A 57,671-nucleotide genomic window follows, 5' to 3' on the forward strand; every position below is an offset into this window, starting at 1 on the left:
TTATTGGTCGATTCGACGTCAAAACCAAACAAAAGAATGGTTCCAATCGATGATTACTGATCATTTAATTGATACTTTTTATGGTGATCCGACACGTAAGGCACAGGTACAGCTTCTTGAACGTCAAATTCTTGATGGCCAAATGACGGTTACACAAGGTGTAGATAGTTTGTTCCGAGACGACAATATACTGAAATAATACGTTCTTTTAAGAGCAAGTAGGTGCACAAAATCGTAACTTACTGCTATGATAAGAGGGGTATCGATTTGACAATAAATTTGTTGGATAATAGCGGATCAAAGGTAGCCTAAGAAGCGTTGTTATGGATACCTTTGTAGCCATTTTGGCTCAAACTTGAAAGGAGCGTTTTACGTATGAACATGGATTATGATTTATTTATGCAGGAAATTTTAAAAACTGCGCGTGGAGAAATGGAGGCTGCTGGTTACGAACAACTTCGTACACCGGAAGCTGTAGAAGAAGCTTTTGCACGCCCAGGAACAACTTTAGTAATGGTGAACTCAGTATGTGGTTGCGCAGGAGGTATTGCACGTCCAGCTGCGGCTAACTGCGTACATTATGATAAACGTCCTGATCATCTTGTAACTGTATTTGCAGGTCAAGATAAAGAAGCAACAGCAGCGGCTCGTTATCACTTCGGTGAAGACCACATTCCATCTTCTCCATCATTTGTGCTATTAAAAGATGGACAAGTAGTAGCAGAAGTTGGTCGTTATGAAATCGAAGGCCATGATCCAATGTCAGTTGTGACAAATTTACAAGCAAACTTCGAAGAGTATTGTGAAGAATTGTAAGTAAGGTAGAGCTAAAGCGCTTTAGCGTTTTAGCCTTATTTCTCTAAAGTTTTTGCAATATTGGGTACATTTATAAGTCGGAGGATTGAGGGGTAAACTACTTTTGTAATGGATGTTAATCCTTATAAACCTGTAGAGAATGGGAGGCAGTTGACCCTGAAAAAATTTTCAATTGGCTATCGCACATTAAAAACTGCAATTGGTACAGCAATTGCGATAGCTATTGCACAGTATTTCAACTTAGAATTTTATACTTCAGCTGGCGTTTTGACAATTTTATGTGTACAACCAACAAAAAAGAAATCCCTAGAATCCGCTTATACACGCCTAGTTTCAGCTCTTATCGGTATGATTTATGGCTTTATATGTTTTGAGTTACTTGGTTATCATCCACTTGCTTTAGCGATAATGCTAGTGCTCTATATCCCGACTATCGTATCGCTTAAGGTGGTAGACGGTTTTGTATCGAGTGCGGTTATTATCTTGCATGTTTACACAGTCGAAAGTTTTTCAATGGGGCTAGTTTATAATGAGCTTGCATTAATGGCTATTGGTTTTACCACGGGCCTAGTGGTTAATATGTATATGGAAGATATCGGGAAAGAGTTAGATTATTATCGCGTGCGAGTAGAAGAATTATACATGATGATTTTCAAAGAAATTGCTACCTACCTTAGAGAAGGCGATACACTTTGGGACGGCCGAGAAATTATAGAGGCAATAGAAGTATTAAATACTGCAAAGTCTCTGGCTTTTAAAGATGTCGAAAATCATTTTTTAAGACGCCAGAATAATTATTATGTTTATTTTGATATGCGTGAGAAACAGCTCGAAATAATTGAACGTGTACTCCCAAAAGTAACTGCACTTCCTGTTATAGTACAAGAGGCTGATCTAGTAGCAGACTTCATGGAGGATTTAGCAGAGAATGTACATCCTGGAAATACGGCATATCACTTTAGGGAAAAGTTAGAGCTTGTGAAGACGGAATTTGCGCAGTTACCACTGCCAAAAGACCATCAAGAATTTTTAGCACAAGCTGCACTCTACCAGTTTATCGAGGAAATGGACCGATATTTAGAGATTAAGCAGTCTTTTGGAGGCCTGAATGTAAATAAAGCGCGCCCACAGTAGTGTGGACGCGCCTCATTTTCTTACGCTAGCATCGATAAACCAAATGCAAGAGTTGACACTACCATAATAATAATCATGGCATAGATAACGACTTTTTGAAATTTTTTATTGCTCATATGCTCGTTCGCTCCTTCTTTTCTTATAAATAGTTTAGCAAATCTGAAATATTTCTCAAGTAGTAGAGTTTTGTCGAAAAAGTCTGTAAAATAGAGATGTACCATAACAGAAGGAGATGTCACCATGGAGAAAGTAGACCATATCGGGATTGCGGTGCGCGATCTTGATGAACGCATTACATATTATACAGAAACTTTAGGTTTAAAGTTACTAAAAGTAGAAGAAGTTGAATCTCAACAGGTTCGTGTTGCGTTCATCGATGCTGGTAACGTGAAAATTGAGTTACTAGAACCTATGAGTGAAAAAAGTGCGATACACGGATTCATCGAAAAACGTGGCGAGGGCATTCACCACGTAGCTTTCGGTGTAACAGGAATTCGTGAGCGTATGGCTGAGCTTCGTGAAAAAGGCGTTCGTCTTTTATCAGAAGAACCAGGGCCGGGTGCAGGTGGTGCTGAGGTTGCTTTCATGCATCCAAAATCATCTTTCGGTGTGTTGTATGAATTATGCGATAAAAGTGGAAAAGGAGATAAGTGATCAGTATGGATATGTTCGACAAAATTAATGACTTGTATGACCGTAAGACGGTAATTGAACTTGGTGGTGGCTATGAGCGCATCGAGAAGCAACATGAAAAAGGGAAATTAACAGCTCGTGAGCGTATTGAATTATTACTAGATGAAGGTACTTTTTTCGAAATCAACCCATTCATTACACACCGTACAGTTGACTTTGGTATGGAGAAATTAGAAGGTCCTGGTGATGGTGTTGTAACTGGTTTCGGTAAAATTAACGGCCGTCCAGTATACTTATTCTCTCAAGATTTCACTGTATTCGGCGGTGCTCTTGGTGAAATGCATGCGAAGAAAATGGCTACAGTAATGGATCTTGCAGCGAAAAATGGTACGCCATTTATCGGCATTAATGATTCAGGTGGCGCTCGTATTCAAGAAGGCGTGCTTTCTCTTGATGGTTATGGTCACATTTTCTATCGTAACGCGATTTATTCGGGTGTAATCCCACAAATCTCAGTTATCATGGGACCTTGTGCGGGTGGGGCAGTGTACTCACCAGCAATTACTGACTTCATCCTGATGGTAGATAAAACATCTCAAATGTTCATTACTGGCCCTAAAGTAATTGAAACTGTTACAGGTGAAAAGATTTCTGCTGAAGACCTTGGTGGATCTAAAGTAAATAATGCAATTAGTGGTAATGCTCACTTCCGAGCACCTTCTGAAGAGGCTGCAGTTGAGCAAATTAAACAATTACTTAGCTACTTACCACAAAACAACAAAGAAAAAGCACCTCGTCAAGCGAAACCAGAGGGTGACGATTACCGTCCAGAAATCGTGGATGTTGTGCCAATCGAAACAACACGTCCATACGATGTACGTAAAGTTGTAGAACAAGTAGTTGACGAAGGTTCGTTCATGGAAGTTCACTCTGAATTTGCGAAAAACGTAGTAGTTGGTTTTGCTCGTATTGCTGGTGAATCAGTAGGTCTTGTATGTAACCAACCAAAAGTTTTAGCTGGTGGTCTTGATATTGATTCTTCAGACAAAGCAGCTCGTTTCATCCGTACTTGTGATGCGTACAATGTACCAATCATCACATTTGAAGACGTTTCTGGTTTCTTCCCAGGCGTTAAACAAGAGCATGGTGGTATCATCCGTCACGGCGCGAAAATCCTTTATGCATACTCAGAAGCAACTGTACCGAAAATTACAGTTATCCTTCGTAAAGCATACGGTGGTGCATATGTAGCCCTTAACTCTAAATCAATCGGTGCTGACCTTGTATTTGCTTGGCCAAATGCTGAAATCGCAGTTATGGGTGCAGCTGGTGCAGCAAACATCATCTTCGCACGTGAAATCGCGAAATCAGAAGATCCTGAGACAACGCGTGCAGCAAAAATCGAAGAATATAAAGAGAAATTCGCAAATCCATACGTTGCAGCATCTCGCGGTATGGTAGACGATGTTATTGATCCACGCGATACTCGTATCAAGCTAATCCAAGCGCTAGATATGCTTTCAACTAAACAGGAAACACGTCCAGAGAAAAAACACGGAAACATTCCGCTATAAGATTTGGATGGACAAACCCAGTAGCCTCTTTGGTTACTGGGTTTTTTAGAGTCGGAGTTTAGTAATGTCAGTTTTATGGTTCCTCACCAAAATGTGGGGTTGACATGGATTTGTTAATTATAGTGGAGCCAGCGTGACTCCTTTGTGACCAACATCATGTAGCTGACGCTTCAAAAAAAATCTGTTGCCCGAAGCGGCTTACTGGACGCCTCCAGGAAAGCACGCTGGCGGAACGGAAATCAACCCCTAGTCTTGGTGATGAGCTACTTTTATAGAAAAATGTATAAGAATGACTGAAAATTGAAACATTCTGTCCGCTCATACGTATATATTGATAAGGGAGATGAAGCGGATGGAATGGAGACAATTACAAAAAAATCAGGAAGAAATTCACACACAAATTCGAAATTATGAGAGATTAAGTGAGCAAAAAACTCTGATTGAAGGACAAATCGAGCATGCGAGGCAAGATATTACATATAACACCACGGTTCTCAATAAAATTCGCTTGAAACTCGATAAGCTAGAAGGCTTTTCATTTATGAATATGGTTCGTACTTGGACGGGACAACAGGATGAGCTTCGTGCTGAAAAAATAGACAAAGCGGCAGTCCTCGAATTAAAAATAAATGAAGCAAAAAAGATAAATCAAGATTTACGAAATGACCTTGAACAAGTAACAAAAAAATTAACGCAAATTAATCTTCCACAGTTACAAGAAGAGTTATCGCAGCTAAAAGTTAAAAAGAAAGTGTATCTCCAATTACATAATCCCGTCGAAGCACAGAAGCTTGAGCACTTAGTGGATGAGGAAATTTTGACAAAGCAATTGATGAAAGAAATTAATGAGGCACATGATGCAGGCGAAGTTGCATTATCGGCTCTTGGGCAAGCAGCTGCATCACTGCATTCCGCAGGTAGTTATTCGACGTGGGATACGTTTTTTGGTGGTGGGTTATTGGCGACACATTTAAAACACGACTCACTTGATAAATCAGAGAGTTATCTTCACAATGCACAAATAGCTTTGCAACGTTTCCAAAATGAGTTATTGGATGTGCAAAATATGTACACTCAATCATTACATGTGGAAACGGATGGTTTTGTAAAGTTTGCGGACTACTTCTTTGATGATATTTTCTCAGCATGGTCGGTACATTCTAAAATATCAACTGCTAGAGAACAGGTTTCACGTGTGCAAGATGATGTCCATAATACCCTTAGACGTTTGCAGGAAAAGCAAATTAAGGCCAAAGAATATATAGAAGAGCTTAAGCAGGAGCAAACTGTGATTTTAGAATGCTAATAGAGTCTGTGGGAAGCGTTTACACGTTTTTCCCACAGGCTTTTTTAAGTAATTTTCATAACAATTATGTTCATCTATAAAAGAATAGGCGCTTTCCACGGGCTTGGTTTCAGTCTTCTCCTTCGCTACGCTAGATGCGGGGCCTTTAGCTCTTGCTTTTCCCGTAGAAGAGTTTACTTTGCGACGAAAGCGAATGCTAGAGTGCAAAATCCTTTAAGTAATATTTTATTAGAGATTTTATTGAAAGGCTGTTTTCGTATAGATTGTTGCTATTAAAACATAAAGACCAAGTTGAACCTACACATTTTGTAGATTAACCTGGTCTTTATGTTTGAGCTTTCGTAAGTTCTTATTCAATTAAAGCACCCGTGTCAGTTAAAGAAGAACTATAATTTGTTAATGTACGTTTAACTAACATAATTTTGCACACTAAACTCCTGTATAGTGTTAACGAATTTTTCATTTTCCTCAATAAATGGGAAGTGATTGCTATATTCAAAGATGACAAGGCGTGAATTTGGTAAAAGTTTATGAAGCTCCTCGGAAAATTCAACAGGACATTGCACATCATATTTTCCACATAAAATTAAAGTAGGAATAGATTTGTTCTTAATTTTTTCGCTAACATCATACTTACGAAATTCAGAGCTATAGGCTCTCATTCTTGATTTGTTAATCCCTATGTTTTCGATTTCTTTATAATGCTCTTCTATTTTTTCTTTATTGTGGAGGCATAATTGAAAAAAATTTTTATTTGCTTCCTCTTTTGTCTTTTTACTCATTAATGGAAATAACATTTTAAAGAAAATCTTAGCTGCTTCTTTTCTGTATTTTCGATTTTCCACATTGAATAAGTTGTTTTTAGAATGATTAATCTTATTAGAAGCTGCCGTTCCACATAAAATAATTTCAGATAATTTTCCTTGGTACATATTTAAGTAAGTTAATCCTAAAAAACCACCTGTTGAATGACCAGCAAATGCCCAAGTATTATATCCTAATTTTTCTCGAATACTTTCTAAATCTTTTACTGTTTCTTCCATTGTTAATTCCTTTTTGGAGTTTGCTTTGCAAGTGTGCCCAGCGTTCTTCAAGTTCACTAATATTACTTTGTAATGTTCACCTATTATTTTTGAGTAGGGCTCATCACCTGATGAAAATTCTTGATATAAATGTGAAATGCAAATAGGTTTTGTTCCTTTTCCTCCAATAAACACTTCAAATTCTCCTCTATTCGTTTTTATTATTTCTTTTATCAATGAAAAGTTCCCCCTTTAAACTTTTTCATATACCATCTTCAATTGTAACATTTTGTAAATGGATGTTGTTCCCTTTTAAACAATAGGATTTAAATTATCTATTTACCTATTATTAAGTTGCTTTATTATCAGATAAAACCTCTTTTCTTATTGAACTGTTCTGCACCGTTAGTTGAATAACAACAATCTTTGAGAAAACAGCCTATTGAAAAAACACTTTTTCAGTGGGCAGCCAAACTCTGACATAATTGATTTCAACCGCTCGTCCGTTATGATAAAATATAGGGGATACTATAGCGTGTAAAACACGTGAACTAAGGGAGTCCTACAACATGACAAGTCGTTTAGTAGAAGAGTTTTTTGAACTTGTACAAATTGATTCAGAAACAAAGTATGAACAAAAGATTGCTCCGGTATTAATGGATAAATTAACAGCACTTGGATTTACAGTAGAGCAAGACGATGCACATACACGTAATGGCCACGGGGCAGGGAATATAATTGCTACGTTAAAAGGTACTTTAGATGTAGAGCCAATCTATTTCACTTCTCACATGGATACAGTTGTTCCAGGTAAGGGCATTAAACCTTCAATCCGTGAAGACGGCTATATCGTTTCAGATGGAACTACGATTTTAGGTGCTGATGATAAGGCTGGTCTTGCGGCATTATTTGAAATGGCGAAACGCTTAAAAGAACAGAATATTGCCCATGGTGATATTGAATTCATCATTACAGCAGGTGAAGAGAGTGGACTAGTCGGTGCGATGGAATTAGATGCTTCTAAAATTAAAGCAAAATACGGCTTTGCAGTGGATAGTGATGGTAAAGTCGGAGGAATCGTGACAGCAGCTCCTTATCAAGCAAAGATTTTTACTAAAATTATTGGTAAAACGGCACATGCTGGTGTTGCGCCAGAAAAAGGTATATCGGCTATTACTGTTGCATCGAAATGTATTGCACAGATGAAGCTTGGTAGATTAGATGAAGAAACAACTGCGAATATTGGTCGTTTTGAAGGCGGTCAAGCAACAAATATAGTTTGTGATGAAGTGACGATTATAGCAGAGGCACGTTCGATTGACAAAGCAAAATTAAATGCACAAACAAAGCATATGCAGGATACATTTGAGCAGGTAGCAGCTTCATTGGGTGCGCGTGCTGAGGTGGAAGTAACGATAATGTACCCAGGTTTCCGTGTGACAGAGCAAGATAAGGTCGTGCAAGTAGCGATGGCAGCTGTGCATAATATTGATCGTACACCACAGCTAGGTATTTCAGGAGGCGGCTCTGATGCGAATGTCATTGCAGGCTTTGGAATTCCTACGGTTAATCTTTCTGTTGGGTACGAAGATATTCACACTACAAATGAGAAGATTCCAGTCGAAGAACTCGAAAAATTAGCAGATTTACTTGTAGAAATTGTAAAAGAGTCTGCCAAGCATTAATAACAGCTTTAAATGAGCAAAATTGGCTCTTTGCCAAAACATAATTACTAATATTTCCACAATGCTAGATAGAGCTTGTAGCAACTGCGCGAGACTCCAGCAGGAATACATGAGACGTAAGACGCAACAAACCGCGCTTAGCGAGGGTTACGGCTTACGATGTGCCTGCGGAAAGCTCTATACTATTAATAGATTGGAAATAACTATTTTTAGATTTGCTCATTGTTAGTAACAAATTAAAGGGGTGACCGCATGGAAAGTGTAAAAACAGTTGTGTTTGCTTGTGGAACAGAAGAGTATGCTGTTCCAGTAGAACAAGCGATATCGATTGAAAAGCTAGAGCATGTCACACCGATTCCCCATTTACCTAATTACTTATTAGGCTTTACGAGAATTCGCGGGGAACTTATACCGGTGCTTGATTTTGAGCGTATATTGTATAATCGCTCGACAACGTCATCGACAGCTCGAATTATTGTCTTAAATACAGATATCGTAAATTATGGTTTGCTTGTAACGGATGCGAAAGAAATTCTCGATTTTGATGAGTCTGTTTTAAAACAAGTAGGTCTTGTAAATTATTCGAAGACACGCTATTTTACAGCTGTGGCAAATCTAGAAAATCGTATGATCACGTATGTTGATCCGAAAGTTTTAGTAAATTCACTTGATGGTATTCGTGAAATTATTAACTACTTACACAAAATGCTTGAAAATGAAAAAAACGTAGAGGCTTAAGAGCTCTACGTTTTTTTATAATTATACTAAGTTACTTTTTTAGACAAATTATGAAAGTCTTCCACTATAGTCTTCAAATTTAAACTCACGAATGACCTTGATGCCTTCTTCGTCGTTGTAAGAAACGATCGCAGGAAGATTCACACCATTAAACATATGGTTTTTTACCATCGAGTAGTGTGCCATATCAGTGAAAATAAGTTTATCACCTGTTTTTAATGGTTGTTCAAAAGAATAGTCCCCGATAATGTCCCCAGCAAGGCATGTAAGTCCGCCTAAACGATAAGTGTGTGCTAGTTCATTTGGTTGTCCGGCACCGATAATAACAGGGCGGTAGGGCATTTCAAGTACATCTGGCATATGACATGTTGCAGATGTATCTAAAATAGCAAGGTCCATTCCGTTCTGTTGTATATCTAATACTGTAGCAACTAGATAGCCAGTGTTTAAAGCCACGGCTTCACCCGGCTCTAAATATACTTGTAAATCGTATTTGTCCTGGATGTAGTTAATAATGCCAACAAGCTTTTCCACATCATAATCTTCACGTGTAATATGGTGTCCGCCACCGAAGTTTAACCATTTCATTTGGTAAAGGACTTCACCAAATTTTTCCTCCACTACAGCAATTGTACGCTCAAGTGTGTCAGAGTTTTGCTCACACATCGTATGGAAGTGGAGACCATCGATGCCGTCTAACTCGTCATGCTTAAAGTTTGCAAGCGTTGTGCCAAGGCGAGAGTTTGTGAAGCAAGGGTCGTAAAGGGCTGTTTCAATTTCTGAGTACTCAGGATTCACGCGAATACCACACTCAATTGTTTTACCAGCTGCCTTCACTTTATCTTTGTACTGTGCCCATTGGTTAAACGAGTTAAAGACGATGTGATCGACATAGCCTAGTAGTTCGTCCATTTCATGTTCAACATAAGCAGGGGCATAGACATGGACTTCTTTACCCATTTTTTCATAACCAAGACGTGCTTCGAATAAAGAGCTAGACGTAATACCAGCTAAATATTCACCGACTAAAGGGAATGTCGAATGCATCGAAAATCCTTTTAGTGCAAGTAAAATACGACAGCCTGTACGGTCTTGAATGGATTTTAAAAGTTCTAGGTTTCTCGTTAATAGCCTTTCATCCACTACATAGGCAGGGGATGGGACTTTCGTGAAGTCAATAGGTTTCATCGGCTTAGTTCCTTAGCTTTTTCATCAAGGTCTAATAATTCTGGATTATGACTTTCTTGCCATGGAAGGCCCCATTTATTTAATGCATCCATGAATGGATCCGGATCGAATTCTTCCACATTGTAAACCCCAGGCTTTTGCCAAGTGCCGTTCATCACAAGCATTGCACCGATCATGGCCGGTACGCCAGTTGTGTATGAAATTGCTTGTGAACCAACTTCGTTATAGCATTCTTCGTGATCACATACGTTATATACGTAATATGTTTTTTCCTTGCCATCTTTTAGTCCACGAACGATACAGCCGATATTTGTTTTACCTTTTGTACGTGGCCCAAGTGAAGCAGGATCTGGTAATACTTTCGATAAGAAATGAATTGGTTGAATCATTTTGCCTTCATATTCGATTGGCTCAATTGATGTCATACCAACATTCTCTAATACTTTTAAGTGTGTTAAATATTTCTCAGAGAATGTCATCCAGAAGCGGATTTGTTTTAAACCTTTAATATTTTTAGAAATAGATTCTAATTCTTCATGATACAGAAGGTAGATATCTTTTGGTCCGATTTCTGGTAAGTTGTACACTTCTTTTTTCTCAAGTGGTGCTGTTTCAATCCACTCGCCTTCTCTCCAGTAACGACCATTCGCTGTAATTTCACGGATGTTGATTTCTGGATTGAAGTTTGTTGCAAAGTGATAGCCATGATCACCAGCATTTGCATCGACGATATCAATATAGTGAATTTCATCGAATTCATGTTTTTGCGCATGAGCTGTGAAAACGCCTGTTACGCCAGGGTCAAAGCCACTACCAAGTAGTGCAGTTAGACCAGCTTTTTCAAACTTCTCTTTGTAAGCCCATTGCCATTTATATTCAAATTTTGCCGTTTCAGGTGGCTCGTAGTTTGCAGTATCCACATAGTGCACACCTGTAGCTAAGCAAGCATCCATAATCGTTAAATCTTGATAAGGCAGTGCTACGTTAATGACTACATCAGGTCCAAAGCTCTTAATAAGCTCGATTACCTCGTCAGTATTGTCAGCATCTACCTGTGCGGTTTGAATCTTTGTCTTTCCGCCGTCTAGTTTTTCTTTTAGAGCGTCACATTTTGAAACAGTTCTACTTGCGATACAGATTTCCTCAAATACGTCCGAATTTTGAACACACTTGTGTACCACAACGCTGGCTACTCCGCCAGCTCCTATAATCAATGCTTTACCCAATTGTCTACCCCCAGGTTCATAAAAAAGTATTTTCAAACAAGCTGATTATACAGAAAATTGTTTCAAGTCACAATAATTGTTTTGAAATTTTCTACAAAAAAATCCACTTTCCTACAAAAAACCTCCATTTTTAAAAAGGAATCATTCTGAAAAGGAAGGTTTTTTGACAAAAAGAAATCCTCTCTGCAGGTTAGTACAGAGAGGAATCGTTAAATTATAAGCTATCTCCAAAGTCCTCACGGAATTTATCAGCTAGCAATTGTGGCCAAGCCGAAGTTGTACCGAGCTTACCGAAGAAGAAACGCAGAACTTTTGGTTCGTCTACGAATTCTAAACCGCCAATTAGATCACGATTTTCATATAACCAGACGATACGATCTATAGCATATTTCACCTGTGATAATGTAAATACACGTCGAGGTAGTGCAAGACGTACAAGTTCCATGGCTGATAGTGTTTCTACTCCATTTTCGTCACGTTGCTCTGACAATGTACCGCGTTCCATCCCACGTACACCACCAACGATATATATTGCTGCAGCAAGTGCTCCAGCAGGATAAGCGCTTTGTTCTACGTGAGGTAAAAAGTCCGAAGCATTCACATGGCAACCTAGACCCCCAGCAGGCGTAACAACTGGTACGCCATGTTTTACAAGTTCTTCGGTCATATAGGCGATAAATTGTGGACCTTGGTTAATCATTTGTTCGTCCATTGTTTCTTCTAGGCCAATTGTGATTGCTTCCATTTCACGTACTGACATCCCACCATATGTTAGGAAGCCCTCATATAGCGTAATGTACTCTCGCATTTTCATGTAAGCATCTTCGCTATTTGTACAAATACCACCACCACGTGCACAGCCTAATTTACGTGCAGAGAAGTAGATGATGTCTGATAAATCTGCCATTTCACGTGTAATGTCACGAATCGTCGCGTATTGATATTGCTCCTCGCGCTCTTTGATGAAGTGAAGATTATCAGCCAATAAGCTGGCATCCAAAATAAGAAGTAAATTATGCTCATCACACACTTTACGTACATCACGCATATTTGCTAATGAGAATGGTTGCCCACCGATTAAGTTAGTACCTGCCTCCATACGAACAAAGGCAATTTTTTCAGCGCCATTTTCAGCAATTAACGCATTCAATTTATCAATATCAACATTTCCTTTGAATGCTACATCACTTGTTAAGTTAAGTGCTTCTTCTAAGAAAATTTCTTCGACCTGGCCACCATTCAGTGAAATATGGGCCTTTGTAGTAGTAAAGTGATAGTTCATCGGTACAATCGAACCTGGTGTTACATACACTTGTGCAAGAATATTTTCACATGCACGACCTTGGTGTGTAGGTAGGAAATATTTTGTACCAAAAATTTCTTCAACTTTATTTTCAAGTTTTGTAAATGTAGCAGAGCCAGCATAGCTGTCATCTGCTTCAAGCATCGATGCTTGTTGACGATCACTCATTGCGTTAACACCGCTATCAGTTAGCATATCCATGAAGATGTCTTCATTTTTCAGTAAAAATGTGTTGTAGCCAGCTTCTTGTATCGCCTCAACGCGACGTTCGATCGGTGGTAAGTTTAACTTTTGTACAATTCGAACTTTGTGCATTTCTAGTGGAATATTTTCGCCTGAATGAAATTTAATGTTTGTCATTATGTATCTCCCCTGATTTTGAATATATGTATTTTAATAATTTAACGCGTTGAACTGTTAAATCATAAATCCATCATACTAAAGAGAGAATAGTTTGAATAGTCATTTTAATTATTTATTTATAAATTCTGAAGATTTAATGAATTGTTGAGTAAGTTATAGACTTTTGTATGAAGAACAAAATTTGGTGAATTATCTGTTCTATTTTATTTTGAAATATGATTTGTCATGGGTTCTTCTCTGTCACTCCAAACATAAAGGACAGTGATTAAGAGAGTACTAAAGAGTCCCATCACTAAACCATATGTGCCAAGCTCAATTTTTATTTGACTTTGAGTAGCATACACAAAAATAGCCCCTAACGTTAGAAAATTTCCAATGACAAGCGATAAAAAGTTAGTGAATTTGCTCATTATTAATACCCCCTTATAAATAAATTTTCTTATAAATATCTCATAATTCAGATTATTTAGAAAGTTCCTTTATTACTATTTAAGTTAAAAAATAAAGATTCTTATAAATACATCTTTTTGTAGTATGATACTGCCGGCGTGGTGACAACTGGCTATACTTATTTTACTATCGGTTTTATTCAACCTGAAGAGATAGGTAAAGTATAATCAGGAGATAATGTAGAATTGGCTGAAATTAGAGGTTAAATTAATTAGACAATTGAACATAAGGGGATTTTCAAATACAGTATATTTTAAATCTTGACGTAACATTACCGGAACTTGATCATTAGCTTGCCTCAAAAGGTTTTGCTCTTAGGGATTCATTACAAAAAGATAAAGAAACTATTATGATGTTTCTATAAAAAAACACTCAAAATATTAATTGAAAGAAAATATCTAATTTTCACACTAAAGATGGTAAACTTATAGAAAGACTTTTTCTTTAAGTGAAGGCGGGATTTTAATAGTGATTAAACAGTTTGATGAGAGAGTAAAATATATCAATGAATTATTTGAAAGTGGGCAAGTAAAGGAAAGTTATGAGGTCGCAAAAGCGTTATTAGCTGATCCATCGTTTGTGTCGGATGAGTCATTTTTAATGGTGCAGCAACATGTAGCATTGTTACAAGCAAATGGCTATGACAATATGCCAAAACCGACTGAGGTTAAGTTAAAACAAAGTGTTGAACGTGCGGACGAATCGTATCCAGAGCGTGATGTTTTAGCTGCATATTTGGGCAGTCAGGATTCGGAGCTATTTGGCAAGGTTGTGGATGAATTATTGGTAGGACCAGTGGAAGCACAGGCAAATGCTTATTACACAATGGCAGAGTTTTTTTGGTTGGCAAAAGAAAATGATAAAGCGATGGCACAGTATGCAGAGGCTGTTAAATTACAGCCGAATAAAGCGCTGTATTGGGGAGCTTTCGCACAGTTTATCAATCGTATAGAAGGAAGCCCATATTTAGCACTCCGCTTAATTGAAGAAGCACTCCAGTTAGACAGTATGAACCCACGTTGGTATTTCGTGCAGGGGAATATTCTGTTACAGTTTGTCGCAACTACGAAAAATTTAAGCTATTTACCAGCGCTTGAAGAGGCTTGGAGTAAGGCGGAAAAACGTTGCAGTGCCAAGCAAGTTGCATTAAAAGTGGAGCTGGCAAAGTCAAAAGATGCCCTTGCACAGTGGAAGAAACAAATGTTATAAAAAGGCGAAGCTTCTCTCATTGAAAAGGAGGGAAGCTTCATTTCATATTGTTGAATATAAATTACATCAATAAATTCTAAGTGATGATTATTTGAGGATTTGTCCAATGAACCTGTTGATTTCCGTTACAGGGGGGAAATGTGAGTTGATAGCGAGATATCATTAAAGTTATCACTAACGACGACTTGAATAGCGTAAAGGATGGATTTAAATTGACGAAAAAATTAGGTTTAAGATTAATCTTTGGCATAATAGTTAGTTTTCTTATTTTTATATGCTATTCAGCTTTTAGCATTTTGTCTTTTAGTGTCAAAGTTCAATTAGTTAAAACTGATGTTGCTGTAGTACTTGGTGCTGCTGCTTGGGATCAAGAACCATCTCCTGTTTTACGCGAGAGGATAAATCATTCTATCTGGCTTTATGAGAATGATTATGTAGATAAAATTATTTTTACTGGTGGCAAGGGCAAAGGCGATAAGTATGCAGAGTCTGAGGTTGCAAGGGATTATGCTATTAAAAACAATGTTAATTCTGAAGATATACTGATTGAAACTAAATCCAAAATCACAGAAGAAAACTTAAAATACGCTTATGAAATTGCAGGTGAGCAAAACATCAACACATTTACTATTGTAAGCGACCCAATGCATATGAAAAGAGCAATGTTAATGGCAAAAAACACTGGAATGGAAGCATATTCATCACCTACGCAAAGTTCCGTATATAAGACATTGAGTAGTAAAGCACCGTTCTTCTTACGAGAGTTGTTTTTCTATATCGGTTATATTTTAAGTTTGCCATTTAGGTAATTTTAGTTAGAAAAGGACATTAAACCGTTGTCCTTTTCTTTTCATCAAACAGAGCTTATTTTTAAGGAAATTATAGACTTTTAATCGTAGAATAAGCTAAAGCGATGGAATGCATTTTTTTGGTTTCCGGTTCTGGGTTCCCTAGCAGCTGAGGCTCACACGATGTGACATTGCAGATCGCATTTAATCGAGTGCTTTACCGACTTTGTTCTTCAGTAATAATATCACCAGTCCAAGAGCTCATGCCTTGTTTGACATTAAGCACTTGGAAGCCTGCCTTTGTCAGTTGTTCACTCGCTGTTTGTGAGCGATTGCCGCTTTGACAAATAATGATATAGTTCTGGTCTTGCTCGAGTGAAGCGTATTCACCCTTTGAAATGGAAGTGAGTGGAACGTTTAATGCGTTTGGAATGTGACCGCCGTTGTATTCTTCAATTTCCCGAACATCAACAATTTGCCAGCCATCTGAGACTTTGCTTTCAATAGTTGTTATTTCTATCGTTTCATAGGATTTTTCGCTAGCTGAGCAACCAACAAGTAACAATACTGCTACAAGCGTTAAAAATATTTTTTGCATGGATTATCCTCCTAAATAATTATTTAATACGTACTAGGGTATAGTACGTTGGGGAAATAGAAAAGTCAATATGTAACGTTTTTGTATAAATATTTATATATAGTAATTATAATGAATTTTTATGCTATAATAATCGTATAAACGGACGTATGAAGCTTATTTTAATACATGAAAGAAGTGTTTTTTTGAGTTTATATTTAGCATATGTGATGGTCGGGCTTGCGATTGCTATGCCTGTAGGTGCTATTACCGTAGAAATGACGAAGCAAGGTTTGAAGAATGGCTTTATACATGGTTGGGCTGTTGGGCTAGGTGGTATGACAATCGATATACTACTAATTTTTGCTTTGTATATGGGACTTGCCTCTATCTTAGCAATGCCGATTATTCAAGTTCCAATGTGGCTTATAGGAGCAGGGTTTCTCTTGTTTTTAGGATACGATTCCATCAAAAATGCCGATCAGGGAATAACGTTGTCAGGGGAAAAGGTGTCAAAATCCTTTTTCAGTTCTTATCGGAATGGCTTATTTGTGGCGGTATCCCCAGGGAATCTTGTTTTTTGGATTAATGTTTTTGGTGTTGTACTGGCTAAGTCGTATGATCACGGAGAGTCGACAAATTTTCTTATCGTAGCTGCCGGTGTTTTAAGTGGTATTTTGCTACATGATGTAGGCTTGATGGCGATTATTTCTATAACAAGGAAGGCCATGAATCATACGATGATTAAGAGGTTAACGATTGCAGCTGGAGTGCTGTTACTTGGATTTGCTGGCTATTTCATTTATGAATTTATTTTATCCATTCAAGTGTATATTTAAAAAGTGCGACGATGTGTCGCACTTTTTTATTAAGCTGTAATTTCAATAGTTTCTCTTATGCAAGCTAAAATTTCTTCGGCTACCTGGTGTGCAAGCGTTAGCTCGGATGTGAAGCCCACACACGAACAATTCATTTCCCCTAATATATAGCAGTCCTCGCCAGACTCATCTGTATCTAGCATGAAATCAGCTGTCCAAATCAACGGTAACGCATAATTACCAAGTAGATTTCTCACCTGTGGCAACGATGTTAAGAAATTTTGTACAAGTTCTTCCCATTCTTCTGGAGAATCATAGCGATATTGTGCACCTGAGAAGAGTGTAGCGCTGAAGGCATCTTCAGAATTTGCTGGTTTTTTATGTACAACATGAACAGGTTTATCACGAAGCATGAATAAACGGATTTCGCCTTCTGTAATTCGTGGTAGGAAACGCATATCAATTAACATACCATTTGTGCCAGTGATGTACTGTTCACAAAATGACATGAACTCGCCAAGCTTCCAGTATTCTACATGATTGTCTTTCGCTTCTGTACATTTAATCTGTGCATCAAGTGGCACTTCGTTGACACCTTCTGCAAGCGGCTCTACTAACTTTACGCGCCAAATACCTTCCCCAGTTGAACCTCGATTTTGCTTCAAGACACGCTCTGTGATGGCAAGCGCTTTTGGAAATTGAGCTTTAAAGGCTTCGATTGTGTAATAAGCGAACGTATCGTCTGGCACGAGGTTTGTCGATACAAGTTTTGACAGAACGTCTTTAGAACCATAACCAATCATCGCATCGGGATGTGGCATACCAATTACGCCTGCTGTACATAAATCTCGTAACATTTCGAAATACTCCACCTCATGTTGAAGATTCCCTGGATTTATTCGGGAAACATAAGCAACCCCATTTTGTTTTACATAATTAAATATTTCATCTTTTTTTGTTACATCAAAGAAAATTACTTCCGCATCTTGACCACGTTCTTTTAGTGCATCAACCATTGGCATTGTATCTTTACGATGACCATCTGAACCCTTATCACTCCCACCTTGCACCTCGAAAAATATTACTTTTTTCTCCAATCAAACTCCCCCTTAGTGGTAAATAATATTTTCAGTATAATGCACAAAGCAGAAAATAAGCTACATAAAATATGTAAAAGATATGTATATTTTCACAGCGATAAAAAGGACATATAGGTATTAGTAGCCTATTGATATTAGATTTATCTGATGAAAAGAGTTGTATGGGGACTAATGTGCTTTTTTTTTATATTATTTAGCTGTTCTTTGAAAGGTGGTTAGATATAAAATCATACATAAAATTAAGAGTGTTCCTATAAATTGAAAAAATCCGAAGTCGATTTGTAGCCATAAAACACTAGTTACGACTGCCGCGAGCGGTTCTAAACTCCCGAGTAAACTGGTTTCTTTCGGCGATAAATATTGTAAGCTTTCAATGTAAAACCAAAAGGCCAACATTGTACCAAATATCACAATGAAGATGAAGTAACCAGTTGTTTCAAAAGTCCAACTCGAGACATTTATTTGCCAAGGTCGATGGAAAATACTCATGATACAGCCCCCTATTAGCATTGCCCAACCTACAACGAGAAGTGAGTGGAATTGCTTTAAGAGAGGGACAGCGTACAATGTGTAAAAGGCAGCTGAAAGCCCCGATAAAACACCCCAGATAATTGCCGGAGTAGGAACAGAAAATGTAGAAATGGAGCCATTGGTGAGCAGCAAAAATGTCCCGATAAGCGTTAACGTCACTGCGATCCCATCGTGCTTGGTTAATTTACTGTGCCGAGTGAGTACATAGTACGCCATTATGAAAAGTGGTGATAAATATTGTAGCATCGTAGCTACAGCCGAGTTGCCATGTGAAATAGAAGCCATGTAAGTATATTGCACAGCCAGCATGCCAACTAAGCTAAAAAGTATTTGTCTAAATGCACTTTTTCGTGTTTGCCAAATGGCAAAAATAGAGTCTTTGCGATGGGTTATTTTGTAGATGACTATGAGTAGAATGCCAGCCGCTAACAGTCTACTAGAAACGAGCCAGCCCACCTCAATATTTTCTTGTTGAAATAGACGCTGTGCTACCGTACCACCAATGCCCCAAAAACTTGCGCCTAAAATAACAAGGGTCAATCCAATTGTTTTATTTTTTTTGGCTAGTTGATTCATGTTGCAACATCTCCTAAACTATCAATATAAGATGATTATAGTAAATTTAAACAAGTAAAAATATCGTATTTCACTTGAAAAGTATCAATATATTGAGGTGAGGAAATTGGCGTTGACACACATAAAATTAGCGAAAGACCTACAGGAATTAAAATCTCACGGTTCAAAGTCATTTCCAGTGGCCCTTTATGAAACGATATTACGCTTAGACAGAACAGATTTTCTACCTTTACATTGGCATAAGGAAATTCAATTTGTCTACGTAAAAACGGGTCGTATTTTATACCAAGTAGGGTATGAGTCTTTTGTGTTAGAAGCGGGAGAAAGTCTATTTGTGAATGGGGGTCGATTACATGCGGCTAAGCCTTTTGAGGTGGAGGATGCAGTATTTTATTGTATAAATGTAGATCCAATAATGCTAGCTGGGCATGAAAATAGTATTTTCGCTACTCAATATGTATTGCCATATGTCGTTGAAGGAAGACGCTCTTTTGTGAAATTGTCAGTTGATGTGGCAAATGAGGTGGAGGCTGTAGCAAAATTATTAAAGGAACAGAAGCGGCTGTATGAACTGAAAGTATGGCGGGGGCTATTACATATATGGGAGTCCTTGTTGGAGCAATCTTCATTGATGGAAGAACAAGTAACGATTTCAAACGTTGTGCAGCATGAGAGAGTAAAGCAAATGATTGATTATTTACATACACACTATATGGAAAAAGTGTTGCTAGATGACTTGGCAGCCCATGTGTTTTTAAGTCGTGCCGAGTGTAGCCGCTTTTTTAAGAAAATGGTTGGCATGACTACGTTTGAGTATTTACTTCATTATCGTCTTCAGAAAAGCATGGAGTTACTACGAAATAAGGAGCGTTCAATTACAGAAATTGCTGCTGATACGGGTTTTAGTACGGTAAGTTATTATATTGAAAAGTTTAAGGAATACACAGGCTACTCTCCATATGCATATAGGAAAGCTTTTTTGTAAGGTTGTTATTTTTAGCTATGTAAAACAGCTGCGGAGTGTTTACGACCGTTTTTTGTTCTGTTTGACAAATTGAGGAAATGTGATAAAGTATAATTAATAGTCAAGTTATCTTGACTATTAATTATACTTTAAGGATTTGAGAATTAATGGCACAACGCGATGAGAAAATATATCAACTTGTACAGGATATTAATGATGCAATTTATTCAATGGATAGCCATTTTGTAAAAGTATACCAACATTTAGTGACGGATGATTTATCAGCTAAGCAAATGATTCTCATTGATTTTATCAATAAAAATTCAAATGTGACGATTGGTCAAATTGCACAATACCTTAATATCACTTCAAGTGCTGTTGGACAGCTAGTTAGTAAACTGGAAGAGCAGAACTACCTTTCACGTAGAATTAACCCGGAGAATCGCCGTGAAATTTTTGTGCAATTGGATGTAGCGGGAGTCAAGTATTTCGAAAAAGAGGAAGAAATAAGACGTTTTATCGTTTCGAAATATTATTCAAAGATGGAAATGGATGAATTGGAGCAATTGAAATATATTGTTGAGAAGTTAAGTGGGATTGTGTTGAAAGAGAGTGCTCTAGATGAAGAGTAAGAAAGACTTTCTGGAGAACTTGCTGTCAAGATGTGAATAGTATCGTTCACTCTAAAGGATAATGAGTAACTATTATTTCTGATGACAATAGTTGGTTCATTACCAAAAGTCGGGGATGACATTTGATTAAAGTACTTGATGATTGGATTTCCGGCTGAACGCCCCTTGGAAAGCGCTCAGCCGGAACAGAAATCACCCTTAAGTTATGGTGATGAGTCCAATATTTTGATGTGTAAGAGACTATAGGGGTAGACGGGAGAGATAGGAATGGTAGCATTAAAGAAGAAACAGAATGTTTGGTTAGCTTTTTTACTATTGGTATTAGTAAGTAATTACATGATCTACAATACAGGCTTTGGCCTTTCCATTATAAAGGGAGAATCACAGGGTGTTGTAGTTGGGTCTTTGATTGATTTTGTCGTAATCATGCCTGTGTTATTTATGCTGTATAAACGGAAGTTTTCTGTTAAGCAAGCTGTTCTTTTAGCAGCTTCTGGTTGTATTGCTGCGCGATTTATTATCCCGATAGAGTATTTACAACCTTTTGTAGCTGTAACATGGGTTGGTTTTGCTATAGAAGGCGCGTTAGTTTTATTTGAAGTATTACTCGTAGTGACACTTGTTCGTTACATGCCAAAAATAATTGCTGATGTTAGAATGAGTCCATCGCCTGACTTGTTCGCATATGCAAACGCCGTTGAACAACACGCACCAAAGTATTCTATCATTCAAGTAATTTGTGCTGAGTTATTAATGTTTTATTATGCATTTGCGAGTTGGAAGAGAAAAGCAAAACCGGGTCTAACTTTGCATAAAAACTCTAGTTACATCGCATTTCAAATTATGATTATTCATGCCATTGTTATTGAGACAATGGGTATCCATTGGTGGCTACATGAGAAATCAATGCTCCTTTCGATTATTTTACTGTTAATCAATGTATATTCGGTAGTGTTTTTTGTGGGAGATATGCAGGCAATTCGTTTGAATCCGGTTCATGTAACGCATGATCGATTATATTTGTCACTTGGCTTAATGAAGCGAGCGGAAATTCGTTTTGCAGATATTGAAGAAGTAATTGAAGATAAAGCCCGATTAGAAGGCAAATTATCAAAGGATACGATTGATTTTGTAGTACGTGATTTTGACAAGGTGTACCCACAGTTTATTTTAAATATGAAGGAACCTATTGATGTGACGATTATTTTAGGTTTTAAAAAGAAATATAAAAAAATTGCGATAAAAGCAGATCAAGTACAAGAATTTAGAGAAATGCTTGTACAAGGAATGGTCAATAACAAATGATAAAAAGGTGGATGCCAGAACGAATGAGGGCATCTGCCTTTTTAATTTTATCAGATAGGTATTTTAGTAAGTAGTGAGAGTTCTATTCCATATACTGAGTGTTTTCTTTTTTACACGAACCTCAATTTTCCCATTAAATTATTTCAATTTGCTACTAATACCCACTTTGATTTAAACATCCGCATTAAAAAAGTGGATTCAGAATATGATTTAACAATGATTATTTTAGGGAGGTTGAAATTTGAGTAAAAGCAAAGATTATTTTAATATAACGGATCTTTTATCGGGTGTTGAAAATGATGCTGCTAAACTGGCTGTAATTGCTGGGATAATTACTACATTGGGTGATGGTCTAGCTACAGTTGCAGCAATTATGGCATTAGAAGAAGCGCAGCAACCTACTACCAGTAACGATATCAACTCGAACAAAATAGATGAATTAGAAAAGCAAGTTCAATATTTAACAAAGGAATTAAATAAACTTAAATACTCAAGAAAATAGATCTCAAGGCTAGTAAGCTATGGACTGCATGATATTAAAAGCGACTTCAACCCAGCGAAGATAAAAGTTTATATGTAAAATACTAACATAGGGAACTATAATTGAGTCTTCTCGTGTTTTTCTTCAACATGAAATAATAGTGACTCCGTTAATTCTCTCCTTATTTGCTTAATATGCTTTTCCATGAGCAGTTTGGCTTGGTTTGCATCGCCAGCTGCGATTGCCAAGTATATTTCCTTATGTTCATCAACAGTCTCTTGTATACGTTCAGGATCTTTCAATCGTTGTCTTCGGGTAGCTCGGATTGTATCTTGCATATGTTCACTAAGAGTTTGGATTAATTGTAAAAATATCGAATTATGTGAAGCAAGCACAATATTGATATGGAAACTTAAATCAGCTTGAATTCCTAATTCAACATCATTTTTAACTCGATCCATCATTTCTAATGCTTTACCAATTCGTTCTAAGTCTTCAGAAGTGGCTCGTTGTGAAGCTAGAAAGGCACATTCTACTTCAAGTGCCTGGCGAAGCTCTAGCATTTCATATATTAGTTTTTTTTCAGTTTTTATGATTGTAGATGAAAGCTCTTCACCAAAAGATTGGTATTCTGGTGTTTTGATAAAGCTGCCACTGCCTTGTTTAATTTCTATAATTCCTTTTATTTCAAGCTTCCGAAGTGCCTCTCTAACCGATGTTCGACTTACACTAAAACGACTCGCTAATTCTCTTTCCGTCGGGAGCTTATCTCCAGGCTGTAATTCCCCATTTAAAAAATATTCTCTTATTTGATCAACGATTACTTGATATGCTTTCTTCTTTGGTTGCGGCATTCCCTATGTTCCTCCTCTCAAATATATGTTTAATAAACGCTTTAATCATACAAAAATAATTTAAGATTATCAATTTTAGAAAAATGAAAATTGTTGATATTTTCAGAATATTTAGTATGATAATAAAAGGTTGGACCAATTCTAATAATCGGATGAATTGGTATGACATATATATTAATAATTAAAACTACCAAAATACTATTAACAAGTACGTTAGAAGAATGAGCGTAAAAAGGGGAGAAAAAAATGATTGCAACAAATGAAGAAGTGATGATTGCTCTACGAAGTATTGTTTCAGAAAGCCAAGTAACGATCAATCAAACAATTTTAGAACAACATAGCAGTGATGAATCGTATCATAGTACAAGTCTTCCAGATATTGTTGTGTTTCCGACAACAACAGAACAAGTGAGTAAGATAATAAACATAGCAAACCAATATAAAGTACCAATAGTACCGTTTGGAAGAGGCACAAGCTTAGAAGGGCATGTTATTCCTTATGACCACGGGATAACGATTGATTTTTCCCTCATGAACAAAATACTAGAAGTTAGAGATAAGGATTTTCTTGTAATTGTTCAACCAGGGGTAACGCGTTCTCAGTTGAATAAAGAGTTGAAAAAATACGGATTGTTTTTCTCTGTGGATCCTGGAGCAGATGCAACACTCGGAGGAATGGCAGCCACAAATGCTAGTGGAACAACATCTGTTAAATATGGAGTTATGCGCGATCAAGTTCGAGATTTAGAGGTTGTTTTATCAGATGGTACTGTGATTCATACGGGGAATTTAGCAGAAAAATCTTCATCAGGTTATCATTTAAACGGTATATTTGTAGGATCTGAAGGAACGCTTGGTTGCTTTACTGAATTGACGTTAAGAGTCTATGGGATTCCTGAACATGTTATGGCTGCACGAGCATCCTTTGAAACAGTCAATGATGCTGTCGAAGCAGTCGTTAGTATTTTACAAGCTGGAATTCCAATTGCAAGAGTTGAACTGGTAGATGAACCTTCAATGAAACAAGTGAATTTGCATAGTAAAACAGCTTATGAGGAACAACCCACCTTATTTTTAGAGTTTCAGGGAAATGAAGCTGGCTTAAAGCAAGACGTTGAATTTATGAAAGACATTGTAGCAGAGTACAATTGTGAAAATATTGAATTTGAGGCTGATAATGCAGCTCGAAATCAGCTGTGGGAAGCACGTCATAATTTAGCATACGCCTATGTCCATGGACACCCAGGAAAAAAGCTAATGGTGACGGATGTTTGTTTACCAATTTCCGAGTTAGCAGGTGCTATTGACCATGCAAGAGAAGCACTAAATTCGCAAGCACTTACAGGGGGGATTGTCGGTCATGTCGGTGATGGAAATTTCCATGTTCTGTTAATGATTGATATGAATGATTCGGAAGAAGTAAAAAAAGCTGATGAGTTCAATGAATTGATTGTGATGTATGCACTTGAACGAGGTGGAACTTGTACAGGAGAGCATGGTGTCGGTGTAGGTAAACAGAAATACCAAGAGAAGGAACATGGAAAAGCTCTGCTTGTAATGGAAAAAATTAAACAAGCGCTCGATCCTGACACGCTTTTGAATCCGAATAAAATTTTAAAAATTAAGAATTAGGGAGTGGGAATATGAAAATTTTAGAAGCCATTAGTACGATAGCAGGAAAATACTTTGCCGTATGGGTCATCTGTATAGCTGTTATAGCTTTTATAGTTCCGGACCCATTTTTAATATTTGGAGGATATATCACAATTTTGCTAGGCATCGTTATGTTTGGTATGGGGTTGACGTTAAAAGCGGTGGATTTCAAACTGATCCTAACGAATCCAGTACCAGTCATCATTGGTGTATGTGCCCAATATATTATCATGCCACTTACCGCTTTTTTAATTGCTTATATTATGAACTTGCCTGCAGAATTAGCAGCGGGATTAGTCCTGCTTGGTTCTGTTCCAGGAGGGACGGCTTCAAACGTCATGGTATATCTAGCTAAAGGGAATGTACCATTATCAATCACCATGACATCTTTTTCAACGTTATTAGCACCAATTACCACACCATTAATACTACTATTACTTGCAGGGAAATGGATGCCAGTAGACCCAATGGCAATGTTTACTTCAATTATTCAAGTGATTATTTTTCCAATTATCTTAGGTATTGTTATAAGGAGATTCGCCCCTCAGGTTGTAGAAAAAAGCATTAACGTTATTCCTCTTATCTCAGTAGTTGCTATTATAATTATTGTCTCGGCAGTTGTTGCGGGCAATGTCGATAGCATCGCTTCGGCTGGATTCATTATTTTTACGGCAGTAGTGCTCCATAATACATTTGGATTGCTGTTGGGTTATTTAACAGGGCTTGTGTTAGGACTTGATGAAAGTAATCGAAGAGCTATTTCTATTGAAGTGGGAATGCAAAACTCTGGTTTAGGAGTAGCGTTAGCCACTGCTCATTTTGGTCCATTAGCCGCTTTACCTAGTGTTCTTGGTGCTGTTTGGCATAATATTTCGGGTCCGATCCTCGCCACTTATTGGTCGAAAAAAACGGAGAATGTAGAGAACCAGCTCAATGAACAGATTCAGGAAAGCAACGTCGGAACACATATTTAAAAGTGAAATTAAGATGAGAAATATTCACTGCCAACGAACAATGTTGTTGTTTAATAAGTAGGTCTTTGATTTATCACCCTTACAAGGTCCTTTGTTTCTCTATTGATCTCCCGATATTTCTTTAGTTACCATATACACCCCACACAGGACGGGAGTGTGAGTAGATGCTAACGCAATCTGAGCTGGGGTGTATGGTAAGAAAATATAGGGAACTATTACGTACTCTTGAAAATCACATGGCTTTGATTGAAACAGGGGAATGTTAGGAGTGGTTTAGGCAAAGTATTATTCTTTAAGCCTATTTACAAGAAAAGGAGCTAAAATCATTTAGCTAATACTACTAAAATAATAGATAATGAATAGGCCAATGCTTAAGGAACTACATTCAACTAGCCAAAAGTCATTTTTCACTAATTTGCAACGTATAATAGGGGGACTATGGAAATTATTGAAATATGTTGAGGTGATAGGAATGCTTAAGCCAGAACTCATCAACCGGATGAAGCAATTGCAAGAGAGGTTAGTTACGAACGAATATGACGCTTATATTATTACTGCGGAAGAAGACATCTGGTATTATACAAACATTACATACAAACCAGAGGAACGTCCCTTTTTCATCGTCGTTGTCCCAAATCAAACACCTATATTACTTGTACCAAAGCTTGAAGAATCTCACGTACATAAAAGTATTATCAATTATAATATTGTTGCTTATTGGGAGTTTCCATCTTTAGAGGGGAGCAATTGGTATGATCGATTAAACCAGTTGATCCAAGGTTATTCACGAATAGGAATTGAGAGTAATATGCGTGCAGACATATATAATCTTGTGCAAGCAAGGGAACTAGTTTTAGCGAAGTTAGTCGAAGAACAACGGAAAGTGAAAAGCGTCTATGAACTTGGGAATATTCGCATGAGTGCTAAAGTATGCGATGAAGCAATGACGGATATTTTTAATACGATTTATCGAGGAGCTAGTGTCTTAGAACCTTTTACCTTGTCAAAAAAAGTACAAACCAACCTGATAAAAACAAAGCAATTTGACCCAATCACAACGTCATTGCTTACAGCAGTTTGGAATGCACCAGCAAGTGCGATGCCACATAGTATTCCTGCACTAGGCGATCAATTTGGAGATGGACCGAATGTCGCGATGGCCTATTATCGAATTAACGGCTATTCAGCAGAGTGTGAACGGACGTTTTTTCTTGGACAACCTACCAAAGACGATGTGGAAATGTTCCAACATATGCAAAACGCACGAAATCAGGCGTTGAGTATGGTCCGTGCAGGTGTAAGGGCAGCCGACATCGATGCAGAGGCACGAGCTTATTTTGATCAACACGGGCTACTGCAACGTTTATTACATCGGACCGGGCATGGAGTAGGCTTGAGCAATCACGAAGGCCCGTATATAGCAGAAGGTAGTAATGAAATATTAGAAGAAAATATGGTGATTACGATTGAGCCTGGTATCTATATTGAGGGGATAGGCGGTTACCGACACTCTGATACTATCCGTGTAACAAAGGATGGCTATGAAGTGCTTACAACATTTCTGAATGATCTAGCCGATATGACGATCACCAAATCTAATATAATCGCAAAGCTAAAAGGGAAGTTTATACAGAAGTATTTGAAGCTTTGATGTTGCACATTTTACTTATATTATTTAGAAATTAAACTGAAAATCTCACACCCTATTCAAACAATTGTATTTAATTTCAAGCGTGTTGATTAGGGAATAATTGTATGGTTTTTATCGCGATTCCTCAGCTTTTCCATAAAAAGTTTACCTTATGAATAACGCCACTTTTATAGATTTCCGCTACAGGCTACTCGACTCCTGCAGGAAAGCGAGTAGCCTGTAGCGGAAATCACTTTTTTTTATTATAAGAATAGGATAAAATTTGTTAATCAACACACCTGATTTAATTTATAATAATAAAACTTAACTTGATTGGAGTGATTATACATGATGTTTTCTCCATTATTTGAAAATGATGTGCCAACAATCCTTCTTCCTTAACGGTAGAAGAAATTTTCTCCGTTAAGGACATAGATTTCTATGATAAACGGAGGAAAAACATGAATAATAAAATAGTAGGCGCCTTATTTTTATCAATTGCTGCGAGTATTTGGGGCGCAATGTATGTCGTAGTAAAAGTAGTTGTTGAAGTTGTTCCACCATTGGAACTTGTCTGGATGCGTTATGTGATTGCTGTAATTACACTTACCATTATTGGGTTTTGCATGAAGCAATCATGGCGTATTGCTAAAAAGGATTGGCTAATTATTTTCCTTGTCGCTCTATTTGGCAATACAATATCCATTGTCACGCAAGAAATGGGCACAATGCTTTCTACTGCTCAAATGGGTGCTATTCTTACTTCGACTACACCCGCTTTTATGGTTCTATTTGCACGCTTAATTTTGAAAGAAAAAATAACTATAAAAAAATGCCTTTCCATTATGCTAGCAACAATCGGAGTTGGCATAATTGTTGGAAGTGGACAGATAAATGTTTCCCAACAATTAGGTGGATTTTATTTATTAATTGCTGCGTTAACTTGGGCATTAATGTCCGTTTTGGTTAAAAAAATTCCAGCTCAATATTCACAAGTTGTCATTACTACTTACTCATCTATGATTGCTGTAATTTTATTGACTCCTTTAGTACTTCCAAGACTAAATAATTTAGATTTGTCTAGTGTTTTGCAGCCTACAATTTCAGGTGGTTTATTATACTTAGGTATTGTATCAACTGCTGGTGGTTTTTTCTTGTGGAACAAAGGGCTGCAATTAATGAACGCTTCCAGTGGCGGATTATTCTTTTTCTTCCAGCCAATCGTCGGAACTTTTTTAGGGTGGGTATTATTAGGTGAAACAATTGGTATTTCGTTTTGGTTAGGTACAATTCTAATCTTTAGTGGTGTTTTTATCGTAATTAAAGACGAATAATGTTTTTAAGAAGTGCGTTTCTATTTTTTTATAGATACGCACTTCTTTTAGTTTTTTAAACTATGGATCAATACTTTAGTAATTCGCTCGGGTAAGCGGAGAGAACGCTCAGGTAAGTAGAGGGAACGCTCCGGTCAGCCACGTAATCGCTCGGGTAAGCGGAGAGCACGCCCAGTTCAGCCCAGAATTCGCTCGGGTAAGAGAAGAGCACGCTCAGGTCAGGAGTCAACTACTGGACTAAGACCTAGGGACGATTACATGCGCATGAAAATGGCTAGTAGTTTTTCTCGTGGCAGATATTTGAAGTGAATTGCAAGTTATTAGTTCATTTAACAATCACAAATAGCCTATTAAATAAATGACAAGCAAAGCAAAGACAAAAGTCATAGGGAAATGGACGAAGCCCTTTAATAGTCGTTTACGTGCTTGGTGCATTTGTTCTTCGGTTACTTGAAAAATCGTCCATACATTATGTTCAAATATTTGCTGTAGTAAAGATTTTATGTAGGAGCGTAGGCCGAAGAAGAGTAAAGTCAAAAGTACAAATTTTGTCCAAACTGGCGTTACTATAATAAGCCCGAGTCCAGTTAACAATAGGCGAAGATAGCCCCATTTATACTGCGATTGTCGAAGCATCGTTTTACAAACTAATTCCTCGATAAAATAATCAGAACGACTAAACATACGTTTTGAATTTGTCCATAAAAGAAGGGGTTTCTTCATTTTGGGTATCAACATGCTACGAAGTTCGATTGATGTTTTGGAGACTGTACTTTGCCATTTATAAAATTCGACCTGATCGAGTTCAACTAATTGGTCAAAATGTTTGATGCTTTGCACAAAATGACGTTCATAATACATAAAACTTACGATACAAAGTATGGAGCAAATGAAGGCCACCATAACGGGTGATACGTATAAAAATAACGCTAAACTAACTAGCCTTATGGCAGTTGAAATACAAAATTGCTGCCACTTTTTTTGCATTTGTAAATCTACTAATGCATTGCAAAAGCTTGTCGTAAACAATAGTAATAGATAACTTAGTAAATCTAGAATTGTTAGGTTATGTACATTAATGAAGATTGGTGCTAATAAGGCGAGATACACTCCAATACGACATAGATGTTTTGTCAGTGTCCAAGTAAATCCTGCTCGTTTTAACTGAATCATCTGTTTACTGTTTTGGATTAGAAATAAGCGATCCGCCCGTTGTAAATACGTGCGAATGGTGGGCATACCTGTGAATAAAAGTAATAGCACAATCCAAAAAACGAGCGGAACTTGTGACACCCAAAGTGTTTCAACATAAGTAGCAAAATCTTTATAAAGAAAGAAGCCAATAATTGCGCCTGGAATAACAATATAGAGGGCAACTGTCCAGTCAACAATACTTGCGATTAGCTTGAAATTATTACGACGTTCTATTTTTCTTCGAGCATGAAATAGATTACTCATTGGCATTTGACCTCTAGTAGTTCATCAAAAACATCCAACAGTGATCCATTCTCTAGTGAAACTGCTACTTGCAGTGTTTCGAGTGTTCCTTGCTGTAGAATTTGCCCATTGTCGATTAGTACGAAGCGGTCACAAATTCTTTCCGCGGTATCAAGGGCATGGGTACTCATTAAAATGGCTGCACCTTCATTTTTTAATTCCTCTATAATTTGTAGTAGCTTACGCATAGCCTGTGGATCAAGTCCCATAAAAGGTTCATCCAAAATATAAGTGGACCGATCTTCAAGGAACGCTAAGATTAGCATGACCTTTTGCTGCATACCTTTTGAAAAGGATGTTGGAAATTCATGCAATTTATTCTCTAAATGAAATATTTCCAGTAACTCATATGCACGCGCAGTCAGTTCTTTCTCCTTACCAACTGTGCGCATATAAAAATCGATATGCTCCCATAAAGTAAAATACTCATAGATTATTGGCCGCTCGGGTACATAGCCATATGCTTCAATTGAGATATTACCTTCCATAAATGGGAGGACGCCCATAATTGCTTGTAGTGTTGTACTTTTACCAGCTCCGTTCGAGCCAATCAAGCCAACAAGCTCACCGCTTTGCACGCTAAATTCTATATTAGAAATTACTTGTTCCTTATCCTGATAACCGCCTCGATGTATAGCAACTTCGATACTCATAGATTTCGACTCCTTTTCTACCTATGTCTACGGATAATTGATAAATATGGTTTCATTTAATAATAGATTTTCTGGAAAAAGTCTATTTTGTTAAATATAGTGAGGATAGAACTGCTAGATTAGTGGGGAATAAACTGAATTATGATGAAGGCTAATGACTTTTGTAATGTATATATAAATACACTTACCAAAATATCTTCTGTTAATAGCACTAGGTTTGTTGAAGCTTTTTCTATCAATATTAGTAGAAGGAAGATTAATTTTAAAGATTATCATCGTAGATTTTCGATTTTTTCTTTAACTATTTGCTTAAACGAAGAAATTAATAATATTTACTTTAAATGAGCAAAAAAAGTTACTAATATTTCCACACTGCTAGATAAATCGGAAATAACTATTTTGAAATTAGCTCATTGTTATCTCTATATATAACATTCGAGAATGAAATAAAAAATTAGATAATTTAACCTAATTTTAACCTTGCGTCTGTATATTAAGGTATGAACTAAAACAGAAGGAGTGTTTTTCTTGAAGGTCAAAAAAATAAGAATCGCTGATTTGCAGGAGGGGTTTGTACTAGGCGAGGATTTGTTTATTGAAAATCGAATGTTAATGAAAAAAGGAAATGCATTAAATGCTAGAATTATTTCACTGTTAAAAAATAGAGATATTCAATTTGTATATATTCAATTTGATGAAATAGAGCCATCTCAAACAGAAGATTTAGTTGTTCCTGAAAAAATAGTCGAATTGGAAAGTAATGTTCCAATTGAAGATACAAAATGTACTCCAAATTATTTAGAAGCTTTAGCACAATTAAGTACTGAAATTCGCTATGGGCATGCATTAAAAGATACGGAAGATATACTGTACCTACGGGATTTATTTAATAAATATATGAAAAATATTCGCTTTCGAGAAATGTTGATTGCTTTAGAAGGACATGATATTTATTCCTATATGCATGCAATTGATGTGTTTACGCTATGTACGCTCTTTGCCAAGAAGGAAGGTGTTCAGAATTTAGAGCAATATGCAATTGGTTTTTTATTTCACGATATAGGTAAATTAAAAACGCCTAGTAATATATTAAAAAAAGAAGGTAGGCTATCGAACAAAGAATTTGATAAGATGAAGGAACATACACAAGATGGATATGAGATATTATGTGACGTAAGGTTGGAGACGGTCGCATACTTAGCTAGGTTACACCATGAACGAATAGATGGGTCGGGCTATCCAGAGGGGTTGACAGCAGCGGTACTCCCCCGAGAAGTATTAATTTTGCAATTAATCGATATATACTCTGCGATTACACTAAAAAGGCCATATAAAGCAGAAATAGGGGCGGCAGATGCCATTGCTACTATGTATAAAGAAAAACATATATTGGATGAAAAGTTGTTGGCAAGATTCGTAGATTTTATTGGTATTTATCCAGAAAATGCTATAGTACTATTATCTGACGGCTCTCATGCAATTATTGAAAACGTAAATAATATGTACCCGTTGTTGCCTACCATTAAAAGACTCGATGCAACTGAATCATTTATCTTACCTGTAAACTTTCAGCTGACCATTCATAAAATGCTATCACTTTATGTTGAAACATCAGACCAATTATTCCGTAAATTTTCGGAATATTTAATCAGTGGGGATGTTGAAAAGATGGAAAAGTATTATCTCAAACTGAAAGAACAAAATGGGCCGTTTGAGTGCTTTACAAAGATCTATATCCCTATTGTTAAAATATTCAATATTATGGAAGAAGGCGAGATGTTAGATGGTATTCGCTTAAGGGAAGTACGGGGGAAATTAAAATCATTACTCAGCAATACCGTATTTCAATTACGGAAAGAAAATAAAAATAAGGATGTCATCATCCTATTAGTTAAAAGAGAGTCAAGAACTTCTATACCAATACAATTACTAGAAGGTGTTTTTCAAACAAAAGGTATGTATCCATTTTTATTAGATGTAGGAACAAATGAACATGATCTACAAAAAATTATGAATTTTTGTGATGCATCTGCTGTTTGTATGATTAGTAAAGAGTATGCGCCCATACAATGTCAGGATCGTAAATTGAATTTATATTTTATGGGTGAACATCAATTAGAAAATTTCATCTTTAGTTTCATTGGGGAAGATTATAGAGATGTAGATATGGAGTTAAAATTAAAAGAGTATAAAGCAGTGAAGAAGTTATTAGTTTGACGATAATCGAAGTATAGGGAGGTGTAGGGGATGGTTAGTCAAAATATTATTTTACAAACAACAACTGATTGGACTTTGCAGAGAAAGTATATTAGGGAGTTTGACAGTATGCTTCTTGTCAAGTGCCTTCATATAAGTTCAGCGGAGAAACGAGCAAAGTTGCAATATGAATTTTCTTTGTTTGAAAAGGAACAAAACCCTTGGATATTAAAACCAATTGCCCTTGAATACGTTGACAAACAATTTGCCATTCTTTTTGAAGATTTTAATGGTATAAGTTTAAAAAGTTTGATGGAAAGTAATCTTTCTATCCATCATTTTTTAAAAATTGCTGTTGAATTAGCCAATGCCTGCATCGACTTACAGCAGAAAAGTATACTTTTTCAAAATTTAAATCCGCAACACATTTTAGTAAATCCAATTTCGTTTCAACTAAAGCTACTTAGTTCAGAAAGTAGTTTTAAATATGATTTGGATTTGGTTATAGCAACCGATAATCCACATGAACAGAAGGAGTATCTACCGTATTTTTCGCCAGAGCAGACAGGACGATTGAATCGAGAGATTGATCATCGTTCAGATCTTTATGCAATGGGGGTTATTTTTTATGAGCTACTCAGCGGACAGCAACCGTTTCAAGCGAAGGATTCTGTTGATTTAGTTTATGAAATTATTACAAAAAAGCCGAACTCACTAACAACAATGAATGCTGAGTTATCGCCAGTTGTTGCAAAAGTAATAGAAAAACTCTTGGAAAAGGATCCTGAAAAACGCTATCAAAGTGCCTTTGGGCTAAAAGAAGACTTGCTAAAAATTCAGCAAGGATTTGAAAATGGAGAACCACTCGAAGACTTTATGTTAGGTTTGCATGATGTCAATTTAAACATGGGTCTCACGACAAAGCTTTTCGGGAGGGAGAGTCAGCTGTCAGAGCTTCAACATACATACTGGCAGATTGAAAACGGTGATAAAAAAATTGTGCTTATCGCTGGGAGCTCTGGGTATGGGAAAACAGCCTTTGTCCATGAGTTGAAGCATGAGATTGTGACTTCAAAAGGCTATTTTGTTGAAAGTAAATATGAACAACTACAACAAGAGACAACTTTTGCTCCTATGATTCAACCATTAAGAAATTTGCTTAAACTGGTATATGCAGAAGGGGAAAAATCCGTTAGTCTATGGCGGAACTTGTTTAGCGAGGTAAAGCTCGTTTATAAAAATCAGCTGATGTCGCTAATACCGGAACTAAAATGGTTTATAGATGAAAGTAGCATTGGGCAGTCCGATGAGCAAGAAAACACAAAGGAGCTCAATGCATATATCTTCTCCTCTATTCAGAAGGTATTGCTAACGTTTTCCTTGGAGAAAAGGCCGGTTGTTTGGTTCGTCGATGATTTACATTGGGCAGACAATAGTTCCATTGAGATGTTTAAACAAATTTATGAGCAGCATCGTTCAGGCTATTTTTTGTTATTGGCAACCTATAGACCAGAAAAAATAACCGATTTCAATGAATTTATGAATTGGCAAAATCATTTTCCAAACTATAAAACGATTACACTTCAATCATTATCTGAAGATGAGGTAAGGATGTGGCTTGAAGAATCACTTAATGCTAAAGCGCAAACAATTTCGCTATTAGCGAAGCAACTTCATATTATTACGGAGGGTAACCCTTTATTTGTAAAAGAAGCATTTCTAGCTTTTCAACGAGATCGTATTATTTACTTTGATCAACAAGAGAAGCGATGGCAGCTTCACTTAGAAAAAATAAATCAAAATTTTTTAAATAATGAGTTGTTGTTATTTATTGAAAATAGGATGGAGTTTTTAGCAGAAGATACACGTAGCGTTTTGCAAATTATGGCCTGCATCGGTACATATTTTGAGTTTAGTACGTTAAAAAAGCTGTTTTCAATTAATTCGAAAGAGTTATTACAAAAAATTGAAATCCTCGTAGAGCAAGGATTCATTGTAGCATTAGATGCTCATTTTAAATGGGCAAGTATTTTTGAACTTGAAGGAATCTTATCTGCTTATTCCTTGAAATTTAAATTTGTACATGACCGTATTCAGCAAGTAGCTTACTATAGCTTAACAAACGAAGAACGAGCACAAATACATTATAGCATTGGTAATATATTCACAGAAAATAAGCAAGATATTGAAGAAAGTCAGCAATTAAATGAAGCAGTGAAACATTTTAATTACTGTAAGCATTTACTTAGTGATCAAGAAAAGCGAAATTTAGCGATGTGGAACTTTACACTAGGTCTTAATGCTAAAAAAGCAGGATTATTTGAAAATGCGTTGTTTTTTTTGACAACAAGTGCTGAATTATTACCTGAGAATCATTGGCAAGACTTACGAGAGCAATCGGTAGAAATATATGCACATCTAGGTGAATGTGAATACTTAATGGGGAACTATGAAATATCTGAGATGCATTTAAAAGAGGCCCTTAATTATTCTTCAACGGTATTAGAGTTGTTAACAATTTATAATTTGAAAGCAGTGCTATACGTCGAATCAGACAACGAAATTATCGGTGTGGAAGCAGGCTTTGAGGCTTTACGTGTAGGGAAGATGAATATTCCAGAAGAACCGACAAAGTTACAAGTGGCCAAAGAGTTTTTATTGTTAAAAATCGCTCTGCAAAACAAGTCTACTCACAAATTATTAAACTTACCGCCAATTAAAAATAAAGAAATCGACTTATTAATTCAAATGATTATTAATATAACAGGTAATACGTATAATCTAAATGCAAATTTAACAGGCATGTTATTAATAAGAGGTATGCGTCTTCTATTAAAATATGGTTCTTCATCGTCGAGTGGCATGGTGTTTATTAATTATGCATTATTACTAGATGTAGGATTTGGTGATACGAAAAACGCTTCTAAATTTGCAAAACTAGCGATTACCATCGCAGATAATCATAGTAATATGTTTATACAAGGTCATATTTATTTTGTATATGGCGTGCTTATTAATCATTGGACAAATTCTTATGATAAAAATATTCACTATATCACAAAGGCCCAGCATAATTTTCAAGATATCGGACGGCATTATTTAGTATCTGCTAGTTCTTGTTTTATTTGTGCAATACAACTGGTGCGTGGAGATTCAATTCGGGATATTAGTACAGAAATAAGGCGTCAGCAACAGGAGTTTTCCGCAAATGAAAAACCTTTGTCTGCCGACTTTTTGCAAGAAATGAAATTATGGTTGGATGTACTTAGTCATTCTAACACAGCTATCAATTGGGACTATCCAATATCAATAAAAGATATGCCAGCTATTCCAATTATGCATCATGCTATACGTTTGCAAATGTCTTTTTACTTGCGCAATGAAAAGCAAGGGTTCGTCTACATACAGGCATTAAAACAACCTGTGAAAGATAGCTATACATTGTTGTTATCACCGTCATATTATTTTTACCGTGCATTATGGCAATTTCATAGTATCCATGAGCGGACATGTTCACATGAGGAAAAAAGAATGTATCACCGTGAAATTAAACAGAGTATCGGTAAATTTAAAAAGTGGTCTAAATTTGCACCTCAAAATTATGAACATTTATATGTGTTATTACAAGCAGAAAATTGTCGTATGAAAAGGCTTGAGGGTGAAGCTGTTCTCTTTTATGATCGTGCGATTCAATTAGCTAAAATGCATCATTTTGTGCAAGACGAGGCAATTGCTTGTGAACGAGCGGCAAATTACTATGTGTCCCACCAAAATCAAGAAATGGCACAAGCATATATTATACGTGGTATCCAAAACATGAGGCAATGGGGAGCGGAGACAGTTGCACAACTTTGGGAGACAGTCTATGAGGTAGACCTTACGCTGCGTGTGCAGTCTCAAAACGAGTTACCATTATCATTTGATATGCTGACAGTTTTTAAGACAACACAGTCACTTGCAAAAGAAATTCGTATGGAAGACTTATTACGAAAAATGCTGTTTGCCTTATTAAAACATGCAGGCGCAGATATTGGCTATTTTATCAGAAACGTTAAAGATGATTTGCTTGTTGTCGCAAGAGCAGAAGCGAGTGCAGCAAACTTTACGATGTTTGAAGATCAGTCCATCAATCTTTTGAATGAAAGTATACAGGCTGTGGTACGTTATGTTTTACAGAGTGAAGAGTTTATTATTATACAGAACGCTCAAAATCATAATAAGCTTAAAAGGTTTCCACCAACGGCAAAATCTATTCTTTGCTTACCGATTCATCATAAAGGTGAAATCATCGCGCTTTTACTTTTAGAAAATACTGTGATGACAGATGCCTTTAGTTCCACGCAGGTAGATTTGCTGAAAATGATATCAGGCCAAATAGCTGTCTCGATTGAGAATGCTCAAATCTACGAGGACTTGGAAAAACGTGTAAAAGAACGTACAAAAGAATTGGATGAGATGAATAAACATTTAAAAAATGCTAATGACCGTTTAGAAAAAAATGAGCTTGAGCGAAAAAATTTAATGCATAGTATCTCACATGAATTACGCTCGCCTATCACATCTACATTGGGGTACATTGAGCTAATATTAGAAGGTATTGTGACTGACGAAAAACAAAGAGAAAAATACTTAGTGCGAAGTAAAGAACGTCTTTTATCGTTAAATCTATTAATAGGGGACTTATTTGATTTAGCCAATTTAGAAGCGGGTAGAGCGGAGTATACTTTTACCAAAGTAAAGGTAGCTGAATTTTACGCGCTATTTGAGCATCAGTATGAAAATGAAATAAATAATGCTGGTTTGAACTATAGCGCGAATCTTTATGGAGATAGAGAAGCTTATGTATTAATTGATGTACAGCGAATTAAACAGGTTATTACGAATTTAATAGTAAATGCTATTAAATATACAAAAAGTGGTGGTATTCAATTCTCGATGTTTGTGGAGGAAGAGAGTTTAATTTGTTCAATCGAAGATAGTGGTATTGGGATCCCAGAAAAAGATATTGCTTTTATTTTTGACAATTATTATCGTGCATCGAATTCGAGCAATGTCAATTCGAATGGTATTGGCCTGTCTATTTGCAAAAAAATTATCGCACATCATCATGGCGAAATTTTCGTAGAAAGTATTGAACATAAAGGTTCTAGGTTTAGTTTTGTCTTACCAGTTACTGCTCGAATAATTGAAGGAGAAATCGTAAATTAAAAAGGCGACAACGAAAAGTGTCTAGTTTATTTTGAACTAGACACTTTTATTAATCATATACAAATGTATAACCAAAACCTCGAACAGTTTGAATTCGCAGAGGTTTCGAGGGGGTGTTTTCGATTTTACGTCGTAACGTACTAATATGAACAGAAATAGTTTTAGAATCCGCTACACCGTCATAGCCCCAAACATGATTTATAAGCTGCTCTATACTTAATACATTATTGGCATTCTCAACTAAATAAAATAATAACTGTTTTTCTTTTGTAAATAAGTTAAGTAATGCACCATCTTTATAGATATTCTTTGTGTCAAAGTTGATTGTTAAGTTATCAATATGTAGGATGTTTTCTTTTTGAGGAGGAGTTCTTCTTTTCATATGTGCTTGAATACGCGCTATTAATTCTTTTGGAATAAACGGCTTTGTGATATAGTCATCAGCGCCAACATCGAAGCCTTCCAATTTATGATCAATTAGACTATTTACCGTTACAAAAATGAGTATAGCATCCGAAATTGTACGTATTTTCTTAGCTAGCTCAAAACCATTGCCATCTGGCAGATTTACATCAAGTAAAATTAAATCAGGTTGGTGCTTTTGGCAATTATTCCAGCCTTCAGAAATAGTGGTTGCTTTTATTACTGTAAAGCCTGCACTGCTAATGGAGAAAGATAGAACTTCCATAATATCAATGTCGTCTTCTACAATTAATATTTTTTCGTTAGCCATTTCTGCTAACCTCCTTTTTCGCTCTTTAACAATATACTAAAAATTGTGAAAAAAGTGAATGGGGGCTCAAGAGAAATTCGTTATTTTTTACTAGGAAGCAGAGTGTACAAAATACATATGAAGGCAACCAGTATAAGAACGACGCCCTATAAAAGTGCCATGATATTTCATAAGTCGAACAAGTATTTTTATGTTTGTTTTCTTTTATCATACTTGTTAAACCTACTTAAATATAATTGCCCACCTAGTTAGTCTAGGTGGGCAATTATATTTAGAATGTCTTCCGTTACTGCTTCCCAAAACTGTTGTTGTACTTGGTCGCAGTAACTATAAAGTTCCTTGTGGTGGATATGTTCAAATAGTGTTGTAATTTCTTCTTTGTAAAAGGAAAGACGATGGTTTAAAATGTCACGATCCACTTCAATACAAAAGCCTTTGTAGATATCTGCAAGTCGTGCAAGCCTAGCACCCCTTTGCTTAGTTGCCTCATATTGTGTTTGGTGAAAGCGACCAACCGCGGAATACATCGATATTTTCGCACGATGCTCAGTTTGTAATGTTCGATATTCCTCTTGTCGAATGGCTAGCCGATACCAAAATTCATAGCGTACAGGTAAATCTTTTAATTCATATGTGAGTAGAGATTTTAAAATAAAACCTACTTGCTCATATGTATCGATAATTTTCTCATCTTCCTTAAATAACCTTAACATCCATACACCCCCTATAATATTATATTCTACAGAAAAAGGAAAAAGACCTATATAGAAAGGTCGTTATTGAAAAAAGTTGGATGGTAATGGATAAATTTTGAGACTCATTATTCAACTAATTTTCTTCATTACTTATTAAGGGTAGGTTGATTTCCTCTACGGGATGCTCGATTTTCGCGGGGTTTGTAAACAGTTTACGAACCTACAGGAGCATTAGGAGAACGAGGGCGAAAACGTCATGTCTTATGACAATTTATCTGTGAAAAAGCAAAACGACAGTAGCACAAGGCCGGAATTTTGTAAGTGGCTTCATGTAATGCCGTAGATTCTAGAGTAGAACTGAAACTTTCAAATTATTTAATACGTATAGCATAGAAAGGGGTGGAACTATGTATGAGTATAAATTTGTACAAACACATTTAGGTGGGATTTTTAGAGAGGCGAAGCACAGAGAAACGATTGAACAGTATGCTGCGCAAGGTTGGCGCTTCAAACAGGTACTTCCCGTGAACTATAACCAACATGGTAAGCCGACAGATTATGAAATAATTTTTGAAAGAGTCATACAATAAAAATCACTAGCTGATTACCGTCGAACGGTAGTCAGCTAGTGATTTTTTGATAACAATTTATTGGTGCTCAACGCTATTTAAGGAACGATAAAGTATAGATTTACTAATGTCAGTTTGTTCTTTAATTTGCATGAGCGTGAAGTAGCCACTATGGTACATCGCAATTGCATTTTTTAAGTTGTTGATCGCCATTTTCATCATTTTAAAGTGGCCGTTTATAGCCATAAATCATGATATATCTCCGAATCGTTCCATCCAGTTTCCTATTAGGAAGCTAAATGCAAATATAATTAACTCAATTTTAGATGAAGGGGCTGAAATTTTAATTTTAGGTGTACTATTTTAGCTACGAGGTGACTGATAAATTGTATTTAACTTTTACTTATAATTATCGAAAAATTCGCTGTTATTGGCAGAAAAATGAAGGGTTTTTGTAAAAAGATAGAAAACAGCATTTACAAAATGAAAATATATGTGTTAACTTAAATGTTATATTAGGTTAACTTAAGTTGAGGGGGAGGTTAACATTGCAACATTTTTGGGTTGTTGGAACAGATACCGATGTTGGGAAAACATGTGTCACTACGCTATTGATGCGTCAATTACAGGAGAAAGGTCTTCGTGTTGCACCTTACAAGCCTGTACAAACGGGCGAAGTTATTGAGGAAGGAAGATCCTGTTACTATGATACTGCGATGTATGAAAAATACTCATTGCAACCATTAGTACAAGAAAATTTGAATGGTTATTCATTCAAAGAAGCGGCATCACCTCATTTTGCTGCACAACTGGAGGGTCAGCAAATAGATGGGCTGCGCTTATTAAAGCAAATGAAGGCGTTACAGCAATTGTATGATGTTGTTATTTGTGAAGGTGCAGGAGGGCTCTTTGTACCTTTAGATTCAAGTGGGCAGGAAACATTGCTAGATTTGATTGTTCAGAGTAATTTACCGGTTGTTGTTGTCACTCGTACAACGCTAGGGACAATCAATCATACGCTGTTAACGCTAGAAGCTCTAAAAGTACGTGAAGTTGATGTACTTGGCTTGGTGTTTAATGGCGATGCAGGGAGCGAGATGGAGCAAAACAATATTCAAACGATTTTACAACACCATACGTTACCTTATGCGACAATTCCACAACTGCAGGATATTGCGCAACTAGTCGAATATTCTATTACACACACATCATTATTTGAGAGGTTGTATCAACTTGAATCAAGTATTAACTGAATTACAAACAAGGGATTTACGACATGTATGGCACCCATGCTCGCAAATGAAAGATTATGAGCAGTTTCCACCAATCGTCATAAAAAAAGGACAAGGTGTCTGGCTTTATGATGAAAATGACAATCGATATTTGGACGCTGTGTCCTCATGGTGGGTGAATTTATTTGGGCATGCTAATCCGCGCATTAGTAAAGCACTTAGCGAGCAAGCTTTTACATTGGAACATGCGATATTTGCGAACTTCACACATGAACCAGCTATTAAGGTTGCAGAAAAATTAGTTGCCTTATCACCGGATGGTCTAAATAAAGTCTTTTTTGCAGATAATGGCTCATCAGCTATTGAAATCGCACTGAAAATGAGCTTTCAGTATCATATGCAAAGTGGAAAGACGAAGAAAAAACGTTTCCTTGCGTTAACTGATGCCTATCATGGTGAAACACTTGGTGCTCTGTCAGTAGGAGGGGTGGACCTATACAACGAGGTGTATCAGCCATTGTTACTAGATACGTTGCGTGCGCAAGGCCCAGATTGCTTCCGTTGCCCTTTTAATGACAAGCCAGAGAATTGCCAAGCGCAGTGTATTTCCTCTGTTGAGGATGAGCTTAAGGTACATCATGAGGAAATCACAGCAGTCATTATCGAGCCACTTATTCAAGCGGCAGCAGGGATGAAAATGTATCCACCAATTTATTTGAAGCATTTAAGAGAGTTGTGCACAAAATATGAGGTTCATCTTATTGCAGATGAAATTGCAGTAGGTTTTGGACGTACGGGTACATTGTTTGCCTGTGAGCAAGCAAATATTTCACCAGATTTTATGTGTCTGTCAAAAGGATTAACCGGTGGGTACTTACCACTATCTGTTGTGCTTACAACAGATAAAGTATATGACGTTTTCTATGATGATTATGGAACAATGAAAGCATTTTTACACTCACATAGTTACACAGGCAATACTCTTGCTTGTCGTGTGGCACTTGAAGTATTGACGATGTTCGAGGAAGAACACTATATCGATATCGTGCAAGACAAAGGGGAGAGAATGCGAAAGCTAGCGACAGAGGCTTTCAGTCATTTGCCGTATGTAGGGGAATATCGCCAAGTAGGTTTAGTTGGCGCAATTGAGCTGGTCGCGAACCGCGAGACGAAGGATCCACTACCAAGTGAAGAACGTATAGGCTACCAAATTTATAAAAGGGCTTTAGCCAAAGGTTTACTCATACGACCACTTGGTAATATTTTGTACTTTATGCCTCCATACGTTATTACAGATGATGAAATGCGCTTCATGATTAAGACGACAAAAGAAACGATGGAGCAATTCTTTTCAGAGAGGGAAGGATAATTTATGCTACAACGACAATCGATATTTTCACTCGTTATGATTGCAATGTTCGCCGCCTTAACCGCTATTGGTGCATTTATAAAAGTACCGTTACCTGTAGTGCCATTTACATTGCAAATTGTATTTGTGTTTTTAGCAGGGTGCTTACTAGGAAGTCGTAATGGATTTCAAAGTCAACTTGTGTATATCGGTATTGGTTTAGTGGGTCTGCCTGTTTTTACACAGGGAGGGGGCATCACATATGTGTTGCAGCCGACATTTGGTTATTTAATTGGCTTCGCACTTGCTGCACTTGTCATTGGGTGGATGATTGAAAAAGTAGAATTGCCAACGAAAAAACATTTTATCGGTGCAAACATTATAGGGCTCATCATTATTTATGCAGTGGCGGTGCCTTATTTATATGTATCGTTGAACTTCTGGTTGCACGTGGAAACGAGCTGGTCTCATATATTTTTAGTCGGTTTTTTAAATAGTATTATTGCAGATTTTTGCTTAGCAATTGCGTCTGCACTTTTAGCCGAACGTCTTTATAAAGTATTTCGTTCTGCAAAATCGTTGAAACTAGTACAGGTGAAAAAGGAGAATGCATAATGGATTGGTTACAGTTAGCAGAGGAAGTTATTGCAGGAAAGATTATTAGTAATGAAGAGGCATTGGCAATTTTAAATAGTGATGATGATGAGCTATTAAAATTAATGGACGGTGCTTTCGCAATTCGTAAAAACTATTATGGCAAAAAAGTAAAGCTGAATATGATTATGAATGCGAAGAGTGGATATTGCCCAGAAGATTGCGGTTATTGCTCGCAATCATCAAAATCAACAGCGCCTATCGAAAAATATCCTTTCATTACGAAAGACGAAATATTAGAAGGGGCGAAACGAGCATTTGAAAACAAAATCGGTACATATTGCATTGTAGCAAGTGGTCGTGGTCCAACACGTAAAGACGTGAATGTGGTCAGTGAAGCTGTCGAAGAGATTAAAGAAAAATACGGTTTAAAAGTGTGTGCTTGTCTTGGCCTATTAAAGGAAGAACAAGCACAGCAATTGAAAGAAGCGGGGGTCGATCGCTACAATCATAACTTAAATACATCGGAGCGTCATCACTCGTATATTACGACATCTCATACGTATGAAGACCGTGTGAATACAGTGGAGATTGCCAAGAAACACGGTATTTCACCTTGTTCTGGTGCCATTATCGGTATGAGGGAAACAAGGGAAGATGTCGTTGAAATTGCGCGTGCACTCCATCAATTGGATGCAGATTCGATCCCAGTCAATTTCTTAAACGCTATTGATGGTACAAAGCTAGAGGGAACAAAGGATCTAAACCCTCGTTATTGCTTAAAAGTGTTAGCGCTGTTCCGTTACATCAACCCATCGAAGGAAATTCGTATATCGGGTGGTCGTGAAGTAAATCTAGGGTCGCTACAGCCACTAGGTATGTATGCAGCGAATAGTATTTTTGTTGGGGATTACTTAACAACAGAAGGTCAAGAAGCGAACAGTGACTACCGTATGTTAGAAGATTTAGGCTTTGAAATTGAGTTAACTCAAAAGCAAGAAGAGGCATTTTGCTCGTAACAGTTATTTACCTTATTAAAACTACTACTACAAATAATAATCAAAATGAAAAAATCGTATGGGCGTCGCGGAAAAGTCGCTCATACGGTTTTTCATTTGTATCTAATTCCTAATCAAAGTCTAGTTATTCGATTCGCGTACGTGAGGTTGCTCAATAAGGTGTAGAAGTCGCTCAACAAAGGTGCGCGGTCACTCAGGATGGATGTGGAGTCGCTCAACAAAGGGTCTAGTTCGCTCAATAAGGTGTAGAAGTCGCTCAACAAAGTGTCGAGGTCGCTCAAAATGGTGGTGGAGTTGCTCAACAAAGTGTCAGGGTCGCTCAACATCATGCCCAAGTCGCTCGAGCATTACAACGTAGTGAGTAAATATTTTAGAGTCAACACACTAAGAGAAAAATTGCCGTGAATTTTATGCATAAGAAATGGTGATTTTCACAAATTGTTCAATGAAAGCGATTTGAATGTGAAGAGTATGTAAAGAGTTTCACATAGTACTTTCTTTTTTGAAAAATCGGCATAGAATAGGAATCGAGCAAGTGGTTTTTGCAAGACAAAGAGGAATACTTATCCCTATTTAATTATTTAAAAAGGAGGTCTTCAGTATGTGGGTTATTACTGTATTTGAGAAAAAGGATATTCGTATATTTGAATATGCCAACAAAGAGGAAGCAATAAAAGTATTGGCGGGATTTAAAAAGAACGCGATCTTAACTTATACAAAATAGTGCATACTTTTAAGTATTCCGTAGCGATGTAAAGCTACGGATTTTTTTTGCATACAAAAAGGCATCTCACAAAATATGAGACGCCCAATCTGAATTATAGGATACTGCCTAATCGTTTAATACCTTCACGAATTACTTCAGGTGTGGCATTTGTGTAGTTTAGACGCATTGTGTTAACACCTGTTTTCGATGTATAGAATGGGTCACCTGGCACGAATGCAACTTTTTGCTCCATTGCTTTTTCAAACACTTCTAGCGCAGAAACCCCGTTATTCAATGTTACCCAAATGAACATCCCACCTTCAGGTTTAGTGTAAGTTACGTGTTCAGGGAAGAATTCGTCCATTGCCGCAAGCATTGCATCTGATTGTTCTTTGTATAGGGCAATGATTTTATTTACGTGTTCAGTGTATTCATTGTTTGCTAAGTAATCGTAAATCACATATTGAGAGAAAATGTTTGTGTGCAAGTCAGTTGCTTGTTTTGCTGTTTCAATATGTTGCAAAAGCTCTTTGTTTTTCGTGATGATGAAGCCTAGGCGCATACCTGGTGTTACTGTTTTCGAGAATGAGCCAAGTAAAACGCTGTTTTCTAACTTACCAGCACCGATGTAAGGTAGCGGTTCTCCTTGGAAGCGAAGCTCGCCATATGGATCATCCTCAATTAATGCTACATCATACTTAGAGATGATTTCGCAAATTTGCTCACGCTTCTCTCTTGAGTATGTAAGACCAGTTGGATTTTGGAAGTTTGGAACTGTATATACGAACTTCACATTTTTTTGTTGTAGTGCATTTTCTAGCTCTTCTAGGTTTAGTCCGTCGTTTTCAAGTGTTACTGGGTAGAAAGTTGGTTGGCTTAGGGTGAATGCTTGAATAGCTCCTAGGTAACCTGGTTCTTCCATGATAATTCCGTCGCCTTTGTTAATGAGCACTTTACCGATTAATTCTAGAGCTTGTTGTGAACCCGTTGTGATAAATACATCTTCTGGTTGAATATCTAATCCATGTACGCGTTGATATTTTGCTGCGATATATTCACGTAACGGCGCATAGCCTTGCGTAGAAGAGTATTGGAATAACTTACTGCCATTTTCACTAATCGCATGGTCAACAGATGTTTTTAATGCATCGATTGGAAATGAGATTGGATTTGGAAGTCCGCCTGCAAAAGAAATCACGTCCTTTGAATCTGTCACTTTTAAAATATTGCGGATAAATGATGACGGGGTATTTAAAATTCTTTCTGAGTATTGCATAATGTACCATTCCTCGTTTTCTGATTTTTTAGAAATTATATCATTGTAATCGTGTGCATACAATATTATGATTGTATGCAAGACAATTATAATATTGTATGCAAATTAAGTACATAAAAGGGGTAATGAATGATGCCAGTAAATTCGTTTGATGAGTATCCAATGAGTTGGAAGCCGGATTTAAGTAATGTTTCGGTCCCACTTTATATAGCAATTGCAGATCTGCTACAGCAAGATATTGCAGAGGGAAAGCTTACACCGGGAACAAAGCTTCCTCCACAACGAGAGCTTGCAGACTTTTTAGATGTAAATTTAAGTACAGTTACACGCGCATTCAAATTATGCGGACAAAAAGGTCTTATTTACGCATCTATAGGTAGTGGCACATTCGTTTCCTCAGACGCGGCAACGAATAAAATGTTGCTACCAACAAATAATTCTACACTCATGATCGAAATGGGCTCAGTCCTACCAGCAAACCATGGGAATGAAGAAATTTCGCAATACATGAAAAAAATGTTGAGCGATCCGAACTTCAGTAAGTTGTTTCAATACGGGCGACCAGAGGGGAGCGCGTGGCAGACAGAAGCGGCAAAGAGTTTATTTGATAAAGTAGGCTATCAAACAGACCAGCCGATACTACTGGCAGCAGGGGGGCAAAATGCCATTGTCGGCTCGTTGCTAGCGCTATTTCAACCTGGAGATCGGATAGGTACTGACCCAATCACCTATGCAGGCATAAAAACAGCGGCCAATATGCTAGGTATTCAATTAGTTGCGATTCAACAAAAGGACGGAGAAATCACAAAGGAAGGGCTTTTGTATGCATGTAAAAATGAACATATTAAAGGTCTATATGTCATTCCTGACTTTCATAATCCAACGACCCATACGATGTCTGTTAAAACAAGAAAAATGATTGCAGAAGTTGCAAGGCAAACGGGTCTAATTGTCATTGAAGATGCTATTTATAGTCTTTTAAAAGAGAATCTTGTAGCCCCGATTGCTAGCTATGCACCGGAACATGTCATCTATATCGCAAGTATGTCAAAAGCCATTTCACCAGGACTACGATTAGCGTTTATCGTCACACCAGTGGCCCTTAAAAAGAAGATTATAGAGACGCTTTACAATATGAATATTTCAGTATCACCATTGATGGTGGAACTGGCGTCTAGGCTCATTCAAGAAGGAATCACCCATACAATTTTAGAAATGCAACGAGCTTATACCAAAGAGCAAAACGCCCTGGTCGATTATTACTTAAGTGACTACCTTGTACTAGGGGATGCGGAATGTATTTTTAGATGGCTCCTATTGCCGGATAAGTTTACAGGGATGCAGTTTGAAATGCTGGCTTCAAAAGCAGGTGTACAAGTGTATGCGGCTGAACGTTTTGTTGTTGGGAATGCGAAGCCTGTGAATGCGGTGCGCTTGGCGGTGACTGCACCGGAAAGTAGTGTAGAGCTTGAACAAGGGTTAAAGGTATTGAAGGATTTGTTGGAGAGTGATGGGGATTATGCGTTTGTGGATTGAGTGGGGGAAGTAGTTACGGACTGGACGAGAAATTTAGTAAAGCATTTTTAAAACATGAAAAAGGCCTTTTGTCAAAATCGATATACAACTTAAAAATAAATAAGTGACAAACGGGGACTAAAGACCTGAGCTGGCGCTTATTTAAAAATATGTTGTATATCGAAATTGAGAGTTTGAATAAATTGAGTTTGTTTTAGTTACTGTTAAAATTCCCGTGTGTAAAACGAAAATTAACACGAATAATTTTGAGAAGAAAATGTGGCTTGAAGACAGATCAACTAATGAAGTTTGCTAATTCAAAGTCGGATATATAATTTACAGCGGCTCTTATTCTTTTGAAAAATAGTGAGATGACTATCGTATAGACATGTTTTGAAGCCTTCTAAATAAGGATTTTAAAGTATTTACAAAAAAATCACTTGTTCTGCAGCATTGTTACAATTCTTTTATTAATATACAGCTCGATGTTTCCTTCTTTTTATTCAAAATAAATAGAGGGATTTGTAGTGTTTTTTACAAAAGTGGAAGACAAGTCTATCGTGGCAATTGAACAACATTATAAGAGCTAGAAGATTTAAAAATAGGCAGAAAAAAGTATTCAAAAGAACATTTTTTCGAGCGATTTCATTTTTTTTATGCTGTTTTATTGGAAATGGAATAAGTCTATTGACCTATTTCGTTTGTTTTGAAGCACAATGAGAGAAGTGGGAATTTCCCTATATTCAGTTGTTTTTGAATTGTTTTAGGTTTTTTTAGGTTATTTTTTCAGTGTGAAAGGTAATATTCTTTCTTACTTAATTAATAAAGATAAACAATGGTATTGGGGTCTTTGGTCGGGGGACGACTCCCTCCTGGGACGTCAATTGCAAGTCGAAGGTTGATATTCAACCAAAGAGAAAAACGCTTGAAACCTTGTGTATACTGGGTTTTGAGCGTTTTTTACATTGTTTAAAGGATATAGAGAATCGCATTGAATAACATATAAAATTAGAATTAGGTAAACAAAATGTAAACAAGGTGAACAAAAAATTAAGATGAATAAATGTTAATCGCAATTTCTTCATCTCGTTCTTCCATTTCTTTTAATACGTGTGCATAGTGATCTAATGTTGTTTGAATGTCAGAGTGACCTAATCGTTTTGAAACAGAATGGATATTTGCACCTTTATAAATTAGAACGCTTGCATGTAAATCATCTTGGAAGATGCCAAATGGATATGTACTAGGAAAAGTAAATGTGCCGACTACGAGAGCCTGACCGCATAAAAACTCCTCTTGCTGGATCAACTCCTAATAGTGCTCCTCTGTGAACTTTTCCATGGATATCTCTGACTTCTATAGCCTGACATTGGTATCTATCTAGTTGATGCATAGTAGCCCTCCTTTCAGAAGCAAATTTTACTTAGATTCCTACAATAATGAGTAGAACAAACAATACAACATTTAGTGCCAAAGAAGTTGTCATTATTCCACACATAAAAGGGTCACCTGGTGGATAGTGACCCTTAGTATAAATTTGGAGGTGTAAGGTTAAATTGGTATTCCCTTACAATAGTTATGAGCATTAGAGGCGGTATTGGGTATTAATATTTTGACATGAAACTAGCGCCAACAATAATTAAAAGAATGAATAGAACAACAATTAGAGCAAATGCAGAACCAGAACCAGAACCAGAACCATAACCACTATCATAATTTTGCGACATAATAATTTCCCTCCTTTCTATGTCTATAATATGAGTGGTTGATAAAATGAACTGCGATAAATAACTAATAAATTTATTTTTTAAAATAAATTTATTAGTTATTTATCAAGTGAATTAAAAAAAGTCACTCTTGTAAAAGTGACCTTATAATAAGGGGGTGTTTGGCTAATAAACTTTATATTATTTTTTATTCCAATGTTGTGAATTAAAGAGTTTTAGAGATTAATACATGAAAGTAGCGCCAACAATAATTAGTAGAATGAATAGAACAACAATTAGGACGAATGAGGAACCGCCACCATAGCTACCACCGTTATAGCCCCCATAATAACAATTGTTGTTGTAATTTCCGATGTTTCCGGAGTATCCCATGAAATATCCCTCCCTTCTATGTTTATAATATGTATAGTTATAGAAAGTTAAGAGGTATTTATCCAACTAAAAATATTTCTTTGGAGTTAAAAATTTGACAAATATTTAAGAAGGTTGCATCTTTTGAAGAATAAAAAGGGTCACCCGTATGGAAGTGACCCTTAGTAACAAATCAAGGCGGCGCAAGCTAAAATTAGCTTACTATACTATTATGATGAGACAGCTACCTTTGGATAGTGAGTTACCCTAGATAAAGATTTTTTTAAAAATAGGTATTCGAAATTAACGTTAAATAAGTAAAGTCATATCGAAAAAGATATGACTTTTTATTATGAAGTGGGGACAGCAATGTATTAAAAAAGACAATGGGCGAGGCGAGAGTTTGCTATCCCAAGTCCATTTTATTTAAAGATACAAGTAAAAATTACAAGGAATAAAGTTTAGGGGAGAAAAGAATGATTTGGTCAGTTGGAAGGGTGACTCAAAAATGAAATAACTATTATTTGAGTTATCCAGTTAAAGAATATAGCTAAACAATTAAAACCAGGCGCACATAAAAGGTGAGCACCTGGTCCACTACTTGATTATAGATAAAAAATTAATTTATTTTTTCATTTTCTGGTTCTAAATGAATAAGAATATTGGCGTGCTGAAAGATGTTTTTAATCTTTTCTTCTATACGATCGCAGAGATCATGAACTGTTTCAATGCTATTTTGCGATTCTACTACTAAATGAAAATCGATATATTCCTCAGCACCCGAGCGTCTTGTTCTGAAATCGTGATACTCGATATATTCATCTTTAAATGATTCAATGATATGTACAATTTTTTCTTCTTCTTCTTTTGATAAACTTGCATCCAATAGCGGAGGAAATGCTTCTTTCATCATTTTGAAAGCTTCCATCATAATATAACATGCTAATACTATCCCGATAATTGGGTCTAAAATATACCAACCGGTTAAATGGACAATCAATAAACTCAAGGCAACTCCTAATGAAGTATAAACATCTGTAAGTAAGTGGAGTGCATTTGACTTCATCGCTACAGAGTTAGTATTCTTAGCTGTTCTATACACAATTCTTGACACAAAAATATTAACTAATGCACCAAATAGCATGACAAGTATTCCTAGTAGTGGAAGTTTAATTGGTGTGGGTTCAATAATTTTATGAACACATTCGTAAATAATCCAAATCCCTGCAACAAAAATTAGTAGTGTTTCAATTGTCCCTGAAATGTTTTCAACCTTACCATGTCCATAAGGGTGCTCTTTATCCGCTGGTTTACTAGAAATTCGTACAGAGAAAAAAGCAATTAAAGAGGCAAGTAAATCTAAAAAAGAATGGATGGCCTCTGATAAAATTGCCACTGATCCTGTAAAAAGTCCAACAATGATTTTTAGAATAACAACGAGAGAATTGCTAATAACTGATAAAAAAGCAACCTTTGAAGAATTCATATTAATTCACTCCCAAAAAAAAATATAAACTTATGATAACAGGCCGATATCGTGTAGGTCTATGGCAACGTTTTTGCCTACTCACTAGTAAATTAGGGAGTGGAAAAAGAGTTGCACAAAGCAAAAATAAAAAGCCACTCAATTGAGTGACTTAATATCAACATCCTCTTTTGCCTTTTTTGGTCCTTCGTAAGGAATTTTGTGATTCAATGGTAAATTATTTTGCTTATTGATAATCATCCTCTTTATTTCTTTTCTTATTCTAAAAATAGCAAATATAATAGCGGGAAATAAAGAAAGATATCCTGATAATGGCGCTAATATGAAGCAAATTATAACTGACCAAAATGATTCATACCATTTCACTTTTCCAACGTGCATAGTGCATCCCTCCTATAAATAACAGTTTATTGGAAAAACAAAAAACAGACAACCTTTATTAGTTATCTGTTGCTTTATCCATATCGACTTGTTTAGCTTTTTCAATTACTTCCTCGAAAGCCACTTTAATTTCTTCAATTGTATAACCAGCTTCAAGTAATTCTTTTGTTGTTTCTTCTAGTTTGTTCAATTAATTATCCTCGTTTTCTACTTCAACAATCTTAAATAATTCGTTCATATCATCAATTTCAAATACTCGTACAAGCTCATTTAATGTTGCTTTGGTGTAGCTTTTTGTTTTGTCATTATATAACTCGCTAACTGCACGTTGTGTTAAATTACTTCGTTCAACCAAATCTTTTTGTTCCCACTCCTTTTCAGCAAGTAGGACCCTTAACCGTAATTTCAATTCTTTCGTCAACTTCAAACACTCCTTTCCAACTTAATTTCGTACCTCTATTATAAAATAACTCTATAGAAAACGCAATTTATATTTGAATTCCGAATTTCGGATGTTATGATGTAATTAATAAACGTTATTGGGATTCTAATTCCGAATTATTTTTATTAAATCCGAAATGAGGTGAATGAAATGTCATTCGAATATCTAGCACAATACACAACATTCGATTCAGTATCTGATATGGACAAAAGTGTGGTGGACCATATAGCAGCGCATTATTTCAACTTAACAGAATCAGAACGTGGAATCGTTATCGTACTTTCACAACGTTCATTGATGTATCCAGGGGCTTCGCATCTAAAAGCTGAAACGATTGCTGAAGCAACTGGCACTTCTCCTAGTACAGTAATGCGCGCGATCAAGAAACTAGTTGAGTTAAACATTATCGAGAAGGTAAAGCAAACAAAGTTAAACGGAATTAAAGGTGCAAGCATTTATAAGATTTTGCCTTACAGTGACACATCGACAATGAAACATCGAGAGACAGGTGATGAAGCTAGTAACGACGCGGTTTGCCCTCCACAATCTGAAAACCTATCTTTTAACTCTTTTAATCTTTTAAGTTCTAAACAAGCAAGTAATAATTTAAGTGATTTAGAAAATGAATTGGCTTTGCAAGCTGAAAAGAAAAAGGAGTACATGAATGAGTATCAGCAAATGCTATTTGATTTCATGCACTCATTACCGTTATCAGACTCACTAAAAGATGAACTACACAAAGTTGTATTGGCTGCTCAAGTACAAAGTGTACCTGAGTTTGTAAAAGCTAAGAACGTAATATTTAAAATTGCTATGGATATTAAAGAGGGTGTACTGACAGTTGCTAGTACGTTACGTGCGGTGTTTGTAGGTGCATATAGTAAAGCTGTAGAGCGAATGGATAAGAAGTTGAATAAATCATTTTCAATAGAAGAAACTCAAAATAAAGAGCGTCCAGTACAGTTTTATAACTGGTTGAATGAGCGTAATAGTCGTCCGCAATCTATAGGTAATAGACCGAATTTAGAGAACAGGCTTGAATGGTAGATTAGAGAAATTATGTTAAGGTAAATCATGTTAATATTATTATAGAGTCAATGGTAGAATATAGATTGATAGTAAATAATACTAAGATATTTTGCTTTCTAAAAACAAACTGTGTAGGGGGAAATAATGAAAAAATTATTTATTGTGTTACTAACAGCATTTGTATTTGCGGTAGTAAATCCAACGAAATCAGAAGCAAAAGTGATGTATGATGGAGCAGAAGTTGTAAAAGGTCAAACAGGGAAAATGACCTTTAAAAAAGATATCAAGGTATACAAGAAAAATCCAGATGGTACGTTTGATTCATTAATGGTAAAGAGAAATAATTTTTTTAAAACGTATGATATTGAGAAATATGACGGTAAAACATTCTATCAAATGGGGCAATATCGGGTCCAAGCAACTGATTTGGTAGTTTTCAAAGAAGTACCAATAAAAATTCGATCATCTTTCTATAATAATCCAACTTATATTTATATTAATCGTAACCAAAGTTATGATTATAAAAGTTACGGTAATTATTTCAATAAAGATTACCAAAATATCAAGATTTCTTTCTTAAATAACGGACAAGTTATTTCTACTTGTTTTTATGATGCAGATGCAGGAGATATTTGTATAGAAGATAATGGTACAGATATTAAAATAGCTGAAACGATAAAAAGAGAAACAGGTGTGCGTTATGAGATAACAGCGGATGTACGAGAGCGATTTAGTCCAGTAGAAGGCTATGCTATAGGTGGATATGAGCATGTGTATTTAAAGGGAATGATTGTTTCATCGAAAGGTACTGAAATTAATGGTTATTTAGATGTATTAGGTGGGGACTGGAAGTATCCATCGGAATACAGTTGGGTTCCGATAAATTTATTAAAGCAAGTTGAAGATAAGTGATAGATTATGAATTATATTTAGCCCTCATTTGATAAGGGGGCTATTTTAAATGGTTGGTTGACATGCGGAAAGGATGTTTGTCGATGTCTTGGGCTTTAGCTGAATAAACCATTAAAGACCACTCCGTGATGGGTGGTTTTTTATGTCGTAATGGTAAATGGAAATAGTTATCCAAATGAATTGTATATGGGGTATTATTAAACTATTGTTTCAGGGAAATGAATGGGTGTATTTAATTTTGTAATTGCATTTATAGTTGAGGGAGTCTTGTGAATGATAAAAGTTCAAAAGAATAAATCGAAGTTAGATACAATAATAACAATTGCTATTGTTTTTTATTATGTGCTTGGGAAATTGCTAAGTAATTTTTATAATTTCTCTGTTACGATGAATTATATTTACTGTGCTATACCATTTATTATGCTGTACGTTTATAGATTCAAGAAGAGTAATAAACCGAGGCTTTAGTTCAATAAACCAATAAAAAGACCACTCCGTAATGGGTGGTCAAAAATGTAAGGAAAACAAAAGGTAAACATTGTAGTTGATAACCGTTGATATATCAGTATTTTAATATGTCCTCCTGGGACGTATCCAGGTTCAGATAGAATAAGTTTGAACCAACTGAAAAGTGCTTCAAATCCTTTAATATAAAGGATTTGAGGCGCTTTTCTTTTTTTGAGAATCCGCTAGAAACTACTTGACTATTCTGAATCGTACTCCCCTGATTTTTTAGAAGTGATGATCGTAGTCCTTTAATTAAGATAAAAAGTTCGAGTGACAGCAATGAATTGAAAATCATACTAATGCCTATTGTATTCCTGCTCAAAAATCTTGTAACTTTACAATAAATTTTTGGCTGTTTTTTAAAAGAGTGTTGTTATTAAACTAACGAGGCCATTTAGTATAAGAAGAGATAAGTAAAATATTAGCAAGGACATTTGGAAACTAATGTTCTATAATGGGATTAAAATACAGCAGAGGTGAATGAAATGCGACCTGTATTATCAAAGGATTTGAATGAAAAAGATTTCAGGAATTTTTACTGGTTAAAAGAAGAACTACAGTTTTTTTGTAGAGAAAATGGGTTAAGTACTTCAGGTTCTAAAGTTGAAATCACAGAAAGAATTGCTTACTTTCTTCTAACCGGAAAAATTGTTAAACCATCGAGAAAACAAAATTCTTACCAAAAGTCTGCTAAATCAAAGGAATTGAGCCTAAATACTATTATTACAGAAGAGCATCGTTGTAGTCAGGCAGTAAGAGCATTCTTTAAATCACAAATTCCTAAATTTCATTTTTCCACATATATTCAAAACTATTTTAAAGAGAATGTAGGAAAAACATATCAAGAAGTAATTGCTGCCTGGCATGAAGAAGAGGATCGTAAGAAAGACCCTTCATACATCACAACAATTAGTTCTCAATTTGAATATAATCAATTTACGCGAGATTACTTTACTGATCCTGAAAACAAAGGGAAAAAGCGAGAAGATGTAATCGCTGCCTGGAAGGAGATAAAGAAATTACCAGGAGAAAATAAGTACATACCGAAAAGTAATTCTTGACCCCTTCAACTTAAACTATAGATGCAGATTAGTTTAATAAAGACTGATACAATAAATAGATTGCCATGTATAAAAATCAAAGGAATTGACGCATATGGAAAACTTTGAAGATCTTTTGCCAAGACATAAGCATGATAATGATAGAATAGAAATGATTAAAAAAATGGATAGAGATAAAATATTGCCTTTACTGCCTTACCTTCTCGAATGGATTCAAGATATGAATTGGCCAGTGGCCCCAAGTGTATTAGAATTACTTTTAACTTTTCCAGAAGAAATTGTCCCACATGTGCAAGCTGTTTTATCTTCAGATGATGATAACTGGAAGTGGTTTATTCTACATTTTTTGATTATCAAATTGCCAGTAGAGTCAAGAGTTCAGTTTAGAGAGTATTTAATAAGAGTGGCTGAAACACCTACACATGATGAACTCTTTGAAGAACTTGATGAAATAGCAAAAGAGATTTTGGAAATAATCTAAATAAATATCCCTTTTCACACCGAGAAAGTCAATGATGCTCAACTATTTTTTTTAAAAAACATTCCATCGAATTTGTCATATATGCATCTTTTCGTCGTATAAAGACAGTTGAAATAATACCGTATTTTTGAGGAATTGGATGACAATGAACCTTGCCTGTAGTAGAAAGATATTCAACAGCTGATTGCGGCACAATCGTAACTCCAAGACCAATTGCAACACTTTTTAAAATTGTTTCTAATATGTTAAATTCAATGATTCTTTTAGGGAGTAAACCTTCAGCTTTGAGCCAATGTTCTAGCTTGGCACGATAACCGCATCCTTGATTAGAAATAAGGATTGGTGTAGTCATAAATTCCTCTAAATGGAAGGATTTGTTTTGTGTTATAAGAACGAGTTCTTCAGTACATACATCATATTGTTCTAAAAGTGGATGTTTAATTGGTCCAGTAATAAAAGCCCCATCTAGTTGGTGGTCTGTTACTTCTTTAATTAGTTCCTCAGTTAATCCAGCTTGCAGTGTCAAATCGACATTGGGATACTCCTTATAGTAAGAAGCAAGAATGTTTGGTAATATATTCACCGTTTCAACTGTACCAATTTTTAATGTACCAGCTGGTGTATCACTATCTAAAAATACTTGTTTCAATTCTTCGACATCCTGCAAAATTTTATTAACGTAAACGAGCATTTTTCTTCCTTCTGGATTTAATGTCATCCCCTTTTTATGTCGGTAAAAAAGCGATGTTTTGAACTCTTTTTCTAATAGCTTAATACGTGCTGTTACATTGGATTGGACATAATTTAATTCCTTTGCTGCATGGCTCACACTTCCGTGATTTGCGACGCTCTTGAAAATTTGTAAGTCTCGAAGTTCCATTGAGAATTCCCCCCTTGAAAGTATCATTGTAAATGATATTAAATATCACTTTCAATCATTTTACGTGATATATATTCTTTTTTATAATTTCCATTGTGAGATTTAAAAGATTATAGATAAATGGAGAGATTAATGTGAAAAGAAGTCAATTGATAATAGGGGCGATGGCATGTTTAATTGCAAGTATGTCATGGGGAGCAATGTTTCCAGTTGCAGATCATGCTTTGGAATATATAGATCCATTCTATTTTTCAACTATACGATATGGGGCCGTAGCTATTGTACTAGTCATTTTATTATGGATAAAAG

Annotated in this window: 58 protein-coding genes (2 of these 58 cut by a window edge); 33 read left to right on the forward strand and 25 right to left on the reverse strand. The window is 36.2% G+C overall.

Features of this window, described 5'->3' with window-relative positions; translation table 11 throughout:
- The 3 genes from meaB to ACIQZG_RS09985 all read left to right on the forward strand — a co-directional run.
- Window positions 1–199: the 3' portion of a methylmalonyl Co-A mutase-associated GTPase MeaB gene (gene meaB, locus ACIQZG_RS09975; protein ID WP_402755031.1), read on the forward strand. The gene continues 899 nt to the left of window position 1, outside the view; the window shows 199 of its 1,098 coding nt (coding positions 900–1,098); its start codon lies off the left edge, out of view; the stop codon is at window positions 197–199.
- 176 nt (window positions 200–375) lie between these two features.
- Window positions 376–816 carry a BrxA/BrxB family bacilliredoxin gene (locus tag ACIQZG_RS09980; protein ID WP_402755032.1) on the forward strand — a complete coding sequence of 147 codons (441 nt, stop codon included), beginning with the start codon at window positions 376–378 and terminating at the stop codon, window positions 814–816.
- A 108-nt stretch (window positions 817–924) separates the two neighbouring features.
- Complete coding sequence (locus tag ACIQZG_RS09985) at window positions 925–1,950, forward strand: aromatic acid exporter family protein (RefSeq protein ID WP_402755033.1); 1,026 nt, start codon at window positions 925–927, stop codon at window positions 1,948–1,950.
- A gap of 20 nt (window positions 1,951–1,970) precedes the next feature.
- Here the strand turns inward: ACIQZG_RS09985 and prli42 are convergent, their stop codons facing one another.
- Complete coding sequence (gene prli42 / locus ACIQZG_RS09990) at window positions 1,971–2,066, reverse strand: stressosome-associated protein Prli42 (RefSeq protein ID WP_402755034.1); 96 nt, start codon at window positions 2,064–2,066, stop codon at window positions 1,971–1,973.
- A gap of 124 nt (window positions 2,067–2,190) precedes the next feature.
- On the opposite strand from prli42, the gene mce reads away from it, so the two are divergent.
- The 3 genes from mce (at window position 2,191) to ACIQZG_RS10005 (ending at window position 5,463) form a co-directional block, all read left to right on the forward strand.
- Window positions 2,191–2,604: a methylmalonyl-CoA epimerase gene (gene mce / locus ACIQZG_RS09995; protein WP_053594596.1), complete on the forward strand. Its 414-nt coding sequence runs from the start codon at window positions 2,191–2,193 to the stop codon at window positions 2,602–2,604.
- A gap of 5 nt (window positions 2,605–2,609) precedes the next feature.
- On the forward strand, window positions 2,610–4,157 hold the full coding sequence (locus ACIQZG_RS10000; protein ID WP_402755035.1) for an acyl-CoA carboxylase subunit beta: 1,548 nt from the start codon (window positions 2,610–2,612) through the stop codon (window positions 4,155–4,157).
- A gap of 352 nt (window positions 4,158–4,509) precedes the next feature.
- Window positions 4,510–5,463, forward strand: coding sequence for a hypothetical protein (locus ACIQZG_RS10005; RefSeq protein ID WP_402755036.1), 954 nt, complete (start codon window positions 4,510–4,512; stop codon window positions 5,461–5,463).
- A 407-nt stretch (window positions 5,464–5,870) separates the two neighbouring features.
- Here the strand turns inward: ACIQZG_RS10005 and ACIQZG_RS10010 are convergent, their stop codons facing one another.
- Window positions 5,871–6,722, reverse strand: coding sequence for an alpha/beta fold hydrolase (locus ACIQZG_RS10010; protein WP_402755037.1), 852 nt, complete (start codon window positions 6,720–6,722; stop codon window positions 5,871–5,873).
- A 332-nt stretch (window positions 6,723–7,054) separates the two neighbouring features.
- On the opposite strand from ACIQZG_RS10010, the gene ACIQZG_RS10015 reads away from it, so the two are divergent.
- Together ACIQZG_RS10015 and ACIQZG_RS10020 are read left to right on the forward strand one after the other, a co-directional pair.
- A complete protein-coding gene (locus tag ACIQZG_RS10015) occupies window positions 7,055–8,170 on the forward strand; it encodes a M20/M25/M40 family metallo-hydrolase (protein WP_402755038.1) in 1,116 nt (371 codons plus the stop codon).
- Between the two features lie 252 nt (window positions 8,171–8,422).
- Window positions 8,423–8,908, forward strand: coding sequence for a chemotaxis protein CheW (locus tag ACIQZG_RS10020; RefSeq protein ID WP_402755039.1), 486 nt, complete (start codon window positions 8,423–8,425; stop codon window positions 8,906–8,908).
- Window positions 8,909–8,956: 48 nt separating this feature from the next.
- Here ACIQZG_RS10020 and nspC read toward each other — a convergent pair whose 3' ends face one another.
- The 4 genes from nspC to ACIQZG_RS10040 form a co-directional block, all read right to left on the reverse strand.
- On the reverse strand, window positions 8,957–10,096 hold the full coding sequence (nspC, locus tag ACIQZG_RS10025; protein WP_402755040.1) for a carboxynorspermidine decarboxylase: 1,140 nt from the start codon (window positions 10,094–10,096) through the stop codon (window positions 8,957–8,959).
- Window positions 10,093–11,322: a saccharopine dehydrogenase family protein gene (locus ACIQZG_RS10030; RefSeq protein ID WP_402755041.1), complete on the reverse strand. Its 1,230-nt coding sequence runs from the start codon at window positions 11,320–11,322 to the stop codon at window positions 10,093–10,095. The genes nspC and ACIQZG_RS10030 overlap by 4 nt, the downstream gene beginning before the upstream one ends.
- A 214-nt stretch (window positions 11,323–11,536) precedes the next feature.
- Window positions 11,537–12,985 carry a tryptophanase gene (locus ACIQZG_RS10035; protein ID WP_402755042.1) on the reverse strand — a complete coding sequence of 483 codons (1,449 nt, stop codon included), beginning with the start codon at window positions 12,983–12,985 and terminating at the stop codon, window positions 11,537–11,539.
- A 206-nt stretch (window positions 12,986–13,191) separates the two neighbouring features.
- Window positions 13,192–13,398, reverse strand: coding sequence for a hypothetical protein (locus ACIQZG_RS10040; RefSeq protein WP_402755043.1), 207 nt, complete (start codon window positions 13,396–13,398; stop codon window positions 13,192–13,194).
- Window positions 13,399–13,906: 508 nt separating this feature from the next.
- Here ACIQZG_RS10040 and ACIQZG_RS10045 point away from each other — a divergent pair.
- Window positions 13,907–14,647 carry a tetratricopeptide repeat protein gene (locus ACIQZG_RS10045; protein ID WP_402755044.1) on the forward strand — a complete coding sequence of 247 codons (741 nt, stop codon included), beginning with the start codon at window positions 13,907–13,909 and terminating at the stop codon, window positions 14,645–14,647.
- A gap of 212 nt (window positions 14,648–14,859) precedes the next feature.
- Window positions 14,860–15,456 carry a YdcF family protein gene (locus ACIQZG_RS10050; RefSeq protein WP_402755045.1) on the forward strand — a complete coding sequence of 199 codons (597 nt, stop codon included), beginning with the start codon at window positions 14,860–14,862 and terminating at the stop codon, window positions 15,454–15,456.
- Between the two features lie 196 nt (window positions 15,457–15,652).
- Here the strand turns inward: ACIQZG_RS10050 and ACIQZG_RS10055 are convergent, their stop codons facing one another.
- Window positions 15,653–16,033, reverse strand: a complete 381-nt coding sequence (locus ACIQZG_RS10055; RefSeq protein WP_402755046.1) for a rhodanese-like domain-containing protein — start codon at window positions 16,031–16,033, stop codon at window positions 15,653–15,655.
- Window positions 16,034–16,218: 185 nt separating this feature from the next.
- Between ACIQZG_RS10055 and ACIQZG_RS10060 the strand changes: the two genes are divergently transcribed.
- Entirely contained in the window at window positions 16,219–16,851 is a 633-nt protein-coding gene (locus ACIQZG_RS10060) for a LysE family transporter (protein ID WP_402755047.1), read from the forward strand.
- A 29-nt stretch (window positions 16,852–16,880) separates the two neighbouring features.
- Here the strand turns inward: ACIQZG_RS10060 and ACIQZG_RS10065 are convergent, their stop codons facing one another.
- Window positions 16,881–17,927 (reverse strand): Cj0069 family protein, encoded by a 1,047-nt coding sequence (locus tag ACIQZG_RS10065; protein ID WP_402755048.1) that lies wholly within the window; start codon window positions 17,925–17,927, stop codon window positions 16,881–16,883.
- A gap of 192 nt (window positions 17,928–18,119) precedes the next feature.
- Window positions 18,120–19,037 carry a DMT family transporter gene (locus tag ACIQZG_RS10070; protein ID WP_402755049.1) on the reverse strand — a complete coding sequence of 306 codons (918 nt, stop codon included), beginning with the start codon at window positions 19,035–19,037 and terminating at the stop codon, window positions 18,120–18,122.
- Between the two features lie 112 nt (window positions 19,038–19,149).
- On the opposite strand from ACIQZG_RS10070, the gene ACIQZG_RS10075 reads away from it, so the two are divergent.
- From ACIQZG_RS10075 to ACIQZG_RS10090, 4 genes are all read left to right on the forward strand, one after another.
- Complete coding sequence (locus ACIQZG_RS10075) at window positions 19,150–20,022, forward strand: AraC family transcriptional regulator (RefSeq protein ID WP_402755050.1); 873 nt, start codon at window positions 19,150–19,152, stop codon at window positions 20,020–20,022.
- A gap of 146 nt (window positions 20,023–20,168) precedes the next feature.
- Window positions 20,169–20,633 (forward strand): MarR family winged helix-turn-helix transcriptional regulator, encoded by a 465-nt coding sequence (locus ACIQZG_RS10080; protein WP_402755051.1) that lies wholly within the window; start codon window positions 20,169–20,171, stop codon window positions 20,631–20,633.
- A 267-nt stretch (window positions 20,634–20,900) separates the two neighbouring features.
- Window positions 20,901–21,938, forward strand: coding sequence for a beta-carotene 15,15'-monooxygenase (locus tag ACIQZG_RS10085; RefSeq protein ID WP_402755052.1), 1,038 nt, complete (start codon window positions 20,901–20,903; stop codon window positions 21,936–21,938).
- A 241-nt stretch (window positions 21,939–22,179) separates the two neighbouring features.
- Complete coding sequence (locus ACIQZG_RS10090; RefSeq protein WP_402755053.1) at window positions 22,180–22,440, forward strand: hypothetical protein; 261 nt, start codon at window positions 22,180–22,182, stop codon at window positions 22,438–22,440.
- Between the two features lie 95 nt (window positions 22,441–22,535).
- Here ACIQZG_RS10090 and ACIQZG_RS10095 read toward each other — a convergent pair whose 3' ends face one another.
- Window positions 22,536–23,273: a FadR/GntR family transcriptional regulator gene (locus ACIQZG_RS10095; protein WP_402755054.1), complete on the reverse strand. Its 738-nt coding sequence runs from the start codon at window positions 23,271–23,273 to the stop codon at window positions 22,536–22,538.
- Window positions 23,274–23,519: 246 nt separating this feature from the next.
- Between ACIQZG_RS10095 and ACIQZG_RS10100 the strand changes: the two genes are divergently transcribed.
- The 4 genes from ACIQZG_RS10100 (at window position 23,520) to ACIQZG_RS10115 (ending at window position 28,864) form a co-directional block, all read left to right on the forward strand.
- Window positions 23,520–24,905, forward strand: a complete 1,386-nt coding sequence (locus ACIQZG_RS10100) for an FAD-binding oxidoreductase (RefSeq protein WP_402755055.1) — start codon at window positions 23,520–23,522, stop codon at window positions 24,903–24,905.
- A gap of 11 nt (window positions 24,906–24,916) precedes the next feature.
- Window positions 24,917–25,900 carry a bile acid:sodium symporter family protein gene (locus ACIQZG_RS10105; protein ID WP_402755056.1) on the forward strand — a complete coding sequence of 328 codons (984 nt, stop codon included), beginning with the start codon at window positions 24,917–24,919 and terminating at the stop codon, window positions 25,898–25,900.
- A gap of 472 nt (window positions 25,901–26,372) precedes the next feature.
- Window positions 26,373–27,551, forward strand: coding sequence for a M24 family metallopeptidase (locus ACIQZG_RS10110; protein ID WP_402755057.1), 1,179 nt, complete (start codon window positions 26,373–26,375; stop codon window positions 27,549–27,551).
- 440 nt (window positions 27,552–27,991) lie between these two features.
- Window positions 27,992–28,864 carry a DMT family transporter gene (locus ACIQZG_RS10115; RefSeq protein ID WP_402755058.1) on the forward strand — a complete coding sequence of 291 codons (873 nt, stop codon included), beginning with the start codon at window positions 27,992–27,994 and terminating at the stop codon, window positions 28,862–28,864.
- A gap of 336 nt (window positions 28,865–29,200) precedes the next feature.
- Here ACIQZG_RS10115 and ACIQZG_RS10120 read toward each other — a convergent pair whose 3' ends face one another.
- Both ACIQZG_RS10120 and ACIQZG_RS10125 read right to left on the reverse strand, forming a co-directional pair.
- A complete protein-coding gene (locus ACIQZG_RS10120) occupies window positions 29,201–30,322 on the reverse strand; it encodes an ABC transporter permease (RefSeq protein WP_402755059.1) in 1,122 nt (373 codons plus the stop codon).
- On the reverse strand, window positions 30,319–31,014 hold the full coding sequence (locus ACIQZG_RS10125; protein WP_402755060.1) for an ABC transporter ATP-binding protein: 696 nt from the start codon (window positions 31,012–31,014) through the stop codon (window positions 30,319–30,321). Before ACIQZG_RS10125 ends, ACIQZG_RS10120 begins: the two co-directional genes overlap by 4 nt.
- A gap of 528 nt (window positions 31,015–31,542) precedes the next feature.
- Here ACIQZG_RS10125 and ACIQZG_RS10130 point away from each other — a divergent pair.
- Together ACIQZG_RS10130 and ACIQZG_RS10135 are read left to right on the forward strand one after the other, a co-directional pair.
- Window positions 31,543–33,231 (forward strand): HD-GYP domain-containing protein, encoded by a 1,689-nt coding sequence (locus tag ACIQZG_RS10130; protein ID WP_402755061.1) that lies wholly within the window; start codon window positions 31,543–31,545, stop codon window positions 33,229–33,231.
- Window positions 33,232–33,261: 30 nt separating this feature from the next.
- A complete protein-coding gene (locus tag ACIQZG_RS10135) occupies window positions 33,262–38,418 on the forward strand; it encodes an ATP-binding protein (RefSeq protein ID WP_402755062.1) in 5,157 nt (1,718 codons plus the stop codon).
- A 49-nt stretch (window positions 38,419–38,467) separates the two neighbouring features.
- Here the strand turns inward: ACIQZG_RS10135 and ACIQZG_RS10140 are convergent, their stop codons facing one another.
- Both ACIQZG_RS10140 and ACIQZG_RS10145 read right to left on the reverse strand, forming a co-directional pair.
- Window positions 38,468–39,151, reverse strand: a complete 684-nt coding sequence (locus ACIQZG_RS10140; RefSeq protein ID WP_402755063.1) for a response regulator transcription factor — start codon at window positions 39,149–39,151, stop codon at window positions 38,468–38,470.
- 248 nt (window positions 39,152–39,399) lie between these two features.
- Window positions 39,400–39,864: a hypothetical protein gene (locus ACIQZG_RS10145; protein WP_402755064.1), complete on the reverse strand. Its 465-nt coding sequence runs from the start codon at window positions 39,862–39,864 to the stop codon at window positions 39,400–39,402.
- Window positions 39,865–40,253: 389 nt separating this feature from the next.
- Here ACIQZG_RS10145 and ACIQZG_RS10150 point away from each other — a divergent pair, with 389 nt between their 5' ends.
- A complete protein-coding gene (locus ACIQZG_RS10150) occupies window positions 40,254–40,436 on the forward strand; it encodes a DUF4177 domain-containing protein (protein WP_402755065.1) in 183 nt (60 codons plus the stop codon).
- 57 nt (window positions 40,437–40,493) lie between these two features.
- Here the strand turns inward: ACIQZG_RS10150 and ACIQZG_RS10155 are convergent, their stop codons facing one another.
- Window positions 40,494–40,661 carry a hypothetical protein gene (locus tag ACIQZG_RS10155; RefSeq protein WP_402755066.1) on the reverse strand — a complete coding sequence of 56 codons (168 nt, stop codon included), beginning with the start codon at window positions 40,659–40,661 and terminating at the stop codon, window positions 40,494–40,496.
- Window positions 40,662–40,963: 302 nt separating this feature from the next.
- Between ACIQZG_RS10155 and bioD the strand changes: the two genes are divergently transcribed.
- The 5 genes from bioD (at window position 40,964) to ACIQZG_RS10180 (ending at window position 45,332) form a co-directional block, all read left to right on the forward strand.
- The gene (bioD, locus tag ACIQZG_RS10160; RefSeq protein WP_402755067.1) at window positions 40,964–41,668 is read left to right on the forward strand and encodes a dethiobiotin synthase; all 705 of its coding nucleotides are present in this window, start codon (window positions 40,964–40,966) and stop codon (window positions 41,666–41,668) included.
- On the forward strand, window positions 41,649–43,016 hold the full coding sequence (gene bioA / locus ACIQZG_RS10165; RefSeq protein WP_402755068.1) for an adenosylmethionine--8-amino-7-oxononanoate transaminase: 1,368 nt from the start codon (window positions 41,649–41,651) through the stop codon (window positions 43,014–43,016). The genes bioD and bioA overlap by 20 nt, the downstream gene beginning before the upstream one ends.
- 3 nt (window positions 43,017–43,019) lie before the next feature.
- Window positions 43,020–43,610: a biotin transporter BioY gene (locus ACIQZG_RS10170; RefSeq protein WP_402755069.1), complete on the forward strand. Its 591-nt coding sequence runs from the start codon at window positions 43,020–43,022 to the stop codon at window positions 43,608–43,610.
- The gene (bioB, locus tag ACIQZG_RS10175; protein WP_402755070.1) at window positions 43,610–44,608 is read left to right on the forward strand and encodes a biotin synthase BioB; all 999 of its coding nucleotides are present in this window, start codon (window positions 43,610–43,612) and stop codon (window positions 44,606–44,608) included. The genes ACIQZG_RS10170 and bioB overlap by 1 nt, the downstream gene beginning before the upstream one ends.
- Before the next feature lie 601 nt (window positions 44,609–45,209).
- Window positions 45,210–45,332, forward strand: coding sequence for a hypothetical protein (locus ACIQZG_RS10180; protein WP_402755071.1), 123 nt, complete (start codon window positions 45,210–45,212; stop codon window positions 45,330–45,332).
- Window positions 45,333–45,426: 94 nt separating this feature from the next.
- Here the strand turns inward: ACIQZG_RS10180 and ACIQZG_RS10185 are convergent, their stop codons facing one another.
- Window positions 45,427–46,590, reverse strand: a complete 1,164-nt coding sequence (locus tag ACIQZG_RS10185; RefSeq protein WP_402755072.1) for an aminotransferase-like domain-containing protein — start codon at window positions 46,588–46,590, stop codon at window positions 45,427–45,429.
- A gap of 132 nt (window positions 46,591–46,722) precedes the next feature.
- Here ACIQZG_RS10185 and ACIQZG_RS10190 point away from each other — a divergent pair, with 132 nt between their 5' ends.
- A complete protein-coding gene (locus ACIQZG_RS10190; RefSeq protein ID WP_402755087.1) occupies window positions 46,723–48,126 on the forward strand; it encodes an aminotransferase-like domain-containing protein in 1,404 nt (467 codons plus the stop codon).
- A 1,029-nt stretch (window positions 48,127–49,155) separates the two neighbouring features.
- Here ACIQZG_RS10190 and ACIQZG_RS10195 read toward each other — a convergent pair.
- The 8 genes from ACIQZG_RS10195 to ACIQZG_RS10230 form a co-directional block, all read right to left on the reverse strand.
- Window positions 49,156–49,413, reverse strand: coding sequence for a site-specific integrase (locus ACIQZG_RS10195; protein ID WP_402755073.1), 258 nt, complete (start codon window positions 49,411–49,413; stop codon window positions 49,156–49,158).
- Between the two features lie 115 nt (window positions 49,414–49,528).
- Window positions 49,529–49,603, reverse strand: coding sequence for a YjcZ family sporulation protein (locus ACIQZG_RS10200; protein ID WP_402755088.1), 75 nt, complete (start codon window positions 49,601–49,603; stop codon window positions 49,529–49,531).
- 106 nt (window positions 49,604–49,709) lie between these two features.
- Window positions 49,710–49,832 (reverse strand): YjcZ family sporulation protein, encoded by a 123-nt coding sequence (locus ACIQZG_RS10205; RefSeq protein WP_402755074.1) that lies wholly within the window; start codon window positions 49,830–49,832, stop codon window positions 49,710–49,712.
- Between the two features lie 222 nt (window positions 49,833–50,054).
- Window positions 50,055–50,204, reverse strand: coding sequence for a YjcZ family sporulation protein (locus tag ACIQZG_RS10210; protein WP_402755075.1), 150 nt, complete (start codon window positions 50,202–50,204; stop codon window positions 50,055–50,057).
- A 598-nt stretch (window positions 50,205–50,802) separates the two neighbouring features.
- Entirely contained in the window at window positions 50,803–51,669 is an 867-nt protein-coding gene (locus ACIQZG_RS10215; RefSeq protein ID WP_402755076.1) for a cation diffusion facilitator family transporter, read from the reverse strand.
- 138 nt (window positions 51,670–51,807) lie between these two features.
- Complete coding sequence (locus tag ACIQZG_RS10220; protein WP_402755077.1) at window positions 51,808–52,050, reverse strand: hypothetical protein; 243 nt, start codon at window positions 52,048–52,050, stop codon at window positions 51,808–51,810.
- Between the two features lie 58 nt (window positions 52,051–52,108).
- Window positions 52,109–52,240: a hypothetical protein gene (locus ACIQZG_RS10225; RefSeq protein ID WP_402755078.1), complete on the reverse strand. Its 132-nt coding sequence runs from the start codon at window positions 52,238–52,240 to the stop codon at window positions 52,109–52,111.
- Window positions 52,241–52,471, reverse strand: a complete 231-nt coding sequence (locus tag ACIQZG_RS10230; RefSeq protein ID WP_402755079.1) for a helix-turn-helix domain-containing protein — start codon at window positions 52,469–52,471, stop codon at window positions 52,241–52,243. It lies immediately after the preceding gene.
- Window positions 52,472–52,642: 171 nt separating this feature from the next.
- Between ACIQZG_RS10230 and ACIQZG_RS10235 the strand changes: the two genes are divergently transcribed.
- From ACIQZG_RS10235 to ACIQZG_RS10250, 4 genes are all read left to right on the forward strand, one after another.
- On the forward strand, window positions 52,643–53,539 hold the full coding sequence (locus tag ACIQZG_RS10235; RefSeq protein WP_402755080.1) for a helix-turn-helix transcriptional regulator: 897 nt from the start codon (window positions 52,643–52,645) through the stop codon (window positions 53,537–53,539).
- 126 nt (window positions 53,540–53,665) lie between these two features.
- A complete protein-coding gene (locus ACIQZG_RS10240) occupies window positions 53,666–54,433 on the forward strand; it encodes a hypothetical protein (protein ID WP_402755081.1) in 768 nt (255 codons plus the stop codon).
- A 992-nt stretch (window positions 54,434–55,425) separates the two neighbouring features.
- Window positions 55,426–56,001 (forward strand): DUF6434 domain-containing protein, encoded by a 576-nt coding sequence (locus tag ACIQZG_RS10245; RefSeq protein WP_402755082.1) that lies wholly within the window; start codon window positions 55,426–55,428, stop codon window positions 55,999–56,001.
- Between the two features lie 94 nt (window positions 56,002–56,095).
- Window positions 56,096–56,482, forward strand: a complete 387-nt coding sequence (locus ACIQZG_RS10250; protein WP_402755083.1) for a DUF5071 domain-containing protein — start codon at window positions 56,096–56,098, stop codon at window positions 56,480–56,482.
- Window positions 56,483–56,510: 28 nt separating this feature from the next.
- On the opposite strand, the gene ACIQZG_RS10255 is transcribed toward ACIQZG_RS10250, so the two are convergent.
- Complete coding sequence (locus tag ACIQZG_RS10255) at window positions 56,511–57,362, reverse strand: LysR family transcriptional regulator (protein ID WP_402755084.1); 852 nt, start codon at window positions 57,360–57,362, stop codon at window positions 56,511–56,513.
- 134 nt (window positions 57,363–57,496) lie between these two features.
- Here ACIQZG_RS10255 and ACIQZG_RS10260 point away from each other — a divergent pair, with 134 nt between their 5' ends.
- On the forward strand, window positions 57,497–57,671 hold the beginning of the coding sequence (locus ACIQZG_RS10260; protein WP_402755085.1) for a DMT family transporter. 794 nt of this gene lie beyond the right edge of the window; 175 of the gene's 969 nt are visible here — the first part of the coding sequence; the start codon lies at window positions 57,497–57,499; its stop codon lies off the right edge, out of view.

It is taken from the genome of Lysinibacillus sp. NPDC096418, assembly GCF_044762775.1.
Classification (GTDB): Bacteria; Bacillota; Bacilli; order Bacillales_A; family Planococcaceae; genus Lysinibacillus.

Coding starts and splice junctions, on each gene's coding strand:
- ACIQZG_RS10070 (WP_402755049.1), bottom strand. CDS start 19,037: ATGAATCAACTAGCCAAAAAAAATAAAACAATTGGATTGACCCTTGTT.
- ACIQZG_RS10040 (WP_402755043.1), bottom strand. CDS start 13,398: ATGAGCAAATTCACTAACTTTTTATCGCTTGTCATTGGAAATTTTCTA.
- ACIQZG_RS10235 (WP_402755080.1), top strand. CDS start 52,643: ATGTCATTCGAATATCTAGCACAATACACAACATTCGATTCAGTATCT.
- ACIQZG_RS10170 (WP_402755069.1), top strand. CDS start 43,020: ATGCTACAACGACAATCGATATTTTCACTCGTTATGATTGCAATGTTC.
- ACIQZG_RS10255 (WP_402755084.1), bottom strand. CDS start 57,362: ATGGAACTTCGAGACTTACAAATTTTCAAGAGCGTCGCAAATCACGGA.
- ACIQZG_RS09980 (WP_402755032.1), top strand. CDS start 376: ATGAACATGGATTATGATTTATTTATGCAGGAAATTTTAAAAACTGCG.
- ACIQZG_RS10115 (WP_402755058.1), top strand. CDS start 27,992: ATGAATAATAAAATAGTAGGCGCCTTATTTTTATCAATTGCTGCGAGT.
- prli42 (WP_402755034.1), bottom strand. CDS start 2,066: ATGAGCAATAAAAAATTTCAAAAAGTCGTTATCTATGCCATGATTATT.
- ACIQZG_RS10125 (WP_402755060.1), bottom strand. CDS start 31,014: ATGAGTATCGAAGTTGCTATACATCGAGGCGGTTATCAGGATAAGGAA.
- ACIQZG_RS10145 (WP_402755064.1), bottom strand. CDS start 39,864: ATGTTAAGGTTATTTAAGGAAGATGAGAAAATTATCGATACATATGAG.
- ACIQZG_RS10210 (WP_402755075.1), bottom strand. CDS start 50,204: ATGGGATACTCCGGAAACATCGGAAATTACAACAACAATTGTTATTAT.
- ACIQZG_RS10105 (WP_402755056.1), top strand. CDS start 24,917: ATGAAAATTTTAGAAGCCATTAGTACGATAGCAGGAAAATACTTTGCC.
- ACIQZG_RS10000 (WP_402755035.1), top strand. CDS start 2,610: ATGGATATGTTCGACAAAATTAATGACTTGTATGACCGTAAGACGGTA.
- nspC (WP_402755040.1), bottom strand. CDS start 10,096: ATGAAACCTATTGACTTCACGAAAGTCCCATCCCCTGCCTATGTAGTG.
- ACIQZG_RS10035 (WP_402755042.1), bottom strand. CDS start 12,985: ATGACAAACATTAAATTTCATTCAGGCGAAAATATTCCACTAGAAATG.
- ACIQZG_RS10150 (WP_402755065.1), top strand. CDS start 40,254: ATGTATGAGTATAAATTTGTACAAACACATTTAGGTGGGATTTTTAGA.
- ACIQZG_RS10155 (WP_402755066.1), bottom strand. CDS start 40,661: ATGGCTATAAACGGCCACTTTAAAATGATGAAAATGGCGATCAACAAC.
- ACIQZG_RS10220 (WP_402755077.1), bottom strand. CDS start 52,050: ATGCACGTTGGAAAAGTGAAATGGTATGAATCATTTTGGTCAGTTATA.
- mce (WP_053594596.1), top strand. CDS start 2,191: ATGGAGAAAGTAGACCATATCGGGATTGCGGTGCGCGATCTTGATGAA.
- ACIQZG_RS10245 (WP_402755082.1), top strand. CDS start 55,426: ATGCGACCTGTATTATCAAAGGATTTGAATGAAAAAGATTTCAGGAAT.
- ACIQZG_RS10015 (WP_402755038.1), top strand. CDS start 7,055: ATGACAAGTCGTTTAGTAGAAGAGTTTTTTGAACTTGTACAAATTGAT.
- ACIQZG_RS10205 (WP_402755074.1), bottom strand. CDS start 49,832: ATGTCGCAAAATTATGATAGTGGTTATGGTTCTGGTTCTGGTTCTGGT.
- bioB (WP_402755070.1), top strand. CDS start 43,610: ATGGATTGGTTACAGTTAGCAGAGGAAGTTATTGCAGGAAAGATTATT.
- ACIQZG_RS10180 (WP_402755071.1), top strand. CDS start 45,210: ATGTGGGTTATTACTGTATTTGAGAAAAAGGATATTCGTATATTTGAA.
- ACIQZG_RS10020 (WP_402755039.1), top strand. CDS start 8,423: ATGGAAAGTGTAAAAACAGTTGTGTTTGCTTGTGGAACAGAAGAGTAT.
- ACIQZG_RS10095 (WP_402755054.1), bottom strand. CDS start 23,273: ATGCCGCAACCAAAGAAGAAAGCATATCAAGTAATCGTTGATCAAATA.
- ACIQZG_RS10055 (WP_402755046.1), bottom strand. CDS start 16,033: ATGCAAAAAATATTTTTAACGCTTGTAGCAGTATTGTTACTTGTTGGT.
- ACIQZG_RS10080 (WP_402755051.1), top strand. CDS start 20,169: ATGGCACAACGCGATGAGAAAATATATCAACTTGTACAGGATATTAAT.
- ACIQZG_RS10005 (WP_402755036.1), top strand. CDS start 4,510: ATGGAATGGAGACAATTACAAAAAAATCAGGAAGAAATTCACACACAA.
- ACIQZG_RS10135 (WP_402755062.1), top strand. CDS start 33,262: ATGGTTAGTCAAAATATTATTTTACAAACAACAACTGATTGGACTTTG.
- ACIQZG_RS10250 (WP_402755083.1), top strand. CDS start 56,096: ATGGAAAACTTTGAAGATCTTTTGCCAAGACATAAGCATGATAATGAT.
- ACIQZG_RS10190 (WP_402755087.1), top strand. CDS start 46,723: ATGCCAGTAAATTCGTTTGATGAGTATCCAATGAGTTGGAAGCCGGAT.
- ACIQZG_RS10215 (WP_402755076.1), bottom strand. CDS start 51,669: ATGAATTCTTCAAAGGTTGCTTTTTTATCAGTTATTAGCAATTCTCTC.
- ACIQZG_RS10140 (WP_402755063.1), bottom strand. CDS start 39,151: ATGGCTAACGAAAAAATATTAATTGTAGAAGACGACATTGATATTATG.
- ACIQZG_RS10185 (WP_402755072.1), bottom strand. CDS start 46,590: ATGCAATACTCAGAAAGAATTTTAAATACCCCGTCATCATTTATCCGC.
- ACIQZG_RS10085 (WP_402755052.1), top strand. CDS start 20,901: ATGGTAGCATTAAAGAAGAAACAGAATGTTTGGTTAGCTTTTTTACTA.
- ACIQZG_RS10100 (WP_402755055.1), top strand. CDS start 23,520: ATGATTGCAACAAATGAAGAAGTGATGATTGCTCTACGAAGTATTGTT.
- ACIQZG_RS10240 (WP_402755081.1), top strand. CDS start 53,666: ATGAAAAAATTATTTATTGTGTTACTAACAGCATTTGTATTTGCGGTA.
- ACIQZG_RS10110 (WP_402755057.1), top strand. CDS start 26,373: ATGCTTAAGCCAGAACTCATCAACCGGATGAAGCAATTGCAAGAGAGG.
- ACIQZG_RS09985 (WP_402755033.1), top strand. CDS start 925: ATGGATGTTAATCCTTATAAACCTGTAGAGAATGGGAGGCAGTTGACC.
- ACIQZG_RS10120 (WP_402755059.1), bottom strand. CDS start 30,322: ATGAGTAATCTATTTCATGCTCGAAGAAAAATAGAACGTCGTAATAAT.